Annotated in this window: 42 protein-coding genes and 1 tRNA gene; 15 read left to right on the forward strand and 28 right to left on the reverse strand. The window is 52.3% G+C overall.

Annotated elements, in window-relative coordinates; translation table 11 throughout:
• From OXG87_07060 to OXG87_07075, 4 genes are all read left to right on the forward strand, one after another.
• Positions 1-874: hypothetical protein (locus OXG87_07060; GenBank protein MCY3869302.1), on the forward strand; the 874-nt coding region annotated here is incomplete at its 5' end.
• 143 nt (positions 875-1017) lie between these two features.
• A complete protein-coding gene (locus OXG87_07065) occupies positions 1018-2256 on the forward strand; it encodes a sulfatase-like hydrolase/transferase (protein ID MCY3869303.1) in 1239 nt (412 codons plus the stop codon).
• A 186-nt stretch (positions 2257-2442) separates the two neighbouring features.
• Complete coding sequence (locus OXG87_07070) at positions 2443-3981, forward strand: YifB family Mg chelatase-like AAA ATPase (protein MCY3869304.1); 1539 nt, start codon at positions 2443-2445, stop codon at positions 3979-3981.
• A gap of 49 nt (positions 3982-4030) precedes the next feature.
• The gene (locus OXG87_07075) at positions 4031-6199 is read left to right on the forward strand and encodes a penicillin acylase family protein (protein MCY3869305.1); all 2169 of its coding nucleotides are present in this window, start codon (positions 4031-4033) and stop codon (positions 6197-6199) included.
• A gap of 11 nt (positions 6200-6210) precedes the next feature.
• Here the strand turns inward: OXG87_07075 and OXG87_07080 are convergent, their stop codons facing one another.
• Genes OXG87_07080 through OXG87_07100 form a run of 5 tightly spaced genes read right to left on the reverse strand, consistent with a single transcriptional unit; the run spans position 6211 to position 12135 of the window.
• Entirely contained in the window at positions 6211-7584 is a 1374-nt protein-coding gene (locus OXG87_07080) for a sulfatase-like hydrolase/transferase (protein ID MCY3869306.1), read from the reverse strand.
• Positions 7585-7641: 57 nt separating this feature from the next.
• On the reverse strand, positions 7642-8409 hold the full coding sequence (locus OXG87_07085; protein MCY3869307.1) for a DUF1445 domain-containing protein: 768 nt from the start codon (positions 8407-8409) through the stop codon (positions 7642-7644).
• 22 nt (positions 8410-8431) lie between these two features.
• Positions 8432-9862 carry a sulfatase-like hydrolase/transferase gene (locus OXG87_07090; protein MCY3869308.1) on the reverse strand — a complete coding sequence of 477 codons (1431 nt, stop codon included), beginning with the start codon at positions 9860-9862 and terminating at the stop codon, positions 8432-8434.
• A gap of 11 nt (positions 9863-9873) precedes the next feature.
• Positions 9874-11295 carry a sulfatase gene (locus tag OXG87_07095; protein ID MCY3869309.1) on the reverse strand — a complete coding sequence of 474 codons (1422 nt, stop codon included), beginning with the start codon at positions 11293-11295 and terminating at the stop codon, positions 9874-9876.
• Positions 11296-11298: 3 nt separating this feature from the next.
• The gene (locus OXG87_07100) at positions 11299-12135 is read right to left on the reverse strand and encodes a TIM barrel protein (protein ID MCY3869310.1); all 837 of its coding nucleotides are present in this window, start codon (positions 12133-12135) and stop codon (positions 11299-11301) included.
• Positions 12136-12349: 214 nt separating this feature from the next.
• On the opposite strand from OXG87_07100, the gene OXG87_07105 reads away from it, so the two are divergent.
• Positions 12350-15619 carry an efflux RND transporter permease subunit gene (locus OXG87_07105; protein MCY3869311.1) on the forward strand — a complete coding sequence of 1090 codons (3270 nt, stop codon included), beginning with the start codon at positions 12350-12352 and terminating at the stop codon, positions 15617-15619.
• Positions 15620-15640: 21 nt separating this feature from the next.
• Here OXG87_07105 and OXG87_07110 read toward each other — a convergent pair whose 3' ends face one another.
• Together OXG87_07110 and OXG87_07115 are read right to left on the reverse strand one after the other, a co-directional pair.
• Positions 15641-16750: a PDDEXK nuclease domain-containing protein gene (locus OXG87_07110; protein MCY3869312.1), complete on the reverse strand. Its 1110-nt coding sequence runs from the start codon at positions 16748-16750 to the stop codon at positions 15641-15643.
• 44 nt (positions 16751-16794) lie between these two features.
• The gene (locus OXG87_07115; GenBank protein ID MCY3869313.1) at positions 16795-17268 is read right to left on the reverse strand and encodes a tetratricopeptide repeat protein; all 474 of its coding nucleotides are present in this window, start codon (positions 17266-17268) and stop codon (positions 16795-16797) included.
• On the opposite strand from OXG87_07115, the gene OXG87_07120 reads away from it, so the two are divergent.
• A complete protein-coding gene (locus tag OXG87_07120; GenBank protein MCY3869314.1) occupies positions 17210-19174 on the forward strand; it encodes a hypothetical protein in 1965 nt (654 codons plus the stop codon). The two genes, OXG87_07115 and OXG87_07120, sit on opposite strands and share 59 nt — an antisense overlap.
• Before the next feature lie 52 nt (positions 19175-19226).
• Here OXG87_07120 and OXG87_07125 read toward each other — a convergent pair whose 3' ends face one another.
• The 17 genes from OXG87_07125 to OXG87_07205 all read right to left on the reverse strand — a co-directional run bounded on the left by OXG87_07125 (position 19227) and on the right by OXG87_07205 (position 32057).
• Positions 19227-20189, reverse strand: coding sequence for a hypothetical protein (locus OXG87_07125; GenBank protein ID MCY3869315.1), 963 nt, complete (start codon positions 20187-20189; stop codon positions 19227-19229).
• A gap of 10 nt (positions 20190-20199) precedes the next feature.
• Positions 20200-20922, reverse strand: a complete 723-nt coding sequence (locus OXG87_07130) for a sulfotransferase (GenBank protein ID MCY3869316.1) — start codon at positions 20920-20922, stop codon at positions 20200-20202.
• Between the two features lie 12 nt (positions 20923-20934).
• Entirely contained in the window at positions 20935-21732 is a 798-nt protein-coding gene (locus OXG87_07135) for a sugar phosphate isomerase/epimerase (protein ID MCY3869317.1), read from the reverse strand.
• A gap of 26 nt (positions 21733-21758) precedes the next feature.
• Positions 21759-22274, reverse strand: coding sequence for a L,D-transpeptidase family protein (locus tag OXG87_07140; GenBank protein MCY3869318.1), 516 nt, complete (start codon positions 22272-22274; stop codon positions 21759-21761).
• Positions 22274-23473, reverse strand: a complete 1200-nt coding sequence (locus tag OXG87_07145; GenBank protein MCY3869319.1) for a serine hydrolase — start codon at positions 23471-23473, stop codon at positions 22274-22276. The genes OXG87_07140 and OXG87_07145 overlap by 1 nt, the downstream gene beginning before the upstream one ends.
• 32 nt (positions 23474-23505) lie before the next feature.
• Positions 23506-24666: a hypothetical protein gene (locus OXG87_07150; protein ID MCY3869320.1), complete on the reverse strand. Its 1161-nt coding sequence runs from the start codon at positions 24664-24666 to the stop codon at positions 23506-23508.
• 50 nt (positions 24667-24716) lie between these two features.
• The gene (locus OXG87_07155) at positions 24717-25868 is read right to left on the reverse strand and encodes an enolase (GenBank protein ID MCY3869321.1); all 1152 of its coding nucleotides are present in this window, start codon (positions 25866-25868) and stop codon (positions 24717-24719) included.
• 132 nt (positions 25869-26000) lie between these two features.
• Positions 26001-26077 (reverse strand) — tRNA-Val (locus OXG87_07160).
• 14 nt (positions 26078-26091) lie between these two features.
• Entirely contained in the window at positions 26092-26355 is a 264-nt protein-coding gene (locus OXG87_07165; GenBank protein MCY3869322.1) for a hypothetical protein, read from the reverse strand.
• A 10-nt stretch (positions 26356-26365) separates the two neighbouring features.
• On the reverse strand, positions 26366-26713 hold the full coding sequence (gene rplS, locus OXG87_07170; GenBank protein ID MCY3869323.1) for a 50S ribosomal protein L19: 348 nt from the start codon (positions 26711-26713) through the stop codon (positions 26366-26368).
• Between the two features lie 44 nt (positions 26714-26757).
• Complete coding sequence (trmD, locus tag OXG87_07175) at positions 26758-27423, reverse strand: tRNA (guanosine(37)-N1)-methyltransferase TrmD (protein MCY3869324.1); 666 nt, start codon at positions 27421-27423, stop codon at positions 26758-26760.
• 14 nt (positions 27424-27437) lie between these two features.
• Entirely contained in the window at positions 27438-27944 is a 507-nt protein-coding gene (gene rimM, locus OXG87_07180) for a ribosome maturation factor RimM (protein MCY3869325.1), read from the reverse strand.
• Between the two features lie 3 nt (positions 27945-27947).
• On the reverse strand, positions 27948-28250 hold the full coding sequence (gene rpsP, locus OXG87_07185) for a 30S ribosomal protein S16 (GenBank protein ID MCY3869326.1): 303 nt from the start codon (positions 28248-28250) through the stop codon (positions 27948-27950).
• A 16-nt stretch (positions 28251-28266) separates the two neighbouring features.
• On the reverse strand, positions 28267-29592 hold the full coding sequence (gene ffh, locus OXG87_07190) for a signal recognition particle protein (GenBank protein MCY3869327.1): 1326 nt from the start codon (positions 29590-29592) through the stop codon (positions 28267-28269).
• A gap of 85 nt (positions 29593-29677) precedes the next feature.
• Complete coding sequence (gene rpe, locus OXG87_07195) at positions 29678-30334, reverse strand: ribulose-phosphate 3-epimerase (GenBank protein MCY3869328.1); 657 nt, start codon at positions 30332-30334, stop codon at positions 29678-29680.
• Between the two features lie 85 nt (positions 30335-30419).
• Positions 30420-31154, reverse strand: coding sequence for a PASTA domain-containing protein (locus tag OXG87_07200; protein ID MCY3869329.1), 735 nt, complete (start codon positions 31152-31154; stop codon positions 30420-30422).
• Between the two features lie 63 nt (positions 31155-31217).
• Complete coding sequence (locus OXG87_07205) at positions 31218-32057, reverse strand: hypothetical protein (protein ID MCY3869330.1); 840 nt, start codon at positions 32055-32057, stop codon at positions 31218-31220.
• A gap of 300 nt (positions 32058-32357) precedes the next feature.
• Here OXG87_07205 and OXG87_07210 point away from each other — a divergent pair, with 300 nt between their 5' ends.
• The 7 genes from OXG87_07210 to OXG87_07240 are packed head-to-tail and all read left to right on the forward strand — an operon-like array spanning position 32358 to position 43695.
• The gene (locus OXG87_07210) at positions 32358-33095 is read left to right on the forward strand and encodes a phytanoyl-CoA dioxygenase family protein (protein ID MCY3869331.1); all 738 of its coding nucleotides are present in this window, start codon (positions 32358-32360) and stop codon (positions 33093-33095) included.
• A gap of 32 nt (positions 33096-33127) precedes the next feature.
• Positions 33128-37033, forward strand: coding sequence for an ATP-dependent RNA helicase HrpA (gene hrpA / locus OXG87_07215; GenBank protein ID MCY3869332.1), 3906 nt, complete (start codon positions 33128-33130; stop codon positions 37031-37033).
• Between the two features lie 8 nt (positions 37034-37041).
• Positions 37042-38820, forward strand: coding sequence for an ABC transporter ATP-binding protein (locus OXG87_07220; protein ID MCY3869333.1), 1779 nt, complete (start codon positions 37042-37044; stop codon positions 38818-38820).
• Positions 38820-40574 carry an ABC transporter ATP-binding protein gene (locus OXG87_07225; GenBank protein MCY3869334.1) on the forward strand — a complete coding sequence of 585 codons (1755 nt, stop codon included), beginning with the start codon at positions 38820-38822 and terminating at the stop codon, positions 40572-40574. The genes OXG87_07220 and OXG87_07225 overlap by 1 nt, the downstream gene beginning before the upstream one ends.
• A 37-nt stretch (positions 40575-40611) precedes the next feature.
• Positions 40612-41493 (forward strand): peptidyl-alpha-hydroxyglycine alpha-amidating lyase family protein, encoded by an 882-nt coding sequence (locus tag OXG87_07230; GenBank protein MCY3869335.1) that lies wholly within the window; start codon positions 40612-40614, stop codon positions 41491-41493.
• Positions 41494-41527: 34 nt separating this feature from the next.
• Positions 41528-42271, forward strand: coding sequence for an aldolase/citrate lyase family protein (locus OXG87_07235; protein ID MCY3869336.1), 744 nt, complete (start codon positions 41528-41530; stop codon positions 42269-42271).
• A gap of 14 nt (positions 42272-42285) precedes the next feature.
• Complete coding sequence (locus OXG87_07240) at positions 42286-43695, forward strand: MFS transporter (protein ID MCY3869337.1); 1410 nt, start codon at positions 42286-42288, stop codon at positions 43693-43695.
• A 6-nt stretch (positions 43696-43701) separates the two neighbouring features.
• Here the strand turns inward: OXG87_07240 and OXG87_07245 are convergent, their stop codons facing one another.
• The 4 genes from OXG87_07245 to OXG87_07260 all read right to left on the reverse strand — a co-directional run bounded on the left by OXG87_07245 (position 43702) and on the right by OXG87_07260 (position 47068).
• Positions 43702-44562: an amidohydrolase family protein gene (locus OXG87_07245; GenBank protein MCY3869338.1), complete on the reverse strand. Its 861-nt coding sequence runs from the start codon at positions 44560-44562 to the stop codon at positions 43702-43704.
• A gap of 12 nt (positions 44563-44574) precedes the next feature.
• Positions 44575-45648 carry an aminopeptidase gene (locus tag OXG87_07250; GenBank protein MCY3869339.1) on the reverse strand — a complete coding sequence of 358 codons (1074 nt, stop codon included), beginning with the start codon at positions 45646-45648 and terminating at the stop codon, positions 44575-44577.
• A 1-nt stretch (position 45649) separates the two neighbouring features.
• Entirely contained in the window at positions 45650-46462 is an 813-nt protein-coding gene (locus tag OXG87_07255) for a sugar phosphate isomerase/epimerase (GenBank protein MCY3869340.1), read from the reverse strand.
• Between the two features lie 450 nt (positions 46463-46912).
• The gene (locus OXG87_07260; GenBank protein MCY3869341.1) at positions 46913-47068 is read right to left on the reverse strand and encodes a hypothetical protein; all 156 of its coding nucleotides are present in this window, start codon (positions 47066-47068) and stop codon (positions 46913-46915) included.
• A 43-nt stretch (positions 47069-47111) separates the two neighbouring features.
• On the opposite strand from OXG87_07260, the gene OXG87_07265 reads away from it, so the two are divergent.
• Positions 47112-48392, forward strand: a complete 1281-nt coding sequence (locus OXG87_07265; GenBank protein MCY3869342.1) for a sulfatase — start codon at positions 47112-47114, stop codon at positions 48390-48392.
• Positions 48392-49612, forward strand: coding sequence for a Gfo/Idh/MocA family oxidoreductase (locus OXG87_07270; protein ID MCY3869343.1), 1221 nt, complete (start codon positions 48392-48394; stop codon positions 49610-49612). The genes OXG87_07265 and OXG87_07270 overlap by 1 nt, the downstream gene beginning before the upstream one ends.
• Positions 49613-49704 lie beyond the last annotated feature (92 nt).

The raw sequence follows: 49704 nt of genomic DNA on the forward strand, positions 1-49704 counted from the left end.
TCGGGAGCGACTCGCTCAAAAATTACACAAAGCAACGCGCGGCATGTTCACGCGCCCCGGATGGTTTGGTGCTTTTGACAATTGTCTGTGGGATATTGCCGGCAAGGTTGCGGGGCTGCCCGTTCACAGTCTGATTGGTCGGGCGCGGTCTCGTTGTGCGGCTTATTACAATTTTAGAAGTGGCTCAAAAGAAGAGGCTGCAGCGGATGCAAAAAAGGCAGTGGAAATGGGATTTCTGGCTGTAAAAGATCATTTTGGGGGTACGGCAGATAAAAATATCGCGTGTTTTCACGCTGTGCGCGATGCGGTTGGAGAGGATGTCGATATTTTGCACGATGCCGCAGGATGTGATTATACGTTGCAAGATGCGATTCGGGTGGGTAAGACTCTGGAGGCGTTGCGGTTTGGGTGGTTTGAAGAGCCTTTGGCAGATCGAGATCAAAAGAACTTGCAGCGTTTATGTGCTGCGCTGGATATTCCCATTTTGGCGCCTGAGACTTTGATGCACGATGTGGATTTGAGCGCGCAATGGATTATTTCCGGGGCAACGGATGCCCTGCGCGCCAATGCGCGGCTGGGTACGACTCCGACGTTGAAGTTGGCACATTTGGCGGAGATGCACGGCGCAAATATTGAATTCAATGGACCGGGTGGGTTGTTTGGGCTGGTGCATGCACATCTGGTTTGTGCCATATCGAATACGAGTTATTACGAGTTTTTTCCCGGAGGCTCCCGGGATGTGCGCGGTCGTGAGATTGGATTGCTCAATCCACCCTTGCCCGAGAATGGCCATATTACACCGCCCAGTGATCCCGGATGGGGTGCCGAATGGGATTGGGAATTTTTTGAGAAGAAGCGAATTGGAGAGTTGTGAAAAGCATCCGCAGAAAAAAACGCGACTGGTTCAGGCCAGTTCATTTGAGCGTTTTTCGCAGATGGACACAGATAAAAAAGAGGATATGGAGGCTGGGGCTGGTTGGGCTGACTGCTGACAACTGATAACTAAAAGGGGATTTTATGGCTTCTGATAAACCAAATATTATTCTGATTCTGTCCGATGATTTGGGATATGAATGCCTGGGTTGTTATGGGGGCGAATCGTATCGAACTCCCGTGCTGGATGGTTTGAGCAAGGAGGGGATGCGTTTTGACCATGCGTATGTCCTGCCGCTGTGTACGCCGACGCGGTTGCAGTTGATGACGGGTAAATACAATTTTCGAAATTGGAGAGCTTTTGGGGTGATGGACCCCCATGAGCGCACTTTTGGGCATTTGATGACTGGGTACAAAACGTGTATTTCGGGTAAATGGCAAATGTATAGTTATAATCCGCCGGATTTTGAACCCGAGTGGCGCGGCAAGGGGCAATTGGCGGAAGATTCGGGTTTTGATGAGTATTGCTTGTGGCATACGGAACATACCGAGGATAAGGGGTCGCGGTATGCCGATCCGGTGATTCAGCAAAATGGAGCGTATTTGGAGGATACAGAAGGGAAGTACGGTCCGGATATTTATACGGCTTATATTTGCGATTATATCGAGCGGCATAAGGATGAGCCGTTTTTTGTTTATTATCCCATGGCGCTGACACACGGTCCGTTTGAACCCACGCCTCATAGTGAAATATGGTCTGAAAACCGACACGATAGCGGTGTGGAATATTTTAAAGATATGGTTGAGTATATGGATGTGGTGATTGGGCGGATTGTAGATAAATTGGATGCGCTCGGTCTGAGAGAGAATACGTTGCTGCTGTTTATTGGCGATAATGGGTCGCCCCGTCAGGTGACTTCTGTTATCAATGGTCGCGAGTTTCAGGGGGGAAAAGGTCTTTCGACTGATGCGGGTACGCGGGTGCCATTTGTTGCGAGTTGGCCGGGTACGATTCCCCCGGGATCTGTGTGTGATGATTTAATCGATTGTAGCGATTTTTTGCCCACTATGATGGATATGGCTGGTATTTCTTTGCCCGAGAACGATGTGTTTGATGGGGTGTCATTTTTGCCGCAGTTAAAGGGCGAGACGGGTACGCCGCGCGAGTGGATTTTTGCCCATCACGATCCCCTGCCCGGATGGGGTAAGGAGGGTTACTATTTAAAGCGATGGGCGCAGGATAAACGCTGGAAGCTCTACGATACGGGCGATTTGTACGATGTGGTAGCAGATGAGTTGGAAGAACACCCGGTCGTCGATGGGGGCGCAGAAGCCGAGGTAGCGCGACAAAAATTGCAGCCTGTGCTGGATCGGATGAAGTAGCAGGCGTGTTGCACATTTTGTTCTGTGGAAGATGGTTTTTGTGAACAGATTGTTCAATACAGATCTGCTTTGATATGGTGTAAATTTTTTTATAACAACAAGTTATTGTTTTAAGTGGTTCTGGCACACTCCTTGCCTGATTATAGTGCTTCTTTCAGTTGGTTCCTTTCAGACAAGGAGGTTTTGATGACTGCGCGTGTGTTGAGTTGTGCAACGCTGGGTATTGATGCGTATATCGTGCATATTGAGGCGGATATTTCGCGTCGGCTTCCCTCATTTTCAGTGGTGGGTTTGCCCGATAGTGCTGTGAAGGAGAGCCGGGATCGGGTGATGGCTGCGATTAAAAATGCCGGGCGAACATTTCCAACGAATCGGATTACGGTGAATTTGGCACCGGCAGATATCCGAAAGGAAGGCTCGGCATTTGATTTGCCGATTGCGATAGGCATTATTGCCGCGATGAGCGGTTCAATTTCACCCGAGAAGCTGTCGCAATATCTCATTTTGGGCGAGTTGGCTTTAGATGGTACGGTGCGGCCCGTGCGCGGTGCCCTGTCAATGGCTGTGGAAGCCAAAAAGGCGGGTTTAAAAGGGTTGCTCGTCCCTGTGGAGAATGCGCAAGAGGCGGCGATTACAGGAGGGTTAGATGTTTTGCCGGTGTGCGATTTGAGTGAGGCACTGGATTTTTTCGAGGGGTATTGCGATATCCTGCCCTTTGAAATCAATAGCGAGGCGATTTTTCGACAGGCGCGGATGCATCGGGTGGATTTTAAGGATGTGCGCGGGCAAGAGCATGCCAAGCGCGCGCTGGAGGTGGCGGCGGCAGGCGCGCATAACGCGATTCTTATGGGACCACCCGGATCGGGTAAGACGATGCTCGCCAGGAGATTGCCGACGATTTTACCCGATCTGACTCTGGATGAGGCTCTGCAGACGACAAAAATTCACTCGGTAGCGGGGTTGCTGCCACCCGATACAGCACTGGTGGCGACGAGGCCGTTTCGCTCGCCACATCACACGATTTCAGATGCGGGGTTGATCGGTGGCGGTCCCTATCCCCGGCCAGGAGAGGTATCGCTGGCACATCACGGGGTGCTATTTTTGGATGAGCTTCCCGAGTTTAAGAAACAGGTTTTGGAGTCTCTTCGCCAACCTATTGAGGACAGTTTTGTGACGATTGCCCGCGCGGCGATGTCGCTTTCGTATCCCGCGCAGTTTATGCTCGTTTGCGCTATGAATCCGTGTCCTTGCGGGTATTTGGGCGATCCACACCACGAGTGTATTTGCTCGCCCCCTGTGGTTCAGCGCTATGTCAATCGGATCTCGGGACCGCTGATGGATCGCATTGATATTCACGTAGAAGCTCCGGCTGTGCAGTATGAAGAACTGGCCAATGAACCCGCTGGCGAGTCTTCGGCAGAGGTTCGCAAGCGCGTGCAAGGCGCGCGGCAAATACAATTGGAGCGGTTTGCGGATTATCGAGATTTGTTTAGCAATGCGCACATGGGTTCGCGAGAGATTCGGATGTTTTGTAAAATTGATGATAGGAGCGAGGAGTTGTTGCGGATGGCGATTACGCGATTGGGGCTTTCGGCGCGGGCTTATGATCGCATCCTGAAGGCGAGCCGCACAATAGCAGACCTGGAAGGCGAAGAGGATATCCAATCGCGCCACGTTGCCGAGGCGATTCAATACCGTAGTCTGGATAGAAGATTGTGGGAGTAATAAAAAAAGCGGAGCATTGACAAGTGCTTCGCTTTTTTTGGGTTACAATATGAAACGCGATGCAAAAAAAGTTGTGATACCAGGTATTAAAGGCGAGGTGTGCATTCAGCGGATGGCGCATGGGTTTCCGCATATCTCGGCGCGGGATGAGGGGGATCGGTATTACGGTCTGGGGTATGCACATGGCCGGGATCGGCAGATGCACATGTGGTTGCTCAAGCTCATCGGGCGTGGGAATGCGTCTGCATATCTGAAAGCGGATGACGAGTTAATTGAGGTAGATCGATTTATGCGCTGGCTCGATATAGCGGGTGATGCGGATCGGGAAGCGCGACGTTTGTCACCTGGTGTGCAAGCGGTTCTGGATGCGTATTGCAAGGGGGTGAATCAGGCGGTGCGCGCAACGGGAACGCCTTTTGAATTTAAGCTGATGGGGTATCGACCAGATGATTGGACGCCGGGAGATGCACTGCTGATGGTTAAGCTGATCGGTTTTGTTGGGCTTTCGCAAATGCAGGGCGATATGGAGAAGTTGATTGTTCAGTTGATTCAGAAGGGCGTGGATACGGAGCGGTTAAAGGAACTTTTTCCAGCGATTCGGGATGATGTATCAGAAGAGTACATCGATTTGATAAAGAAGGTGCGTCTGGTGCGTCCGATGATTCCATCATCTGTGGTGTGGCGCGATTTGTTGCCCGATTTTTCCGCGAGCAATAATTGGGCTGTGCGTCCGTCAAAGACGGCATCTGGATGGGCGATGATGTGCGGAGATCCGCATCTGCAATTGCAATTGCCTTCGGTGTGGTATCTGGCGGTTCTGTCTGGGGGCGATGATTATTTGATGGGTGCGACGCTGCCGGGGTTGCCGGTTGTGGCTATGGGACGGTCACCCCACCTGTCGTGGGCAGCGACCTATGGTACCGCCGATGTGTGTGATTATTTTGTGGAGGAGGTGAAGGATGGGAAGTATAGATGTGGGGATAGATGGGTGCCTTTGCGCGTGCGAGAAGAGGTTATTCGGCCTAAAAAGAAGGATCCGATAGGGTTGCGCGTTTGCGAGACGGAACGCGGTTTGTTGGAGGGTGAGGTCAATGAGGATGGGTTTTACCTGTGTTATGCGTGGACGGGTAAGCAGCAAAAGGGGACGGGTGCGGATTCGCTGGATTGTGTTTTGCGGATTACAAAGTCAAAAGGCGTTGAAGAGGCACGGGATTATTTTGCGGGGTTGACGTTTGCGCCGTTTAATTGGGTGTTTGCAGATCGGGCGGGGAATATTGGCTATCAACTCGGCGGGCTGGTGCCCAAACAACCCGAAGGCTCATCGGGTTTGATTCCGTATTTGGGTTGGGATGAGAAACAGAATTGGGATGGGATGGTTGATCCGATATTGTATCCCCGCACGGTCAATCCCGAATGCGATTTTATTGTGACGGCAAACCAGGATCTCAATTTTATGGGGCAGTTCGCGCCGATGAAATTGTCGATTTCGTCTTATCGCGCGGATCGAATTTGCGAGATGTTGCGGGAGAAGGATGATTTAACCGTAGAGGATATGAAGCGGATTCACTATGATCTTCACGCGCTTCAGGCCAGGGAGTTTATGGCGGTTATACGTCCGTTATTACCCGAATCGGAAAACGGGGATATATTGCGGGAGTGGGATTTGTGTTATGATGCGGATTCTCTGGGTGCGACACTTTTTGAGCGCGTTTATCGCGAGCTCGTTTTGCTCGTTTTTGGGGATAATGGTTTGGGGCGCGAGATGGTGACGTTTTTGCTGGATGGTACGACGCTGTTCAGTGTTCTGCACGGATATTTTGATCGCATTCTTTTGAGCGGGGCATCGGTCTGGTTTGGAGATCAGCCGCGTGAGGTTTTCTATCAAATGGCGATTGAACGCGGGTTAAGGGAGAAAGCCGTGCCGCACGGCGAAGTGAGCAGGGTTTATATTGAGCATATTTTTTTCAGGGGGAAGTTGCCGAGGTTTTTGGGTTTTGATTATTCGCTTGCGAATATTGGGAGTCGGTCAACGGTTTCGCAGGCTGGCGTGTTCAAAGGCGGCGCGCTTGCACCCACTTTTCGAATGATTTGCGATTTTGGGGAGGATGTGCTATACGCAAATGTCGCGGGCGGTGCTTCAGATCGCCGTTTTTCCAAATTCTATACGTCGGGGTTAGATGCATGGGCGCAAGGCGAGTACGAGGTGTTAGGACCATAAAGAGTTGACAGCTAACGGGTTGCTCTGTTAATGCCTTTGATTTTTTGATTTGCTTTGGCGCGCTGGTCGATTTCTTCGGGTATGACGATGTTGTGGAGGTCGGCGCGGAGGTCGGAGAGGATGTCGGCACAGGTGGGGTCGTCAGCGCGATTTTCGGTTTCGTCGGGGTCGTTGGCGACGTTGAATAACTGGTCTGGCAGGCCTACGTAGTGGATGTATTTCCAATCGCCTTTTTTGATCATGAAGCCGCCAGTTAGCGCACCGAGGGCGTGGTATTCGCTAAAGATGGGGCGGTCGGGAAAGGGATGTCCGAGGATGGCGGGGAGGAGGCTGCTGCCGGGCAATGGCGCGGGGTCCTGTTCGGCGAGATCGAGTAGGGTGGGTAGGATGTCGATGAGGTTAGCTCCTGCGGAGATGCGCTGGTTGCCTGCAGCGTTTGGGTGGCGAATGATCATGGGGACGCGCACGGCGTGTTCGTAGAAACATTGTTTTTGCCATATACCGTGGTGTCCGCCCATTTCGCCGTGGTCGCTGACGTAGATGACGACGGTGTTGTCGCGCAGGGATGAGTTATCGACTATGTCGAGCAGGCGGCCGATGAGGTGGTCGGTGAAAGAGATGAGGCCGTAGTAAGCAGCGGTTGCAGTGGTGGAGATGGTGTCGGGCAGGGGTTCTTCGTTGCGCAGCCAGTAGCGGAGTTGCTGGATGGAAGGGTGCTGGGTTTCGCAAGGTTCGGTTCTCGTGTGTGGCAAGATGACGCGGTCGGGGTAGTAGCGGTCGAAGTATTCCCGTGGGCACAGGAGTGGGAAGTGGGGGTTTATGAAGCCGGTGTATAGGAGAAAGGGACGGTCGGCGTATTGCGCGCGGGATTTGAGGAAGCGTTCGGAGAGGTCGGTAGCGGTGCTGTCGTAGTCGGTTTGCCAGTTTTCGTCGGGGCCGCATTCGGTGACGTGGCTGTTGCTGCCGCGCCGGGCGTCGGGTGTGCGCGCGGGGGCACCCATACTCCAGTGTTTCCATTTTTCGGCGTCGTCCATGAGGCGCACGCCAAAGCCGTGCAGGCGTTCGGGACCTATGAAATGGGTGCGGCCGCAGGCTGCGGTTTCGTAGCCCGCGGCTTCGAGGTAGCTGCCCATTGTGGGGATTGTTCCCGCGAGGGGTGAGCCGTTGTCCCAGGTGCCGATCTGGTGGACGTATTGTCCGGTCATAAAGGACATGCGCGCCGGTACGCATATCGGGCAGGCAGTATAGGCATTGTCAAAGGTGGTGCCTTCGGATGCGAGGCGATCCATGTGTGGTGTTTCGATATGGGGGTGACCGTAACAGCCGGTGACTGCGGGGTCGTGTTCGTCGCTCATGATGAGCAAGATGTTGGGTCGCTGGTTCATGCGAATATCTTCCTATGCGTTTGGGACCGGGATCGGCGGATACAACGGTATCTCAGGTCAGGCCTGGTACAGGCTCTCTGTCGGGATGTCGGTGATCATTGCGTGGCCAGGGGTGTAGGATATCATGAATGGGAGCCTGGCCTGTTCGGCGACAATGCGGGGTGTGATGCCGCAAGCCCAATACAAGCGGTCCGTTCCTTCGGGTACTTCAAACGGGTGACCGTTCATATCGACGTTTATCTTTTCGATGCCGAGTTTGTCCGCATTATTTTTTCCGATTGGGGCGCCGTGACACGCGGGAAAGTGGCTGGTGAATTCCCATACATGGTCGATCACGGTCGGGTCGAATGAACGGATGGTGACGGCCATGTTGCCCGAGAAGGGCCCGACTGTTTTGCACGGGAGCGACGTGAGTTGGATGGTCGGTCCAAATGCGGCGGGGTAGCCTTTTTCGGTCAGGAGGCCATCGAAGGAGACGCTCGATCCGATCAGGAAGGTAACGGTTCGGTCGTCGAACAGGTCCACGATGTCCTGTCGGCGTTCGGTGACTACGCCATCGCGTACGATGTCGTATGAACCCAGGTCGGTTCGGATGTCGAGGGCGCGTGCATACTCGGGGCAGTCTGTTTGGCCGGGTTCCATTTTTGCAATCAGCGGGCAGGGTTTCGGGTTGGCGCGACAGAATGCCTCGAAATCGTCGGCGTAGTCTATGTCCAGAAAGGCGACGTTGACGCACAGGTAACCGGGAAGGGCTCGGGATGCAAAACCTTTGAGTTCGTTGGCCCTGCAAGCGAGTCTGACGTCTAACGGTGTTTTGAATTTCATGTTGTGCTCTCCATTGAAACGCTTAATATCTTCCTATGCGTTTGGGGCCGGGATCGGCGCATATAACGGTGTGGTCGAAGTTTTGTTTTATGAGCTGGTATTTCAGATCTGTGTGGGATGGGTCTTCCCAGAGGTTGTGAAATTCATCGGGGTCTTCTCGTAGATCGTAGAGTTCGCCATAGTCTTCGTTGTGATAGACGACGAGTTTGTAGCGGTTGTTGCGCAACATGGTCGCCCAACAGGGGTTGTGTTTTTCAGAGGCGTGTGGGGCGAATTTATCGACGACATCGTAGTATTCACAGCGCACAAATTCGTGGTGCGCGTGCCCGGAATCTTCGCCCGTGAGAATGGGGATGAGGGATTTGCCGTGTGTCCATTCGAGGGGGATGTCGGCGAGGTCGGCAAGGGTGGGCGCAATGTCTAAGAGCGCGGTGAGGCCATCTGCGCGGTGGCCCTGGAGAAAGGTGCCGGGCCACGAGATGATGAGGGGGACCCGTACGAGGGCTTCGTAGAAGCGGCAACCTTTGCCGGTGAGGCCGTGATCGCCGAGCATTTCGCCATGGTCACTCGTGAAGATGACGACGGTGTTTTCGCGCTGTCTCGTGCGCTCAAGTGCATTGAGCATGCGACCGACGTTTTCGTCGATGAGGGCGATCATGCCGTAGTAGGACGCTTTGTTGTGCTGTTCGCGGTCGCCGGGTGGGTTGCCTTTTTGTCCTGCGAAAAAGCGTTTGAGTTGCGTTTGTGTTTGCAGGTCGCTTTCGCGAAATAGCGGCGGTGGCAGGTCGGCGGGATTGTATTTGTGTGTGTCGGGTGCGTCAAAAGGTCCGTGCGGGTCAAAGGGGTTGACGCTCATGAGCCAGGGTCCGTCATGGGGGGATTCGATAAATTCAATGGCGCGGTCCGCACACCAGGTGGTCTGGTGGTGTTGGGGGTTCATGTCGGGACGATAGGTGCCGTATGTGCCGTCTTTTTTTGTTTGAAAGACGTCGCCGAGGTCTATGCCCTGTTCGGTGAGCCAGTCGGTGTACTGGTTGCCAATTCCGATGCCTTGATTGTGTGAGTGGCTGTACCAGAATTTGCGATATCCGTCGTCAACGCGTTGTTCTTCGCCGTTCCAGGCAGAGGCGAGGTGGAGTTTTCCCGATAAGCCGCAATCGTATCCGGCATCTGCGAGGCGTTTGGTGATGAGTTGTACGCGTTCATTTGCCGGGAAATAGGCATTGCCATTGCGATTGCCGTGTACGGTGCTGGGATATAGCCCGGTGAGAAAGCTGGAACGACTGGGCGTGCATATCGCGCTCTGGCAGTGGGCATGTGTGAATGCTACGCCTTCGGCGCAGAGGCGGTCGAGGTTGGGTGTCTGGATGTGTTCATTGCCGAGGGCGTGGATGGTATCATAGCGTTGTTGGTCGGTGCAGATCCAGAGGATGTTGGGGCGTTTTGGTGTCAATGGAGGTCTCCTCAATCGCGCGCGCCTCTGATAACGCGGCCGTTTTCGATCCAGTGATCGCGGTAAAAGGTAGTGGGTTCAAAGGTGTCGTTTAGTGCGTCCATGCGCGTCCGAATCTGGTCGCGGTAGTGCTGGATTGTTCTAGCATGGTCAGGGCTGTTGGCGAGGTTGTGCAATTGCAGAGGGTCTTCGCGGTGATTGTAGAGGGATTCTCGATGTTTTTCAATGGCATAGGTATATTGTTTGTCGCGCAAGGCACGCCATTCAAAGCCATCGTCCCAATCGACACTGGGACCCATGCCCTGTAAGAATGCGGATTCGGGTTCATCTCCATGCTGACCAAATGCGCAATGCGAAAGGTCAAATCCATCGATACCATCGGGGATATCGACGTTCAGGAGTGAGAGCAACGTGGGCATGATATCGGGTGTGTTGAGGCAGGCATCGCTTTCGGTTTTGGGGGCGATGCGGTTGGGCCAGCGCATGAGAAAGGGGACGCGCGCGGCTTCTTCATAGTAGATGTTTTTCTGAACGCGACCGTGTGCGCCAAACATTTCGCCGTGGTCTGATGTGAAGACGACGAGGGTGTCGTGCGCGAGGTTGAATCTGTCTAACGCGTCTAAAATTCGGCCCACGTTCCAGTCGAGGTTGGCAGTCATAGCGGCATAGATTCGCTGCCATTCAACGAGGTTGGGTTTGACGGATTTCATCCACCAATCGCGGTCGAACCATGCGTGCCAGTATTCTCCTGATCCGTCCCGGTAATTTGGCGGCAGGTCAAAGGCCATGTCTTTGAAGTGCATACCCCATTCTTCGGGGACGTTGTCCCAGTTCCAGGGCTGATGAGGTGTGCCATAAGAGACGAAGAGGGCGAAGGGTTCTGGATTTTCGCGCGCGTTTTCGAGATAGGAGATGGCGAGGTCGGTCATGGCATCGGGTTCATAGGCAGGGATGTCGATGCGTTCAAATTTGTCTTCGTAATAAAATCCCTTGTAATAGCTGTGGTTGAAGTTGTAGGCCGCCCAATAGTGGTCAAATCCCAGTCGGTGCGGGCCTGGGGGCACGAATTGATTGGCGGGATTCTTGTGAAAATCTCCGGCCTGTTTATAAACTTTGCCTTCGGTTGCGTAAATGTGCCATTTGCCGATGTAGGCACAATTCACGCCGTTCTGCGTCAATGTGCCGGCAAGCGTTGGCAAATCGGTGCGGGCACTCAATTCGTTCATGACGTAGCCATTGGTGGTGGGATAACAGCCCGTAAAGAGGGATGCGCGATGCGGGCTGCACACGGGATAGACCGAGGTGGCGTTGACAAAGCTGATGCCTTCAGATGATAGGTGGTCGATATTGGGGGTGTGGGCGCGGTTGTCGCCCATATAGCCACAGGATTGCGGGCGGAGTTGATCGGCGAAGATGTAGAGAAGGTTAGACACGGATTACGCGCTTTCGTGTTCTGCTCGCATTGCGTTAAAGAAGCGCACATCAATGCGCGCCAGGTCAATTACGGTTTCTATGGGTTCACCGCTGTATTCACTGTGGAAACTCACGGGGCCTTCAAAGTTTAATCGATCCAGTGTTTTTACGACTGCGGGCCAATCGCCAAATCCCTGTCCCAGCCGCATTGTTCCACCCGTGGGCGCCCCCTGTACAGTGCGTCCCAGAGGTCGCTGGCGAATCAGGTCTTTAAATGCCAGGACTGATAGGTACTCGCGCACGATATCCAGTGCCATTTCTATGGGTTCGCCACATATCGACAGGTGTCCCGGGTCGGAGAATACGCCGATGTGTTCGGGGTTGAATCCCCTGACCACGTTCATGACGGCACACGAATTTAACCCCATCGATTTGCCCGAATGGTTGTGTACCACGGTTTTGACGCCGTGTTTTTCCGACAATTTCTCAAAGCTTTCCATCCAGCCCCGGATTTCATCCAGTTGGTCCCAGTAGTGCTTAGCATCTGACCAGTGCCAGTAGCCCAGTTTTACATGCGCTACGCCGGCTTCGCCCAGCGCGCCGTAATAACGCTCGGCGTAATCTATGTCCGGACGGCTAAAATCGCCGGGGGCTGTTACGAGTGGAATGCACAGGCCCGCGGCTTCAAACTGTTTGGCGGCTTCGGGTAGAGCCTTATCGATATTGTCTGGATTTACAGGATATCCCTCTCGCACACACAAATCCGCGCCTTGCACGCCTACCGATTGGAGGGATTCTATGATTTCGGGTATGTCCAGGCCTTCGAGGTGTTTTGTGAACATGATGTACGTGAGCTTCATTTTTTTTCCTTTCTCTGGTGTCGTTTGCATTTATGAGCACTTCAGGATACGCAATTGTGTGTTGAAAATCAATGGTGAGTTGTAAGCTCAAATCTTGACATGTTGTGAAAAATGTATATGTTGTCGTCAAATTGTTGTGAAAAATGACGACAAGGTAGTCAAAAAACACGGTTTCGCATATTTCAGCATCCCGATGCAGAGGTCGTAAAAGGACATGAAGCTCAGTCGTTTTGCCATTTTTAAGCCCATTAGCACGATTATGATCGCACTTAGTCTTGTGGTGATGGGTTTTATTTCCCTGGTCAAGTTGCCGCTTGAATATTTGCCCAGCGTGACGTTTCCGGTCCTTTTTGTGTCTATTCGGTATCCTTCTTCGTCCCCAGAGGAAATTGAACGGTTTATCACGCGACCGATTGAAGAGATATTGGGTACTATGCCTGGCATTGAAAATATGGGATCCACATCCAATGAGTCTTCTTCGACCATTCGCCTGGAATTTGCAATGGATGCGGATATGGATCTCGTTGGCATTCATTTGCGCGACAGGCTCGATCAGGTTCGCGCAGATTTGCCCGAAGACGTGGATTATATTGGGATTAAAAGTTTTGATACCGAAGATATTCCGGCTCTCGAATATACTGTTTCGTGGATCGGTGAAGATCCCGAAGACTTCATCGCGGTTTATAACCAGCGCCTGTCGCCTCGATTGCAGCGGCTCGATGGCGTGGCAAGTGTTGAATTAAGGGGGTTACAGCAAAAGGATCTCCTCGTCGAGGTCGATCAACGGGCTATGACTGCGCACAAATTGGATTTTCGCACGATCAATCGCGCGCTTCGCAGAAATAATATTAATATCTCGGCGGGTTATGTCACCGATGGCGACAGGCGATTCGCTGTGCGAAGTGTGGGCGAGTTTGAGACTGTTGACCAGATTCGCAATCTGCCCATTCGCCCAAACCTGATGCTGTCCGATGTTGCAGCGGTTACGTACGATTATCCTCCCGCTCGTCGATTTGATCGACTCGATGGCATACCTTCTCTTTATCTTTCTGTGTATAAATCTTCAACGGCAAATATGGTCGATGTTTGCAAGCGCGCCCGCAAAGAACTCGACCGCATCAACGAGGAGGTTGGCAAAGATAATCTTCGAATACTTCTGGTTCGAGACCAGTCAACTGATGTTATTGCCAGCATAATCAGTCTCAGCCAATCGGCGATTATGGGCGGTCTCTTAGCCGTTATTGCCATCTTTATTTTTCTCCGCAACTTCCGCAGTACGCTCATCATTGGCTCCGCCATTCCAATTAGCGCGCTCACGGTGTTTCTCATGATGTATTTTTTGCGGCAATCGGGCACTGATATCACCTTGAATTTGATTTCGATGATGGGGCTGATGGTCGCTATTGGGATGCTCGTGGATCCCGCTGTTGTAGCTCTGGAGAATATTTTTCGCAAATGTTTTGATGAAGGTCAGGGTGCAAAACAGGCAGCGCTTGAGGGCAGTGAGGAAATTGGCCTCCCGGTTCTGGCTGCTACGCTTACGACTGTGTGTGTATTTGTGCCGGTCATTTTTGTGACTGATTCGGGCACTTCGCTCTTTATGCGGCAGTTCTCCGTGACAGTTGTCGTGTCTGTGATTGCATCGTTTTGTGTCGCGCTTTCTCTGATTCCATTGGCCGCATCTCGCGCTTTCGATAAAGGTGGCCAAACTCTTGACCGCGTTCTCAAGAGCATTTTTGTGCTCGCAGCAAGTGTTGGGGTGGGCGCGTATATATATTATACGGATTTCAGTGAGGTTGATTACGGGGGTATGTGGGACGCATTTGCGCGTACCATCGCTGGTTTGCCTTTATTTGCCAAAATTGGTTTTCCCGCGGCAATTGCACTGGTGATTTTTCTGTATTTTCGTTACCGCGCCATTGGTGCCAGAGCACTGTACGCGAGGGTGGTCGCCAATACTTTGCACTATCGCTGGGCAACGCTATCCGTTGCCTGTGTTCTTCTCTTTTTAGGCAATCACATCTACGGCAAAATAGAACAAGCCCCTTTCCGCTATCAACCCACCCGCGCGATCAGGCTGACGGTGGAGATGCCTCGTACGTACGATTTGGAGCAGGCGAGTAATACTTTCAAAATAGCCGAAAATATCCTTATTCCACTGAAAGAAGAACTGGATATAGAGGCTATTGCGACGAAGTTCAATACGGGTAATCGGCAGGGAAAGAGAAATGCACTTTTGACTATTTATCTCACGCCTGCAGAAGAAAGCAAGTTGATGACGGACGAAGTCCAGCACAGGATCATCGCGCTTCTTCCAAAGGATATTCCCGGTGTGCGTTTCAGACCTCGCGGGGGTAAGTCGGGCGGGACTGCGGGGGTGGGTGTTGAACTCAAAGGACGCAAGCAGGAAATTCTGGAGGTTCTGGCAGAGGATATTGAAATGAGTATGCAGGGGATGCCCGGCGTTCACGAGATTGAGACCAGCCTGGAGACGGGTATGGAAGAGATTCGCGTGGTTGTAAATCGCGAACGGGCACAGCGGTATGGCATTTCTCCGCGCGATATTGCTACGAATATCGCTTCGGCACTCGGGTCGCGCGGGGCTTCACACTTCAAAACACCCAATGGCGAGATCGATATTACCGTTCAACTCCGCGAAGAAGATCGCGCTAATCTCGAGCAGCTCAAAACAACGGAGTTTGAAAGTGATAAGGGCGGGATGGTTGCGTTCTCCAGTTTGGCCGATTTCAATCTCATACAAGGGCCTAATGCCATTTCCCGCGAAGACCGCATGCCCACGCTAACTGTGTTTGCCAGTACTGAACAAAAAGCAGTTTTCAGCGTGGGGCAGATTATGAAAGCGCGCATGGAAAACGTGCCTCTGCCCGATGGATATAAGTATCAGATGGATCGCCGCTTCAAGTCTATGGATGCAGAACGGGAACGGGATTTTGAGACGATGATTTTCGCGCTGGTTCTCATTTATATTATTATGGCTTCGCTCTTTGAATCCTATGTGCATCCGCTCACTATTATGTTCTGCATTTTCTTCGCATTCATTGGCGTCGCGCTCGGTCTCTACACTTTCAAGATCGCTATGGATAGCAATGCGAAGTACGGCCTTCTGGTGCTTTTTGGTATTGTGGTGAATAATGGCATTGTTCTGGTCGATCACATCAACAGATACCGAAAACAGGGGTTTGTTCGCCGCGATGCCATTATTCGCGGTGGGCAAGACCGCTTGCGTCCGATTATGATGACTGCCACGACCACTATTATTGGCCTGATGCCGCTGGTTATTCCAATGCTTTTTGGCCATGCCGAAGGCACAGCCCGCCGCTGGGGTCCCATCGGTCTGGTTGTGGTATCGGGGTTGTCCATTTCAACCATTCTGACGCTTGTTCTCCTGCCCACGATGTATTCGCTTATGGATGACCTCTCCCAATTTGCCAGGCGCGTTGTCGCGGTGGCTCGTGTGCGGTAACACTGTGAATCCTGGAAAGGCTCATATTCGATTGTTTTCCAAAAGTTCACGTTCACGCGCCAATTCCTTGCGGAGCGTTTCTTCGTCGGGCAGTTCTAATTTATAACGAGAGGCAAAGATGTGTTCAGTCTGTTCGCCCAAGACGTATTTGACAACGGCATCATTCTTATCAGAGCAAAGAATCAACCCGATGGTGGCATTCTCATCTCCTTGGCGCACCTCTTGGTCATAATACCCGACATACATCTGCATTTGCCCGATGTCGCCATGCGTGAGTTTTCGCGTTTTGAGGTCAATAATCACGTAGCACCGGAGTCGAATGTGATAAAACACCAGATCCGGAAAAAAATGATCGCCGTCAAGAGTGATCCGCTTCTGGCGACCTATGAAGGCAAAGCCGCTACCCAATTCGAGAAGAAATTCCTGAAGTGCTCCAATCAAGGCCGATTCCAAATCACTTTCTTGTAGGCGCGGCGATTCTGGCAAATCAAGGAATTCCAGCATGTATGGATCTTTGATTACATCTACCACCTGCGTTTGATTGACTTCAGAACTGGCTTCAATCAACATCCCCGTTTTATCCTGGCTCTTGAGCAGGCGCTCGTAAAAGAGAGAACCCACTTGCCGTTCGAGTTGGCGTACACTCCAACCATTTTCACCAGCTTCTTTCTCGTAGAAAGCTCGAGCTTCGGGCTTCTCCACGCGCATAAGAATGCGGTAGTGCGACCAGCTTAATTTCGGATGAAATTCGAGTCCGGATTGTTTCTGCAGTTCATTTTCTTTTTTTTGGTTTATCGCCAATTTCTTACACGCTGTGTAAGAAATCTGATCCGTCTCTGAGTAGGTGAGATAAAATCGACGAAACAATTGCAGATTCAATTCCGAAAATCCTTTTCCAAATCGTTCAGTCAACTGCTCGGACAGTCTTTGAAGCACTCGTTTTCCATACACCGCACGCGCCTCTCCTTCTTGTAAATCCAGGACGATTTCCCTCCCAATCGCCCAGTAGGCTTGGACCAGTTCCTGATTGGCCGTATGAACAACCCTTGAACGAGCAGATTCGATGATCTGAGCAACGCGCCCAAAAAGTTCCTCTGCAACAGAATCAGCAGATGGTGTCGGGTCTTCCATTTTTTCTCCTCGCGTAAACCTTTTATCATTCTCGCTGGTGTCCGTTACTGTTGCGTCAGCATCGCCGCGATGTCTTCCGGCAACTGCACATCATATTTCTGTTCAAATTCCGCAACATTATTGTGAATTTCACAAAATACCGCGCTAATATCTACGCCCATGTCTCTGGCGATGGTCAGGTTCAATCTGGCGTTATTCCAATTTTTCAAGTGTAACCAAGTTACCCCGCGAATGTTATAGGCTTTGGCATTATTCGGGTTTAGTTCTATGGCCTTGTCCAAGTCCTCTGCTAAATCCGCGGTCCAGATAGTTTCCACCACCGCAATCTCTATTTCCGTCAGTCCGTAATATAATATACCCAGATTTTGAAAGAGTAGTCTTGCCTTTTTTAAATCCCGTCTTATTTTGGATAAAACTTTAAGCGCAGGATTTTGGGCAATCTTACAAAAAGGGTTGGGTTTGAAGATTACTGTTCTATCAAAAGTGACGCGGCGGTCGCTTGTAATCGGTCTGGCCATGGCGGCGTGGGTCAATTTTTGGCCTGTGTACGCGAGTCTGGTGCTGCATTCCACACGCGCCGACCACGCGCATTTGTCCGTGGCTCTGCTCATTCCGTATTTGTTTTTGCTGGTGGGCAATCTGTTTCTGGGACAGCGCGGTTTGTCGCCATCTGAACTGCTGGTGGTGTGTTGCATAGGCATAGTGGCTGCGTGTATGCAGGGTGAGTGGTTGTCGAATTATTTTCTCGAAGCGCTTACTATGCCGCACTATTTTGCGTCGGCAGAGAACCGGTGGGGCGAGTTGCTGTTGCCGCATTTGCCGGGATGGGCTGTGGTCAATGATCGTGCGGCTGTGACGCATTTTTATGAGGGACTCCCGCCCGGGGAGGGATTTCCGTGGCGTTTGTGGATTGCCCCGCTGTTCTGGTGGGGCACTTTTTTGGGTGCTATACTGGGTGTCAATCTCTGCTTGAGTGTGATTTTGCGAAAGCAGTGGATGGCGCACGAGCGGCTGGCTTTTCCCGTGGCGCGCGCGCTTTTGGAACTGACGGGTGTGTCTGGGACACACGGTACGCTTTCATCTCTGGTGCGATCGCGTTTTTTTTTGGTGGGATTTTCGGTTACCTTTCTGCTTATTTGCTGGTTTATACTCACCTGGTTTTATGTGGCTGTGCCGCCGCCGCCCATTTTGAGTGGAAATTTTGCGTCTAAAGTGTTGCCACTTGCGCGGGGTTTTCCGCCTTTTCAGTTGCGCTTCAGTATTTTGACACTGGTGTTTGGCTATTTCACGAATCTGGAAGTGCTGTTTTCTATCTGGTTTTTTCACGTGCTGGCTATTGTGCAGGCCGGGGTGTTTAATCGGATTGGTCTGGAAGTGGGTAGCGTGGATCCGTGGGGGTCTTTTCACGCGGCGGTGGGATGGCAGAGTTTTGGGGGGATGATCGTCTTTGTCGGCTGGGGCATGTGGATTGCGCGGTCGCATTTGCGGGATGTTTTTCGCAAAGCGTTCTGGGGCGATGATCGCGTGGATGATACCGGGGAGTTGATGTCGTATCGGACGGCTGTGTGGGTGATGCTGGGTTGTTCTGCATATCTTTTGTTGTGGTTGAAAAGTGCGGGTATGGCCTGGGGACCCATTTTGGCATTTTATTTTGCCACACTGGTCTTGTATTTGGGATTGGCGCGAATTATGGTGGAGAGCGGGCTTATTTTTTTGCGGGGACCGATCACGGCGCAGGCTTTTACCTGGCATTTGTTCGGCGTTTTGGGCATGGGACCGGGCAGTGCGGTGATTTTGACGCTGACCAATGCGTTTGCCTGCGATGCCAAGACGTTTGCGATGACGCCTATGGCGCATGTGCCGAGGTTGGGGATGGCGATAAATCGCAGGTTGCGCAAAGTGCTCGCGCCGGGTTTGATGTTGGGGGCGTTGATTGGGGCTGTGACGGCTGTGGGATTTATTTTGTATTACGGTTATTATGTGATGGGGAGTTACAATTTTGGAACTGTGAGTTTCAGGGGTATTGGCGCGCTGAATCTGGCGGGGTTTAACCAGCTCGCTGCAGGGCGCATTCAAGCCGGGACTATGGGTACGAGTTGGAATCGTATCGGTTTTTTGGGGATTGGCGCCGCATTTACGGGTTTGTTGTTTTTCTTGCGGTATCGGTTTCCGGGGTTTCCGCTTCATCCAATTGGGTTTACGATTTCAGCTTCTGCACCGCTTCGCAATACAACGCTGACGATTTTTATGGTTTGGGCTTTGAAGACGATTGTGTTGCGGCTTGGCGGGCTGGAGCGCTATCGCAAGTTGACACCGCTTTTTCTGGGGATGATGGTCGCTTATATGGCGGGTACGGCAATCGGTGTTGTTGTGGATTGGATATGGTTCCACGGGCAGGGGCACATGATCCATGTCGCGTGGTGAGAGGGTGGAGAGACAGAGCGGTGTACAACTGGCCGTATCTCAGGTTAGTCCATCAACTTTCGGTTGTGATTAGCCGATATAAATTTGGAATCGTCTCCCGATGGTCGCCCTGGATATAATAGCTTTCGCCGCCGTCGCGCACGGTGCGAACGAGGATGGTTTTGAAGGGGCGATAGTAGTAGCGGGGGTCGGTTTTGGGAGCTTCGGTGTCGAGGTCGTCGCCGAGGGGGATGAGGTCGAAGACTGCCGTGGTGAATCTGGCGATGCTGCGATTTTCCTGGCGGGCGACATTGCGGGCCATGGCGAGGGCTTTGAGATAGACTTCAGGTCCCATGATGGCCGTGCCGATGTTGAGGAGGACGCCGCCTTCGAGGTGGGAGATGGATTCTGTGAAAATTAAGAAGTCGGTATAGGTGCTTGCGCCAATTGCGGCACCGTCGCAGTTGGGGTGTTCGTGGACGATGTCATAACCGATGCTGACGTGTGTGGTGATGGGGATATTGAGTCGGACTGCAGCGGCAAAAATGCTGATGTCTTTGTGTGGGTAATTGCTTTCGAGGATGTCGCGCCCAACGGCTTCGCCCAGTCCAATGCCTTTTTGCGCCGCTGTTTGGGCAATGAGGTTGAGGTCGCCGGTTTCGGTCCACAGTCCAAATTCTCCGGTGCGGATATATCTACCCACGCTTTCGGTGGTTGCGCCGATGCGGGCAAATTCGTAGTCGTGAATGGCACAGGCGCCATTGCCCGCAATATGGGTGATGAGGCCGCGTTCCATCAGGTCGATGAGGTAGCGCGCAGCACCGGCGCGAATGACGTGGGCGCCGATCATGAAGATGACCGCACAATTGTTTTGTCTGGCGCGTACAATGCGATCTGCGACAATGGGAAGGTTGGGGTTGTCAAAGGGAGGTATTGGCGCATTGAGGTCGGGTATTTGATCGACGGAGAGGTCGTGTTCCCGCTGGTTGAGGGGGCGGAGTTTGAGTTTGAAGCGGTCAAAGGTTTTGTAGGGCATGTTCGCGGTTCTAAATGTATTGATATGCTTTCATGGCGGGATGCAAAAATTCAAAATTATGGACGCCATCATCGGTTTTCCATCTGCCTACGGAATCGGGGCGTACGATTACTTTGCCCAATGGAAATCCGAGGAATGCCTCTACCCGCGCAAATGTCTCATCCTGATTTAATATCGCGTCCTCAAATCGCACGGTGATACAGTGTTTGGGTACGGGTGTGGATTTCATGATTTCGTACTGATATAACCAGGAAATCGCCCGCCGTTCGCGTATGTCGTCTGTGTGCGGATATTGAATATCGAAGTCGCGCAGATCATCTGTTTTGTGCCCACTTAAGATGCAGTCGCGGGGATCGCGTACCCAGTGAATGTATTTGGCATCGGGAAACATGCGCACAATCCACGGATAGACGAGTGTGGTTTCGGGTAATTTCCATCCGTAGTTCTCGTACCGATTTCTGGGGGGAAGCACGTCTTGCAAATAGGTTTCGACGAGGTGGATAAATTCGGGGTCGATGTCCATGGTGTGCAGGTCATCAAAATCCCACGATAACCCGCCATTCCATTTCACGTATTTTGCCATTACGCGGCATGCATCGTACAGCGCCTGGGGAGGCATTTTATCGCCCGATGCATTGATCAAGCGTCCCATGTACATACCGCTGGCATAGAGCGTGTGGGAGATCAACCGCGTGCCCGAATGCCCACGTCCGATAACTGTGACTAACGACAATGTTCTACCTCCTTATAGCTTTTTTTCAAACTCGTTTTTTATGCGAATTTTGTCGGCTGCATTTCCAAAGCCCAGACTGAACCATCCTTCGTATCCCATGGCGTTTAAGCGTTTGAAAAGTGCGTCAAAATCGATTGTGCCTTCTCCCGGTACCAGGTGTATTTCGTAATCGCCATTGTTGTCATTGATGCGTACCTGGCCAATGTTATCTACGCCAAAGGCATCGAGAAATCCAGCCCAGCCTTCGGGTACGAGATGTCCGTGTGCTATGTTGAAAGCCCACTTGAAGTGATCGGATTGTATGGCATCAAAAAACCATTGCGTCTCTTCGACGTTGTGCGGCAAATAGTGAATTTCGGCGTGTTCGGGTTCCAGGTTGTGATTTTCAAAATAGATCGCGATGTCGGTTTTTTCCGCTCGATGTGCCAGTCGTTTCATGCGTTCTATGGCAGCATCTCGGCGCAAGGCTATATCGCCAAAGTGATAGCCCCCATGGCCGACGATCCAGCCACATCCCAACTGAACTGCCAGATCAAAATTGGCGTTTACATAGACATCGACTGCTTCGGATAAAATTGGGACATATTCGGCATTGTTAATGGCGGATGAGGGATGGATGCCGATTTGTACTGCGTGTTTTTCACACAGATCGCGAATGCGTTTTACGCGCATATTGTCAAAAGAAGCGAGATTATTAGGGGGCATATCGGCCTGAAAGTCGATATAGCGAAATCCATTTTCTGCACCCCATACAATGCCCTCTTCAAGGGGTGTGGATTTATCCATGTTGTATCCAAATCGTCCGCTCACTATTGCCTCCATAAAGTTGATTGTGACTATGGATGGATATCAATTGGCGTTCCATCTTTTACGGAAGCCCAAATTTCATCCATCGCTTCGTTTGATACGGCTATACATCCGTCCGTCCAGTCGCGTCCCAAGAACCAGTATCTATTCCATAGGGAAGCCGTTCTACCAGTTGGGTATCCGTGAACCATGATAGCTCCGCCTGGGTTTACACCAAGGGAGTCTGCGCGTTGTTTGTCAGCTTTGTTTGGATAGGAGATGTGTATAGATAGATAGTATTTGCTGTTGGGGTTGCGCCAGTCCAATATGTAGCGGCCTTCTGGCGTCCGCGAGTCGCCTTCGCGCATTTTATGGCCCTCGGGTGTTTTGCCCAGTGCAATTGGATACTGTTTGAGCACGCTATCGCCCCGACACAATTGCAATACGCGCTTTTTTTTGTACACAACCACGCGATCCACATTGGGTATTTGTTCACCCAAAACAGGTGTTAAAAGAAGGAAAATGATAAATATCTCGATCAATATGGTGAATGGTTTCCGATACATTACTCAATCAATGCCTGGTACACGAGTGTTTTAAATTCAGCGCGAATGCGATAATAGTTTGCGGGCATGAATTGCGTGAGCAATAACCCGACGAGTTCTTCTTCATAATCGATCCAGAACGCTGTTGTTGCCGCACCGCCCCAGCGAAATGTCCCCACACTGCCGGGACCGCCAGCAGCAGCATCGAGTAAAATTGCGCCTCCCAATCCAAAACCTTCACCCGATAGATTTGTCAGCCCCAGAGAGATGGGCATCAGTTCGTCGGGCAAGTGGTTCATTGTCATCAGTTCGACGGTTTTGCGCCCCAGTAGCCGCACGCCTTGAAACACGCCTCCATTGAGCATCATGTGGCAGAAGCGAATATAATCAGAGGCTGTGGAGACCAATCCACCGCCACCGGAATAGAATTTTTGCGGACTGGAAAATTTGCTGGTTGCCGGGTCGTCAATCACGCGAATCCCACCTTCTTGTGCCGGGCCGTAATTTGTCGCAAACCGATGGCCCTGTCCTTCGCGCACCCAAAATTCCGTGTCTTCCATGCCGAGGGGATCTAAAATTCGCTCTCTGAAAAACGCATTGAGGGGCATGCCGGAGATAACTTCGACAAAATGCCCGAGTACATCGGTCGATACGCTGTAACGCCAGGCTGTACCCGGTTGATTCGCCAGGGGTAGCGTTGCCAGTGTTTGTACCATTTCTTTTGTCGAATGGTCTGGCCGATTAATTTTTGCCTGATTATACATTTGTTCGACGGGCGAATTGCCCATAAAGCCATAGGTCATCCCCGATGTGTGGGTCATCAAATGGCGAATCGTGATTTCTCGCTCCAGGTCCTCTGGGGGTATGCCTGTACCGGCGAAGACTTTCACTTTTTTTAATTCTGGAATAAAATCCGATACGGGATCATCCAGTTGAAAAAGCCCCTCTTCATAGAGCATCATGGCCGCGACAGTTGTGATCGGTTTGGTCATTGAATAAATCCGATAAATTGTATCGCGCGTTGTGGGTACTTTTGTGTCTTGTGTTCCGAAACATGAAAAATGCGCGATTTTGCCATGCCTACAGACCATCGTTATAATGCTGACGAGTTTGCCTTCGTCAATATAGCGTTGCATCACGCGATTGATGCGATGCAGACGCGTAGCCGATAGTCCCACATCTTCTGGTGCAACGGTGGGAAGCCCTGGATCACTGTTCAAGATTTACTCCTTTCGCCTAAAGTATGTTTTTCTCAATCCGTTGTCCCGTTCAGTCCATTTACCAGATCCGGTGGTATGGAGGCCACGTGAATCTGGGGCTGTCCGCTCAGGTCGGATGTGAACACCATCCACTGCATATCCGGAGTGGCGTAGGCGTGCGGATGCGCTTTTTTGACGAGAATTGAGGTGCGGGCGTCGCATACGACCGCATTTTTTCCCGTCTGGATGGATCCCAGCAGGAGCTTGCCGGATCCCTGCCAGTCATCGGCAAAAAAGTACTGGCCGCACGGAGATGTCCCCAGGTGATTAAACCGATACCCGCGCGAGACGCTCCGTGGCGGTTCCCCGGCTTTTACGCCCAGCAGATTGCCCTTTTCGGGGGTGTAGTCGCCTTGTGCAAAATACCATTCCTCGGGGCTGTGTAGCCCCCGGGCGTTCGGGGCACGGACTGTGAGCAAGATCTCGTTCGTTCCCGCAATCCAGGCTTCGTGTCCCACGATGCTGGGCGTATAAGGTTCCCCTACCTGCAACCGCGTCACCTTTCCGCTCGGGATGTCCAGGAGAAATTCCGTGGCACCCTGTTCTCCGAAAATTACCGCCCTGGTACCGTCGGGCAGCACTTTGCATCCCCGGTTGTGCTGTACCATAATTTGCTTGCCCCAGGTAGGCTCGAACTGGGTGTGGGGGTTGCAAATATCCGGATCGGTGTGGATGAGATCCCGCGTGCCGGTCTTCAAATCCAGCAGTTCGATCCCGAACATCTGGGGTTCCAGGCTGAGGGTGACGCCATAGGCATAGTAGCGCTCGTCGGGAGACACTGTGTCCATCCCCCGGTGCTGAAAATCTTCGGGAAATTCGAAAATTACCTCCCATTCTCCCGTGGCGAGATCCACCCGCCGCAGTTCCAGGCATTTTCCCTCCTGTACGTGGCGGTAGTAAAAGATCCCGGTGTGGCTCATCCCCGGTGCCCGCAGTCCCTGCCCCAAAACCTCACTCTTCCAGGTCCCGAATTCGCAGATCACATATTCGTTGTAGTTAGAGCTGGATTTCGGATTTTGTCGTTCGTACACAAAAACCCGGGAGTCCGCCGAACAGTAGGGCTGTTCGCAGTAAATATTGGATTTTTCGAGTGGGTCGTCGGTGATCTGATAGACGACAGCGCCGCTTGCATCTTCCTCAAGTATCCTGGCCATAGCTGGTCTCCTTTTCTATCGTCCTCCTGGTTCCGGTGGCCAACGTCCTGTTATGGGTCAATCAGATTGTCGTTAATATAGTCCCAGTTGAAATCAAATCCCAGACCTGGTAGCTGAGGGAGGATGACATTGCCGTCATCATCCAGGGGATCGACAATGGAATTCAAATAGGGGGGTGGGGTTTCGTAGTCGAAGTCGGGACGCAAGAGGCCGCGTTCATAGTATTCACAGGTTGCTTCTGTTGTTGCGCCCAGGATTTGCATGTTTGCCCATCCGCCATAGTGCATTTCACACTGAATGCCGAAGGCCTGGGCTATGTTGACCATTTTGTAGCATCCCGTGATGCCGCCATAGTTTTGATCGATGCGCAGCATGTCGGATGCGCCCTGAAGCACCCATTCGGCGCGTGTGAAGACGCCACCGGGAATGTGTTCTGGCGAGAGTATGGCGATGTCCAGTTCGCGGGTCAATCGTCGGTATGCTTCTGTTCGCGTTTCGACCATGGGGTGTTCGAGCCAGTAGTAATTCAGTTTTTCCAGTTCGCGACCGACCCACAGCGATTGCTCTAAAGTGTAAACGCCAAAGGGGTCTAACATCAAGACCATGTCGTCGCCGACGGCTTCGCGCACGGCTTTGCATACTTCTATGTCTTCTTTGGGAAATCCGGGTACCTGTGGGGCAGGTTCCCAGGTGTGTGGGTTCCAGCAGATGTACGCGTGAACTTTGTATGCTTTGTATCCCTGTTTTTTGCATTCGAGCGCATGTTCGGCATAATCTTCTGGTTTGCCTATGTTGGGATAGGTGCTGGCGTATGCTTTGACTTTGTCGCGCGCACCGCCGAGGATCTTGTGTACGGGCAGGTCAACCATTCTGCCCAGCAGGTCCCAGAGGGCGCAATCGACTGCACCCATAACATGCTCGGGCAAGCTGTGACCGAAGGTGACGAGTTGGTCCATCCAGTTCCAGATTTTTTCACGCGCAAGAGGATCTTCGCCGATCAACATGCGCTTGATCGGACCTTCGAGATATCGCCGATCGCCACCAACCATATATCCTTCGATCCCTTCATCAGCTACAATTTTGAAGATTGAGCTTGCCGACTCTTTTTGCTCTTCTCCCCAGATGCCGTAGCCCCACTTACTCGGTCGAGACCTGCCGCCTGGCGTGCGGAATGTAATCACTTCGATGTCTGTAATTTTCATGGGGTCCTCAATTCAAAAGACGGAAAGGAATACAGATTACTCGCGATGTTTCAAATTAGCTTCTTATACGGAAAAATCAAGCCTTAACAAAAAAAGACTTACAAGAATTCTTGCAAGCCTTTTTTAAGTTTATGGTGGGCGATACTGGATTCGAACCAGTGACCTCCTGCTTGTAAGGCAGGCGCTCTAACCAACTGAGCTAACCGCCCGGATAGTGTTAAATCTATCTCACATCGGTTGATGGCTCCTCTTCTTTATTGCCACTGAGCAGGACTATTGGGATCAATACGCAGTAACCGAGTACGAGCAGCAGCGGGGCAAGCGTGAGCGACATAAAGCCATCGACTGGCGGTAGCGAGAGAAAAACATAGCCCAGTGCAATGGTGGCAAGTGCAAGCCCAAAAAGCCACATATTCCGTTCTGAATAGGGCAATTTTGGCCGGGGTTTGTTGGGGGTGCGGCGTTGTCGCGCTCGGCGAGGAGGCATAATAGAATTCCTATCGACGTTCTGCAATGCGGGCAGCACGACCGCGCAGGTTGCGCAGGTAATAAATTTTTGATCGCCGCACTTTACCGCGACGCAGTACTTCAATTTTGGCTATGCGAGGTGTGTGCAGTGGAAAGATGCGCTCTACCCCAACGCCACCCGTGCTAATTTTGCGAACCGTAAATGTCGCGTGAATACCCGGTCCTCGACGCTGGATGACCACACCCTCAAAAAGCTGGATGCGTTCTTTTTCTCCTTCTACCACGCGGACGTGTACGCGCACGGTATCGCCGGCTTCAAACGCGGGTATATCATCGCGCAGGTGTGCTTCGGAAACAGATTTCAAAATGGCATCCATGATTTACATACTCCTGAAAAAAATTAAAGTTCAAACAAAGTTGGCTATTCCAACAGATCGGGGCGTCGCTCAAGCGTGCGTTGTCGCGCGTTTTCCCGTCGCCATTGGGCGACTTTTTTGTGATCTCCACTGAGCAATGCGTCTGGCACGGTCAAGCCTTCAAATTCACGAGGGCGGGTGTACCACGCACAATCCAACAGGCCATTTTGAAACGAGTCTTCAAGTGCTGACTCGGCATTGCCAATGGTACCGGGAATTAACCGGATTAATGCATCGATCAGAATGAGGGCGGGCAGTTCGCCGCCGCTGAGCACATAATCGCCGATTGAGATTTCATCATCGACATAGTTTTCGCGGACGCGCTCATCAATGCCGCGATAATGACCGCACAATAATACCAGATGGTCCGACAAAGACAATTCATTGGCCACAGATTGCGTAAATTGCCGTCCTTCAGGCGTGAGAAAAATCACGCGGCCACCTGTGGGGAGTGCCTCTATCGCGCGTGCAATGGGTTCGGGTTTGAAGATCATCCCCGCGCCACCGCCATAAGGCGTATCGTCGATTGTTTTGTGCTTGTCGTGTGCGTGGTCTCGAAGGTCGTGCGCCAAAATGTCGATCAATCCCGCATCAATGGCGCGTCGCGGGATACTGTACTTGAGCGCATCCCGAATCAGATCGGGAAAAATTGTGATCACGTCTATTCGCATCACAGAAGGTCGTCCTACAAAAGCCCTTCGATTTCCTGCACGATAATTTTGCCGGCTTTTTGGTCCACGTGGACAATCTCGCGCACGGCCGGGATCAATACGTCTTCGCCGTTGCGATCCACCACATACACATCGTTGGCCGGATACGACAGGACTTCTACGACATGTCCCACCATGGTGCCCGATGCTGTTTCAACTGGTAGTCCCTCGAGTTCAAAAACGTAAAACGAATCGTCGGGCAAGGGATGCACGGCATCGCGGGGCACCAGAATAAAGTGTTCGCGCAATCGTCCCACATTCTCAGGGGTGTCAATGTCTTGAAATTTGATTGCCAGGCGCGAACCATAAGCGCGTACATAAGCCACGTTTAATGCAGAATATGTGCCATCGGGGGCTTCAACGCGCACAGAATCCAGATCGTGAAATCGTTGCGGAAAATCGGTCAGCGGTAGCAGAAAAGCTTCACCCCGAATGCCCCGGGGTTTCATAATTTTGCCAATCGTGACGAAATCCGGCTCCAAGACTCATTCCTCAGATGCGGCATCTGACTCAGCATCGGCAGGTTGTGCGTCCTCATCCTGAGTTTTTGAGAGTAGGCCCTTTTGGCGAAATAAACTGAGTACTGTATCGGAGGGCTGTGCGCCCACGCCCAACCAGTACCTTATGCGGTCTTCTTTTAACTCGATAATCTGGGGATCTTTTGTCGGATTATAATGCCCCAAAACTTCGATGAACCGTCCGTCGCGAGGTGAGGAGGCATCAGCCGCTACCACGCGGAAGAACGGCGCTTTTTTTGCGCCCATACGACGTAAGCGAAGTCGAACCAAATCAAACTCCTTTGTATTATCCGAACATCGGAATTGCCATTTTGCCCTGTTTTTCCATACGGGACATGCGTTTCATCATTTTTTGCATCATGTTGAATTGCTTGAGCAATTTGTTGACATCTTGAATACTGCGCCCGCTGCCATTTGCAATGCGTTTGCGCCTGCTGCCATTAATAATATGCGGTTTGTCGCGTTCTGCTGGGGTCATTGAATAGATGATTGCCTCAATATGCGTGAAGGCCTTTTCATCCACCTGCAAGTCCGGCATGGACTTGCTTACTCCGGGAATCATTTTCATCAGTTGATCTAAGGGTCCCATCTGCCTGATTTGCGCCATTTGCTCGAGAAAATCGTCAAATGTGAACGATGCCGAGCGAAGTTTTTGCTCGACTTTTTTCGCCTGTTCAGCGTCAATGGACGCCTGTGCTTTTTCCACCAGTGTAACCACATCGCCCATGCCCAAAATGCGAGAGGCCATGCGGTCGGGATGAAATACTTCCAGGCCATCGACTTTTTCGCTGACGCCGATGTATTTAATCGGGACGCCGGCAACCTCGCGGATGGATAAAGCTGCGCCGCCGCGGGTGTCGCTGTCCATGCGCGTGAGTACTACGCCTGAAAAATTGAGTTTTTCGTAAAAGGCCGAGGCTGACGATACGGCATCTTGTCCGGTCATGGCGTCGCACACAAACAGAATTTCTGAGGGCGATACGGCTTCGCGGATGCGAAATACCTCATCCATTCGCTCGTCATCAACGTGTAGCCGACCCGCTGTATCGAGAATGACGACATCGCGATTTTCATTTTTCGCCCGATCCATCGCTTGCGTGCAAATATCGACCGGATCGGTGCCTTCTGGCGCCCGGTGTACGGGCACGCCCACTTGCTCGGCGAGCACGCAAAGTTGATCAATTGCTGCGGGACGATAAATATCAGCCGCCACGAGCAAGGGTTTTTTGTTTTCCGATGCCAATAGTCGGGCCAATTTTGCTGAGGCTGTCGTTTTACCCGATCCCTGGAGCCCAACCATCATTATTGCTGAGGGCGGCGATTCCGCAAATTGCAATGCGGCATTTTGATTGCCCATCAACGCGATCAATTCGTCGTGGACAACTTTTACAACTTGTTGCCCGGGCGTGATGCTTTTGAGCACTTCCTGACCTATTGCGCGTTCTTTGATCCGCGCAATAAAAGAGCGGGCAACTTTGTAGTTGACATCTGCTTCGAGCAATGCCCGGCGCACCTCTCGCATGGCGTCGTCGATGTTCGCCTCGCTCAATCGACCGCGGCTGCGAAGTTGCTTAAATACGCCATTGAGGCGCTCTGTCAACATTTCAAACATGAAAAACCCTTAAAAATGGCGGGGCAAGACGGAGAAATATAGAAGATTCGCCGATTTTATGCAAGAAATAAGCGGACGAAAATCCCTATCCCATTGCCGCCTGGCGAATGGCCTGTACGTTTTTTGCAATGGTCCCGTCGCGAAATACTGCCGAACCCGCTACGAGTACCTGTACGCCTGCTTCGACCACCTGATGTGCGTTTTCCACGCCTATGCCGCCGTCAATTTCTATTTCGACGTCCAATCCCTGCCGTGCGATTTCGGCTTTTAATGCCCGCACCCGATCGAGAGACGCCGGCATAAATGACTGGCCACCAAAGCCCGGTTCGACCGACATAATGAGTGCGAGGTCCAGGCTGGGTAACAGAGGAAATAACGCCTCGATATCCGTGCCCGGGCGCAGGGTAGCACCGGCTTTCATATTGGCTTTTCGGATGCGATCCAACAGTGGGGGTACATCTTCTTCAATCTCGACATGGACGGTCAAAATATCTGTGCCTGCATCGGCAAAATCTTGCAGATATTTACCGGGTTCAGAGATCATGAGATGCACGTCCAGTATCAGGTCTGTTGTTTTGCGGATGGCTTCGACGACCAGCGCTCCAAAGGTGATATTGGGCACAAAATGCCCGTCCATAATATCCAGATGGATATATTCGGCACCGGCCTCTTCGACCAGGCGCACCTGATTTTCGAGCGTGCGGAAATCGGCAGAGAGAAATGATGGGGCAATTTTTACCATATTAACCTCAAATTATTAGCTATCAGCTATCAGTTCCCCGCCCAGCCACCTCAAAATAGTTGTGCTTATTTTGCTGACTGCTGTATTACAGCTTACTCACAATCAACAGCACAGGAGACCCGCGTTTTATTGGCGTGCCCGATTCTGGCTCCTGGCGGATTACGATGTCGGGTTCATAAGCGGTGCTAAATTCGTATCGGATATTATTGGGTTGCAGACCGAGCGATAATAACAGACGCCGGGCTTCGTCTAATTTTAGCTCGGTAACCCGGGGCATATTGACAAATGCGCGAGGCGGACCCGTGCTTACAATCAGTTCGACCTGCGTCCCCTGGGCGACTTTTTCGCCAGCTTTGGGTTTGTGGTCGATAATATTGCCTTCTTTTATTTCTGAAGATGATATTTCGGTGATTTTACCGACGGTCAAATCCGCCTGTGCAATCCACAATTGAGCCTGTCGCAGAGGGCGGTTGCGAAGATCGGGTACGACGTGGAGACGCTGTCCCAAACTCGGCGCGACATAGACCGTGCGATTGGGTTTTACGTGCGAGAGGGCAGACGGATTTTGCCATACAATTTGTCCTGCAGGTACAGAAGCATCCCAGCGCGGTTCTCGCTCTTTCATGCGCAGGTCCTTGTCTTGCAATTGCGCCTGCGCCTGTGAAGGGGTAAGCCCGATGAGGTCGGGAACGGCGACTTCTACGCCTTGCCGCACATAGATCGGCATTGCAATTTGATCGATTACAATCAATCCGATTATTGCCGTAAATATGGCACACGCCCCAAAAAGGGCGATTTCGCGCAAAATTTTCAAGGCCAAATTCATGGTCCCAAAATAGCCGAAGGCCCAAATCCTGTCAAGCGCGGATACCTTAAGACAGGGTTAATGCTCATAGATTACTGAAGCGCGGTGCGTGATTCCCAGTACTGTATGCCATACTGCGGCATAGTCAATCACAAAGCCATTTTTTCGCAGGCCAAACCCCGCGCTCAATCGTTCTGGGCGGCTACCTGCACCTGTGCGTAGCACGAGTTGGGGGTGGATATGATACATCACCCCAATGCCCGCCCCTGTGGGGAAATTCGCTTCTTTCTGTATATCTGCTACCAGCGCGACCTGCGGCATGGCGACAATGCCCATTCCCACGGTGCCACCCTGTCCCAAAAGCGATGTGTGCCTGCTACCTGCATTCCAGATTGCTGCGCCCAGAAAGACGTTTTCGCGCATTTGCAATCTTATCCCGGCGTCAAATACCATCCAGTGTTGTGTGGGTATTCCCGCTGTGCTCAGTTGTAAGGCGCGTATGCCGAGGCCCAGGCTCAGTTGTTGAAATACGCGCAGTCCATAAGCGAGACCAAATACCTGTTCTTTGTATAGCGCAAATCCAAATCCCGTATATCTCGCGCCCAGGCCGTGAGGTCCAATCTTCAGACCAGCACTGAACGCATGGGTTGCCAGTTCGGCTATTCCAAAGGGCCGATCATACGTGCCAAACAAGCTTATTCGCTTGCCCCAGGCCAATGCCGCGGGATTCCAAAATGCGCCTGCAGCACCGGTTGCGAGTGCCACGCCTGCATCGCCAGCACCTGAGGTATGGGCACCAATGGGTTGAAATTCGAAGGCTGCGTGAGCCGACGAAGGGAGGAGTGCGAAAAGTACAATCTGGCAATACTTTGTTCGCAAAATGCGGAATAGTGGGTTGAGAAATATTTGATCTGACATGTGAGACCATGTGTGGAATGGGTTAGGGATGCGCGTTTTTCGCAGTTTATCTGCAAATGACATGCCAGAAATCTATATTTTTTTAACATGTTGATATTACACGTCAGAATCTGTTTATTCTCGGTTAGAACAGGCGGGTACCTGTTGGTAGCTATGCGACAGAATATTTCAATCTGTCGCTTGTTATTAGACAAAAAACTTTTTCAATTGAGGGCGTTGATCGCGGTTGATTTATGGGAAAAAAGAAACGATATTTTGTTTGTCCGATTTCTACAAATCTTTGCTGGGGGAGAGAAGATTATGGCTTATTTTACCGATAAAGAAAAATTGCATTTCAAAGAACAGGGGTATGTTGTCAAACGCGATGTGGTACCGATGCACTTGATCGATAAGGCGGTGGATGTGTTGTGGGAAGAGATTGAGGCTGATCGCGATGATCCCGAGACGTGGATCAATGCGGGTCCGAAGGGAAATTTGAAATGCAGCAGTCATCCCGATGTGCGAGCGACGTTGACGGAGACCCCGATTCAGGATATGTGCGAGGAGATGGTGGGTAAAGGGACCCTGGCAGTGTCGAATTACACATTTGCCAAGATGATTTATCCCGAGGGGCACGACAATTGGACGCCAGCCAGGCAGATGCATCTGGATGGCTATACGTGTGAAGGCGTGGTGGATACCTTTGCGATTGCGGTGACGGTGAATATCAATCACGTCAAGCCGCGCTCGGGTGGGTTTTCGATCTGGCCGGGTGCGCACAAGCGGGCTTATGAGTATTTTAAGACGCACAGTCTGGTGAATGGATTAGATGCATTTCGCAATGCGCAGGGGGAGTATTACGATCTTCCCACGCCGGTTGATGTTACGGGACCGCCGGGTACGGTGACGTTCTGGCATCATTTGATGTTGCACAGCCCGGGAGTAAATTGTGGGCGGGATATTCGCATGGCATTTGTGAGTCGATTTCGGCGGAGGGATAATAACGATATGCGCTTTGAGACGCCGGATGATATGTGGGCGTATTGGGATGGACTGTAGGCGGATTCAGCGTTGATATACCGAAGGATAGGATGGCGAGTAAAAACCAACAAATAAAAAAACGCAGATCGCGCAGAAAGCGGCCGAGTCCAATGTCGGCTGTGTGGTCGCTGCTGCCCGCGTGTATGCTCAAAGATGGCATGGAGATTGCGCGGCAGTTGCGGCAAATACAGCGGCAAAAGCGACGCGATACGGGACGGTTGAAGAATCTGAAGGTGCAGGCGGAGCGGTCGGCGGCGTTGCGGAAAGACCGGGAGGAGAATCCGCTACACCTGACGTATCCAGAGGCGTTGCCGATTACAGCGCGAAAGGATGAGATTGTCAGGGCGATTCGAGAGCATCCGGTGGTGATCGTGGCGGGTGAGACGGGGTCGGGGAAGACGACGCAGTTGCCCAAGATGTGTTTGGAGGCTGGCCGCGGTGTGGCGGCAAAAATTGCGTGTACTCAACCCCGGCGCGTGGCGGCGCTGTCGGTCTCGCGGCGCATTGCAGAGGAGTTAAATGTCGCGTGGGGTGCCGAGGTGGGGTGCAAAATTCGGTTTAAGGATGAGACGGCGCCCGAGACGCGGATCAAGATGGTGACGGATGGGATGTTGCTCGCGGAGATTCAGGGCGATCCGTATTTGTATGAGTACGATACGGTTATTATTGATGAGGCGCACGAGCGCAGTTTGAATATCGATTTTTTACTGGGGTATTTGCGTCTGTTGCAAAAGCGCCGCCCCGAGTTGCGGATTGTGATTACATCGGCGACGATTGATACGGAGACGTTTTCAAAGGCGTTTGACAATGCGCCCATTATTGAGGTGTCCGGGCGGATGTATCCGGTGGATGTGCAATATTTGCCTATAGAAGATCTCGCCGGGGAAAGTGATGTCCTGACGTATATCGATGCGGCGGTGACCGCAGTGGATATGGTGGTTGATGCGGGACGTGGCGATATTCTGGTTTTTATGCCTACGGAGAAGGATATCCACGAGACGCGCAGGCGTTTGGAGGGGCGACAGTTTCGCTTTACAGAGGTTTTGCCGCTGTTTGGGCGGTTGACAGCGGGCGATCAGCAGAAGGTGTTTCACAAGCAGAGGTATCGGCGCATTGTGGTGGCGACGAATATTGCGGAGACGTCGATTACGATTCCAGGTATTCGGTATGTGATCGATACGGGTCTGGCGCGAGTCAGCCGGCACAATCCGCGCAATCAGACGCATCGGCTGCCGGTGGAGGAGATTTCTCAAAGCAGTGCCAGGCAGCGAGCAGGGCGGTGTGGGCGCGTGCAAAATGGGGTGTGTATTCGCCTGTACGATGAGAAGAGTTTTCTCGGGCGGCCAGAGTACACGCAGCCCGAAATTCAGCGGTCGGATTTGGCTGAGGTCATTTTGCGGATGATTGCGCTGCGGCTGGGCGATGTCGAGACGTTTCCATTTATTGATCCCCCCCGTTCTCAGGCGATTCAGGGGGGATTTAATGTGTTGAGGGCACTGGACGCGATTGATGATCGCAAGCGTTTGACGCCGCTGGGACGCGATATGGCGCGTTTGCCGCTTGCGCCGACGGTATCGCGGATGATTTTGCAAGCGCAAAAAGAACGCGCTTTGCGCGAGGTGCTGGTTATTGCGTCGGCAATCAGCATTCAGGACCCGCGCGTGCGGCCGCTCGAGCAAGAGAAGGCCGCAGACCAGGAGCACAAGCGGTTTGTAGATGGAGAGTCGGATTTTATCGCGTTGCTGAATATCTGGAAGGCGTATCACGATACGTTTGAGAAATTGAGAACGCAGAGCCAGATGCGAAAATTTTGTAAGCAGCATTTTTTGTCTTTTAATCGCATGCGCGAATGGCGCGATATTTACATGCAGATTCGACACACGCTGCGCGAGATGGGCGCTTTTCGGATGAACCGGGACGATGCGGGATACGATGCGATTCACCGGTCGGTGGTGAGTGGGTTGTTGGGCAATGTGGCGCAAAAGAAGGAAGGCAATATGTATCGCGCAGCGCGCGGGCGCGATGCGATGTTGTTTCCCGGGTCTGGGCTGTTTCAACGGCGAGAGGAAGGGGAGGATAATAAAAAGAGTACGCCCGGTTGGGTTGTGGCTGCGGAGGTGGTGGAGACGTCGCGTTTGTATGCGCGCACTGTGGCTCGCATACAGCCGTCGTGGCTGGTGGAGTTGGGCGGACATTTGTGCCGGGCATCGTATAAGGAGCCGTTTTACAGTATGCGGTCGGGGCGGGTGCTGGCGACCGAGACTTTGACGCTGCACGGTTTGCAGGTGGGGCAAAAGCGCGTGGGGTATGGACGCATAGATGCCAGTGCTGCGACGGAGATTTTTATCCGCGAGGCTCTGGTGAATGATGAGGTGGCGTTGCCCTATGAGTTTGTAGCTCAGAATCGGGATTTGCGCGCGCGCGTGGAAACATGGCAGATGCAACAGCGGTTGATGCAATTTCTGGATCTGGACGAGGCTGCATATCGGTTTTATGCCGAGCGATTGGAGAATGTGTCTTCTACGCACGATTTGAATCGCCTGGTTAAGAGAAAGGGCGCGGATTTTTTGCTGATGTCCGAAAAGCATCTGGCGGGCGAGCAGGTGGATTTTGATCGGGATGCGTTTCCCAATTTTTTGGAGGTGGATGGCGAAGAGGTGCCGCTTTCTTATGCGTATCGGCCCGGGCAGGATCGAGATGGCGTGACGTTGCAATTGCCGTACAAGCTGGTGCATTTTGTACAGCCTGAGGTGCTGGACTGGCTGGTGCCGGGGTTGTTGGAAGAGAAGATTACGCATTTGTTGCGCGGGCTTCCAAAAAGTATTCGCAAGCGGTTTGTTCCCGTGCCGGACAGGGCGCGAGAGATTGCCGCGGTTTTGCAGCCAACTCACGGCGCGTTTTTGGATTCGCTGTCTGCTCATATTCTGGGTACATACGGTATTGAGATTTCTCAAAGCGATTGGAATGTGCGCGATTTGCCCGAACATTTGCAGATGCGCGTGGAAGTTCGAGACGAGAAAGAGAAGGCGATTGTGGCGGCGCGGGATTTGCGCGTGTTGCGCGAGCAGTTAGATGCGCGCGAAGAAGATGTGCAGTCCGATGCGTGGATGCGGGCGCAGAAGCAGGTGGCGCGCCGAGATGTGACGGGGCAGACGCTGGGTGAATTACCCGAGCGCGTAGAGGTGATGCAAGCCGGTGGGATGCCGGTGTTTGGCTATGTGGGGTTGAAGCGCGAGGGAGGTCGCGTGGATGTGTGTTTGTTTAAGCGCGCGGATGAGGCGGAACGCGAGACCCAGGTGGGTTGGATGCGGTTGTGCGAGCGCGAAATGCGGGATGAGATGCGGGCGTTGAAGCGGTCTTTGGGCGATTTGAAGCAGTTTGAGGGCGGGCGCGAGGCTTTGCGCGAGGGTGCGTACGCAAATTTAATGGCGCATCTGTTCACGCGAGACGCGGCGTTTCCCATAACGCGCCAGCGCTTTGAATCGCGCGTTCAACAGGCGCGGTTGTATTTGCAGCATCTGGCACCGCAATTGATTCAGGCGATGGAATCGCTGTTTGAGACGCACCGGGAAATTCGCCTGTTGCGCAGTGGATATTCCGGGATGGAGGCCGATCTCGCGCGTTTGATGCCGCCGGATTTTTTGCGACAAACGCCTTATGATCAGGTGTTGCATTTGGGTCGGTTTTTGAAGGCGATTGTGATACGGGCCGAACGCGCGATGCTCGATCCGCTGAAGGACCGACAAAAGGCCGATCAGGTTCAGCCGTTTCAAGACGCGGTGGATGAGTTGATGGATTCGGAATTGACGGGTGCGAAGCGCGATGCAGTGCAGGCGCTGCGGTGGATGGTCGAGGAGTTTCGGGTGTCGGTTTTTGCACAGGAACTCGGTACGGCGCAAAAGGTGTCGCCAAAGCGATTGTACGATAAATTGGAGCAGGTGAGAGGGATGGTGTAGAGGTTTTTATGACGCTTAACTTTTTTAAACCCTTTGCGGAGTATGTCTATCCCCACCGGTGGAAGATTTTCTGGGGATTGGTGCTGTTGCTGGGTACGCAAGCGGTTCAGGCGCTCGTTCCGTTGTTGATGAAATGGGCGATTGATACGGCCAAAGCAGGACTGGATGCCGGGGATCTTACGGGCGATGTGGTCGATACAATCACGGGCAGCCCGATGGGCGATTTGCAGATGTACGGGGCGCTCATGGTCGTGCTCGGTATCGCGCAATGGGGCATGTCCTTTGGGATGCGCTGGTTTATTGCCAGTGCGTCTCGTTTTATAGAGCGCGATATTCGCACGATTTATGTGCGACATATTGTGCGGCTACCGCTGAGTTTTTTCCAGGCGCAGCGCGTGGGCGATTTAATGGCGCGGGCGACCAATGATGTGGAAGCGATTCAGCGGTTTTTTTATTTTGCGTATCGGCTGTCGCTACAGGCGGTTTTGAGTTTTGTGATCAGTCTTGTTTTGATGTGCATCATTGACTGGCAGTTGGCTCTTTTGGCGCTGGCTCCTATGCCTGTGATGGCTTTTTGTGCGCGGTGGGTCGGGCAAAAGGTGCGCGTGGGCTACCGACGGGTTCAGGAACAATTTGCCGCCGTCAGTTCAAAAATTCAGGAGAATTTGACGGGTATGCGAATGGTGAAAGCCTTTGCCATGCGCCCGCTTGAGATTGTGGATTTCGGGATTCTCAATGAAGAATACGTCACGCGCAACCGCCATTTGATTAAGATCCGCAGCCTGTATTATCCGTTCACGTTTTTGTTGAGCGGTGTTTCTATGATTGTGATTTTGTGGTTGGGTGGTCTGCGGGTGATTGAGGGGAGTTTGAGCCTGGGGGCATTTGTGGCGTTCAATGCGTATTTGCTGCGGATGAGTCGCCCGATGTCGATGCTGGGGAGAATTGTCGATGAGTATCAACGCGCGGTGGCTTCGCTGAGGCGTATTGAAGAGGTTTTGAAAGTATCGCCGCAACCCGATGTGGTGGGTGGTGCGACAGATGGTATCACGGGGGAGATCGAATTTCGCAATGCGAGTTTTTCGTACAATGGTCAACGGGTGCTCAAAGATATCAATCTTCGGATTCCAGCGGGGAGTACGCTTGCCGTGGTGGGGCGCGTGGGTTCGGGAAAATCCACGCTGGCGCGGTTGATCCCCCGGTTGATCCAGGCGGATGGAGGGCGGGTTTTGGTCGATGGCAAGCCGGTGGAAGATATACCGCTTCAGACCATTCGTGATGCGACCGGGTATGTGCCGCAGGACGCATTTTTGTTTTCGGATACGATTCGGGAAAATGTGGCTTTGGGCACGCGGGCAGAGGGCGATGTTGTGCGCGCGACCGAGATTTCGCAATTGGCTCCGGATTTGCACCTTTTTCCCGATGAGTTAGAGACGATTGTGGGAGAGCGCGGGGTCACGCTTTCGGGGGGACAAAAACAGCGCACAGCTATTGCGCGTGCGGTGATTCGAGAGCCGCAGATTTTGATTATGGACGATGCATTGGCCAGTGTGGATACGCGGACTGAAGAAGAGATTCTCAAACATTTGCGCGATATTATGGCTTCGCGCACGACGATTTTGATTGCCCATCGCATTTCGACTGTGAAAGATGCCGACCATATTATTGTGCTGGATGAGGGGCGCATTGTAGAGCAGGGGTCACACGATGAATTGGTTGCGCACGATGGAATTTATGCGGATATGTTTCGACGCCAGCATCTGGCTCGGGAATTGGAAATATTGTAATGGAAGAAGAGGAAATTGGTCATAAGGGTTTTGATCTGCGTTTGATGGCGCGGTTGATGAACTTTCTCAGGCCCTACAAGTGGTGGGTTGTTCTCACGTTTGTGCTCATTATTGTCGCAGCGGTTGTGCGACAGGCCGGGCCTTATTTGACCAAGATTGCGGTGGATGATTATATCGTGCCGGGAGATGCGGATGGGTTGACCTATCTGGTCATGCTCTATATTGGTCTGCTTGTCGCGCAATTTGGTGTGGGGTATTGCCAGAGCTGGACGACCAATATGATCGGGCAATGGGCTATGCACGATGTGCGGTTGCAGATTTTTATGCATTTGCAGCGGTTGCCCATGCGTTTTTTCGACCGCACGCCTGTGGGCCGTTTGATGGCGCGCAATACAAATGATGTGGATGCCCTCAACGAGTTGTTTACCGATGGCATTGTGTCGATGATTAGCGATATTTTTACGATTATCACGATTCTCGCATACATTTTTTATATGGATGTCACGCTCGGCTTGTTGATCTGTCTCGCATTGCCGGTGGCTTTTGTCGCAACCGTGTGGCTGCAGAATAAGACCTTTTTTGCGTATCGCGTTGCGCGCACCTTATTCGCGCGATTTAGTTCATCGCTGCAGGAGACTGTGTCCGGGATGGAGGTGGTGCAGTTATTTGGTTGTGAAGATCGCTGTGTGAAGCGGTTTGAAGATCCGAATAAGGAGTATCTGGATGCGCGGCTAAAGAGTTCGTTTTACCATGCGATTTATTTTCCGATTATGGAGTTGGGCGGTGTTTTGTTGTCCGCACTGGTGTTGTGGTATGGCGGCGCGCGGGTGCTGGATGGGGAAATTCAGTGGGGCGTGCTCGTGGCGATGTTGCAATATGTTCCGCGGTTTTTTATGCCCCTCCGCGATATTGCCGATCGTTTTACCGTGCTTCAGGTTGCGATGGCGTCTTCAGAGCGCATTTTTGAGTTGTTGGATGCGAAGCCAGAATCACTTGGCGGCACTGTGAAGGCCGATCACTTGAAGGGCGAGATCGCGTTTCAGAATGTCTGGTTTGCGTACAATGAAGGCGAATGGGTGTTGCGCGATGTGTCTTTTCGCGTTGCGCCGGGGCAGAGTTTGGCATTGGTTGGGGCGACGGGCGCGGGTAAGAGTACTGTGATTAGTCTGGTGTGTCGGTTCTACGATATTCAGCGGGGTGCGATTCTGGTGGATGGTGTCGATATTCGCGAGTGGGATGTCGAGGAGCTTCGCAGGCGCATTGGGGTCGTGCAACAGGATGTTTTTCTTTTTGCTGGCGATATTGAGGCCAATATCAGTTTGGGACATCCGCGCATTAGCCGCCAGGAGGTCGAGCAAGCCGCGCGCGATGTCAATGCAGACCGGTTTATCGACAAGTTGCCCGCTACTTATGAGCACGAGGTCCTGGAGCGGGGTAGTTCGCTTTCGGTTGGTCAGCGTCAGTTGATATCTTTTGCGCGCACGCTGGCTTCTGGTCCAGATATTCTCATTCTGGATGAGGCGACGGCGAATGTGGATACGGAGACCGAGATGTGGATTCAGGATGCGGTGGCAAAATTGATGCGGTCGCGGACTTCGATTGCGATTGCACACCGCCTTTCTACCATTCGAAATGCGGATAATATTCTGGTGATGCACCGCGGGCAAATCCGCGAGGAAGGCGACCACGATACGCTGCTCAAGCAGAATGGGATTTATGCCCGGCTTTATCAGTTGCAGTATCAAGAGGAATAGGGGATTCGTCTATTCGTTATTTTCAAGGAGGTGCAATATGTTGTTTGGAGAAGGCGATTATCGGTACGAGGAAGTCGAGGGGTGGGCGAAATTGCCCGAGGGGTGGGTGTTTACGCAGGTGTCGGATGCTGCGGTGGATTCACAGGGCCGCATTTACGCCTTTACGCGCGGTGTTCATCCCGTGGTCGTGTTTGATAAGGATGGCAATTTTATTACGTCGTGGGGGTATGGCGATTTTGGTATTTCGCCGAATTTGATCAGTCAGTCACACGGCATTTTTATCGATCCGGACGATAAGGTGTTTTTGACGGATTCGTATCAGCATATTGTCAGGCGTTATACCCGGTTGGGCGAGTTGGAGCGCGAATGGGGCACCCGCGGGGTTCCCGGTCCGACGTTTCATCGCAGGGAATACAATATGCCAACGGGTGTTGCTTATGCGCCAGATGGCAATTCGTTTTACGTGTCGGATGGGTATGGCAGCCGGTGTGTTCACAAGTATTCGCGCGATGGCGAGCATATCGCGGTGTGGGGCGAAGGGGGGAGTGGACCGGGGCAGTTTGCATTGGTGCACAATATCGGGTGCGATAAGACCGGGCGGGTTCTGGTGTGCGACCGGGAGAATAGCCGCATTCAGATTTTTGATCCAGATGGGAAGTTTATGGAGATGTGGACCGATGTGATGATGCCGGGCGATGTGTGGATTACGGATGACAATACGATTTATGTGGCGGAGCAAGGGGGCGGGGGGCGCATCAGCGTGTGGTCTGCGGATGGGGAGTTGATTTGCCGCTTTGAAGATAAGAGTGCTGTGCAGTCGCCGCACGGGCTTTGCGTGGATGACGAGGGTAGTATTTATGTGGCTGAGATCGGTATGGAGGGACAGGGACAGCGGTTGCAAAAATTTGCGAGGGTTTAGGGTTTTTAAGTAATCACAACATAGGGAGGGGTTTATGGCTACACCAAATCGCATTCTCGAGCGTTATCGCAATGGCGAAAAAGCCGTTGGCGTGCAGATGAGTTTTGTTTCAGAAATTGTGATCGAAGTGGCGGCTAAGATGGGGATGGATTTTATTTCGCTGGATGGGCAGCACGGCGCATTGACGCTGCCGACTATTGAGACGGTCTGTCGCCTTTGCGATGCTTATGGTATGACGCCGACTATGCGGGTTGTGGATCAGTCCGAGGCGGCTATTTTGACGGCGCTGGACCGGGGCATGCAGATGATTACGGTGCCCAATTTGCAGACTGCCGAGGAAGCCGAGCGGATTGTCCAGTTTGGTTTTTACGGGCCTTTGGGTCGGCGGAGCGCGATGAGCCAGCGCGTGGCTTATGGTTTGAACGATACCAGTGATAGTCGAAAGATTTTTGAGTTTACAAATGACAATACCATTATTGTGCCGCAGCTCGAGAGCAAGACGGCTTTTGACAATTTGGATGAGATTCTTCAGGTTGACGGGCTTATGTTTTTTGCGGGTGGTCCTCAAGATATCGCGCAGTCCATGGGGTATCCCGGAGAGCCGAATCATCCGGCGTGTATAGCGGCGTATGAGGCGGCGTGTGATAAGGTACGTGCGGTGGGGAAGCACATGAGTGGCGATGTGATGGTTAGTTTGGATGCTTTTGGGGCGATCTACGATGCGGGGAAGGCGTTGCTCGAAGCACACGGCCGCGAGTGTGGTATGAAGATTGGTTGAATTGCGAGGTGAGTTTGTCTAAGGGACAGGTAGAATCCGAGGAGGCAGAACCGCTGTCTCCTCGGGCGGCCCGGCGCGTGTTGATTAGCCTGATGTTTTCGTCTATGCTGATGCCTATGGTGGCTGGCATGTCGCGGGTTGCATTGCCGGTTATTCGGGATGATTTTGGGATTCCCGCAGATTTGACGGCGTGGGTTCTGGCAGCTTTTATGCTGCCTTTTGTCGTTTTGATGCCGATTTATGGGCGTTTGAGCGATGGCGTTGACCGGCGGCTGTTGATTCTGTTGGGGACTGTGATTTTTGGCGTTGGTTCCACGATGACGTTTCTGGCGCCGAATATGCGCTGGTTGATGGCTGGCAGGGCGATTCAGGGTATTGGCGTGGGGGGGATGACGCCGATGGGTATGGCGTTGCTTGTGTCGATTTTTAGTGAGGGAGAGCGCGGGCGCGTCCTGGGGACGTGGAGTGCGGTGGGTCCGGCGATGAGTTTTTCGTCGTCGTTTGTCGCGGGTATTCTCATTGCTCTTTGGGGATGGCGCGCCGCTTTTGTGCCGGGTCTTTTGCTCAGTGTTGTGACTTTTGTCGCGATTTACAGGGGGGTGCCTTCTCAGGTGATTGGAGAGGCGTCTAAATTTTTGCGGCAGTTCGATTGGGGTGGGGTCGGGTTGTTGTCGGGTGGGATTGTGTTTTTGATGTTTTACCTTTCCAGTCGGTCTGTGACGGGGGTTGCCCCGTTTGAGGATTGGCGGTTGCTTTTGGGCGCGGGGTTGTTTTTTGCCGGTTTCTGGTGGTGGGAAAGAGGGCGGAGAGATCCTTTTCTTCCGCTCAATTTTTTTGGCAATCGCATGTTTTGTCGGGTGACGTTTTGCGCTTCGATGCGGATGTTTGTGCAGGGCGGTATTGGGGTGTTGATGCCGCTGTATCTGGTCGATGTTCACCGCATGGGTCCGGCACTGTTGGGCGTGTTTTTGATTATTAGTTCTGCGGCGATGACGCTGATTGTTCGGTTTGGCGGGCAGATGTCCGATCGTTTTCAGAGTCGGTGGCTGGTGATGATTGGGATGTTTGTGCAGTTGACGGTGATGCTGTCTTTTGCCCATTTGTCCGATGCGATTTCGACCTGGGTTATTGCTGGTTTGCTGACGTACTACGGGCTTGGCGCTGGGTTGATGCTGGCTGCTTTGCACAGTACGGTTATGGGTACTGTCGATTCAGATCAGATGGGTGCTGCTGCAGGTCTTTATAGTATGTTGCGGTTTATGGGGATGGCGATCAGTACGGCACTGATCGGGGTGGTGTTGCAGTTTTTCTTCGATGCAAACCTGTCCACGCTCGATGCGTACCAGAATGTGTTTATGGTGCTTGCGATATTTCCCGTTCTGGGGATGATTGTGGGGTTTGGATTGCGGGAGAAGAGGTTGTGAAGCACATTAATCATCACCCAATAGCTTCTGTGCGTTTTGATATGTTATTTTGTCAAATGCCTCTTTTGGTAAGTTCAGGCGCTGTAGATAGTCCATCAGGCGCGTGTCGAAATAATCCCTTCCAAATAACAGGCTATCTTGAAAATCGATCAAGAACTGTCTGCCAAATGCTTCGTCTCTGCTGATTGCGGTGAGTCCCGATCCCGCGGAGAGGTCGGCGTATAGATTGTCGTATTTTTTGAGCATCTGGGGTACTTTGCCGCCCGGTTCAACCGGACCTTTGGGATAGGCTTCTTTGTCGAATTTGCCGTCGCCGGAAATGTGTGCCCAGAATCCCGGGGCGTGGCCGATGAAGTTGGTTTCGGGACATGCAATAATCGCCCGTTCAAATGCTTCGATGCTGCCGCCATACCACCAGTTTGGTCGCGGATAATCCCCGCGTCCGTGATCTATGGGGTAGTCGAGATGGATCGTGATCGGCAAGCCCATGTCACCGCAGGCGTGATAGAGTCTGAGGGCATCCGGGTCGTCAAATACGACTCGTACCTTTAGTTCGCTGGCAACGCGAATCCCGTGAATTTCTACGGCTGCTTTCAGGCGGTCAATTGCGTCGGGCCGCTTTGGATGTGGCATATATCCCAGTACAAATCGGTCAGGGGCTGTGCGCCCTACCTGTATCACGTCTTCGAGGGGGATGCACACGCCTGTTGGAGGCAATACGTTGTGATAGCTGGGACTGTATTCGTCTTCTGGCGCTTCCCAGGAAAAGAGCCATAACTGGTCGATGTTTTGCTCGTCCATGTTTTTTAAGATTTTTTCGGCGTTGAATCCGTGCCAGTTTGGGTGATTGTGCGCGTCGATTAACATGTGAATCTCCTTTTAGATCAGATACTCGCCATCCCGGATGATTTGGCGTGTTTTCCCGTCTGCTGAAATCAACAGGAGTGACGCCACTTGTATCGGGCTGTCTTTGGCATAGACGATGTCTTCGTGAACAATATGTGCGGGGGATTTGAATTGTTCTGGCCCAATTGTGCCGCCGAGATGTTCGCTGCGTCCATAAGCCCAGTGAAAGCCCGCTTTTTCATCTTCTAAGACATTGCCCCAAACAACGGCTTTGGGGTTACATCCCAGGGCGAGTTCGGCGATGTTGCCGCGCGTCGGGTCTTCTTCGAAATAGGCTTTGAAGCTCGCGGCCTGTGTTGTTTCTCCCGCGACATCTACGATCCGATTGTTCTCGACCCGAAATACGATGACATCGCCGTTGTCACTGACGGGTATTTCACCTTCCGTGCGACTCGGGTCGCCCTTTCTTTCTCCTTCATAGGGTACCTGGAAACTCTCGCCACTCGGCAAATTGATAATGGGAAATGCCGAGTTTGCCTTTTCTCGGGGCAGTTGTCCGTCGTCTTTGTGGGCTTCTCCGTAGCGCAGGTCAACGGTCCATTTGTGGCCGGTTGAAAAAATAACCCGTGCGTATTCTGCTTCGGAGAGGGCGTCCATTAATATCTGGCAGCGGCGCGCCACTTCGGTATAATCCGCAGAGAGCGCGGTTTCTTCCATGCGGCGGGCAACGCCTGGCAATGATGCGGCGCGAAAATCATTGCGTGAACGCGCCCACATAGATAGGGGTGCCGTGGCGGAGAATTGCGTGAGTGCATTTACTATTGTCGCTTGCGTCAGGCCGTCGCGCAAGGGGATGGGTTCGCCTTTGTCGAGGGGCAAATTGCCATTGTGCGCGCCGGTCGCGGGAAAGGTAATGAGAGGCTGGACGTCAAAGCCAATCTGTTCGCCGAGCGATACCCAGGCTGCACGCCATTCGGCGGCCATTTCTCTGCGTTCGCGCCAGGTCTCGCTATCGCGCAGTTCACCGTGCGGGACATCGGCTATGATGGCTACTGTTTCGTCGGGTTCGGGATGAAATACATCTGTGAATAATTTGTGTAAGTCCATTTTACAGGTTGTCCAATACAGCGCGCAGTTGCCGCACGCCTTTTAGCATGAGGTCTGGGGATCCCCAGTGTTCGATGCTCACGTTGCCCGTATAACCGTCTGATAGGACCATTTTGAGCAGGTCTTCGTATTTTATATCGCTGTCGCGAATGGGGTCCAGTTCTTTGTCGGGGTTGGGTTTGACGTGCAGATGGGTGATTCGTCCTTTGATCTGTTCGTATCCATCTGGGATAGCCTGTTCGCCACACCCGATGCCGTTGTTCACATCCCAGCAGAAGCTGAATCCCGATGTGTCGCCGAGGGCGTCGGCTACCATTCTCGCTTCCGCACAGGTGCCGGCAATGGTCGCGCCTTCGTTTTCCAGGGATAGGGTGACGCCTTCGCGTTCGGCTGTTTTGGCTATGGGTTCGAGAAATGGCACGATGACGTCGAGATAATTCTCAACGCCGGGTCGATTTGCCCGGTCTCCTTTTTTTCGATTGGGATTCCACAGGGAAAAGCCGCGGATGACGGTTGTATCAAACGCTTTTGCGAGTTCGATCATGCGGTCAAATATGCGCTGGTGTTCGGCTTTTTCCTGGTCGCTGTCGTGGGCGCATTTGCCCACGGGCGAGCCGACAGACATAACGGTTACATTGTACTTTGCCAGTACGTCCTGGACGCGCTGCAATTCGTCGTTGTCGATTTCCTGGACGCGTTTGCCCCAGATGCCGCCGCGCAGTTCAATTCCCGTTGCACCCGCTTCTACGCCCAGGCGCACAGATTTATCAAAGTCGGCTTTGTCAATTTCATCTGCAAAATAACACAGTTCCATCCGTTCCTCCTGTAAATGGTTATACGAATCAACGAATCAACGAATCAACGAATCAATGAAACAGGTAATGTACCTGAAAGCCGTCATTGCGGCATGGTTTTAGCCGCAATCCAGAGATTTTGGGTAGTTGGGCGGGGTTCGTCTATTCGTCTATTCGTCTATTCGCGCTTTATAAAAGGTAGTATATTTCTTTTATCTCGTGCTTTCCCACAATAAATATAATATCTCCCCTCACAGTCAAAGAAAAACGCGACCCACGCGAGTTTATTTTTCGTTTTTAATTTTCGATTTTTAATTATCATGCGTTTTATGAATGAACAGACGCGAAAGAAAATTCTGCAATCCACACCACACCCAAAGGGGATTCGCAAGGTGGATAGAAAACGTCTGCTGGCACAATTGTCCCAGGCTGATCCGCCGCCCGATTACGACAGGTATATACGATCCAAATCATGGCAGATTAAACGGCAGAAGTTTCTTGCCCATTACAATTGCCAGTGCGTTTTGTGCGGGAGCAAAGAGCATTTGCACGTTCACCATCTGCACTACAAGACGCTGGGGAATGAGGGTGTAGAGGATGTGATTATTTGCTGCAGGCGTTGTCATTTTATAGAGCACTTTAAGAAGTGAGACGTTTCCGGAGATTTTTATGCCGAATATTATCATTATCACAACGCACGATACAGGTCGGCATTTTGGGTGTTATGGTGTCGATGCGGTACATACACCCGCGATTGATGCGATTGCCGATGATGGGTTCAAGTTTACCAATTATTTCACGACCAGCCCGGTGTGTAGCCCCAGCCGGGGGGCTATGCTTACGGGGCGCTATCCGCAGAGCAATGGGTTGATTGGGTTGACGCATTCGCCGTGGGATTGGTGTTTTAATGAGGGGGAGCGACATCTTTCGCATATTTTGCGGGATGCGGGCTATTACACGACTCTTTTTGGGTTGCAACACGAGGCGTCTAATACCGAGGATTTGGGTTTTGAAGCGACTTTTGCACAGCGCGATGAAACAGGCCGTCGCGCAAACGCGCTTGTGGTTGCCCAGGCTCTGGCTGATTTTCTCAGGGCTGACGCGGGTTCCAAGACGCCGTTCTACGCGCAAGTCGGTTTTTTTGAGACGCATCGTCCGCACGATTTTGGCGATGTGGGACCCGATGATAGCAAGGGTATTGATGTGCCGCCTTATCTGGTTGATGACGAGACGTCGCGGCGGGAACTCGCTCTGCAACAAGGTGCTATTCGTCGCGTTGATGAGGCGGTTCAGATTATTGCCGATGCTCTGAAAGAGAGTGGGTTAGAAGACGACACTTTGCTGGTTTTTACGGTTGATCACGGTATTGAGTTTCCGAGGGCTAAGTGGTTTTGTTATGATGCAGGTATTGGCGTTGCATTGCTTATGCGCTGGCCCGGTGGGGGTGTTCGGGGGGGACAGAGTTGTGGACATTTGCTCAGTAATGTCGATTTTTTGCCCACGCTTATGGATCTCATACAGCATCCCATTCCGGATAATGTGGAGGGCTTGAGTTTTGCCAGTGTGTTCAAAGATCCCGATGTGGAACCCACGCGGGATGCGGCTTTTTCGATTTTTCAGGGTAGCGATAGTCGGAGTGTTCGCACCGATCGCTATAAGTTTATTCGCAATTTTAGTCCGCGGCGTCTGATAGATGTGCCAGTTGATATGACCGATCCCCCAAGACCGCGCATCAAACAACCGGTGGCGCAACTCTACGATCTGGAAAAGGATCCCAATGAATTTGAGGATGTCGCCCGCAAACCCGAATATCGGGATGTTTATAACGCGTTGAGCCAGCGTCTGTGGCAATGGATGGAAGATGTAAATGATCCGTCGCTCAAGAGTCCGATTCCCACGCCGTATTATTGGGAGGCGATGGCGGAATATAACACGAGAAAGGAAGGGTAATGTCGAAAGGGAAAATCGTAAATCTCGCGCTTGTCGGCTGTGGCGGTATTGCCGGCGGGCATCTTCGGCGGTATGGAGAACTTATCGATAAGGGCGAAGACCGCTTTCGCATTGTTGCCACGGTTGATAGCGATATCAGTCGCGCACAGGCTTATGCCGATCAGATCAATGGGAAGACTGGATGGGCGGTCAATTGTTATCCCTCGGTCGAGGATCTGCTCAATTCAGAATCCAATCTCGATGGGGCCGATATATGCAGTCCCCACGGTTTGCATCATGTGCTCGCCTGTGAGTTGCTCGAAGGCGGTGTGAATATCTTGTGTGAGAAGCCCATTGGTATAACGGTTAAAGCCACGCAAAAAATTATCGATACAGCCAAACGCTGCAATAAGATCGCCGCGAATGCCGAACAGTGTCGCCGCAGTGTTGGGCAGCGCACGATTCATTGGGCGTTTAACGGTGGTCCGCTCGGCGAACCCAGGTTGTGGTACGCCATCAGGTCGGGATGGCAGGATCCCGCGAATTATCCCGACTGGCACTGGCGCGTGGATCGCAAACTCGGCGGTTGCGGGATGGTTATGGATAGCGGCGCGCACTGGGTGGATACTATGCGTTACTGGTTTGGGGAAGTGGAGAGTGTTTATGCGCGTGTGGAACAACTTGAACAGCGTCCCCATAAGAAAGGCGAGGATCTGGTCGATGACAGCCGCGAAGATTTTTGGACCAGTATTTTCAATTTTGAAAGTGGTGTGATTGGCACGTGGTCGTGGACAGTTAGCGCGCCCGGTAAGGGATTTACGCAACTCAATCTCACCGGAAGCAAGGGTACGATTGTCGAGCGCGATATTTTCCATCCGGCGGCGTCTCAGGCGCGCGGTGAATGCCAATTTATAGATGGCACGGCGTATGGTGTGTCCCAGCTTCAAGATATGTTTCTCGATTCACTGGGTCAGGGCGAAAAGGATCGCCTCTTTCCCTATGGTCTGACCGATGGCATGGCGATTGAGTTGTGGGATTTTATCGATGCTCTGAGTGTTGAGCGCGATGTGGAAATCGATGCCGAAGAGGGGCTTAAGAGCAAGGCCGTGAGCGAGGCGATTTACGAGTCTGGAAAAAGCGGACAGGTCGTCAAGGTGGGCGATGTGATATCCGGCAAGGTCTGCGCGTATCAGGAGGATATTGATCAGATGTGGGGGTTGGCGTCAACCACCCACGGCTAAAGCCAGTGGGCTTGTCCCTGCCACATGATTCCCCCGGTGGTTGACACCACCATTGGGGGTATGGCGAGACTTTAGGCTTGTTGACACAAAGC

Source organism: Gemmatimonadota bacterium, from assembly GCA_026706845.1.
Classification (GTDB): domain Bacteria; phylum Latescibacterota; class UBA2968; order UBA2968; family UBA2968; genus VXRD01.

Bases quoted from the DNA above. Each gene is read 5' to 3' on its own strand.
- OXG87_07150 (MCY3869320.1), bottom strand. From the start codon at position 24,666: ATGGCCAGGATACTTGAGGAAGATGCAAGCGGCGCTGTCGTCTATCAG.
- OXG87_07115 (MCY3869313.1), bottom strand. From the start codon at position 17,268: ATGGCCAGACCGATTACAAGCGACCGCCGCGTCACTTTTGATAGAACA.
- OXG87_07265 (MCY3869342.1), top strand. From the start codon at position 47,112: ATGCCGAATATTATCATTATCACAACGCACGATACAGGTCGGCATTTT.
- OXG87_07220 (MCY3869333.1), top strand. From the start codon at position 37,042: ATGACGCTTAACTTTTTTAAACCCTTTGCGGAGTATGTCTATCCCCAC.
- OXG87_07140 (MCY3869318.1), bottom strand. From the start codon at position 22,274: ATGTATCGGAAACCATTCACCATATTGATCGAGATATTTATCATTTTC.
- rpe (MCY3869328.1), bottom strand. From the start codon at position 30,334: ATGGTAAAAATTGCCCCATCATTTCTCTCTGCCGATTTCCGCACGCTC.
- OXG87_07245 (MCY3869338.1), bottom strand. From the start codon at position 44,562: ATGTTAATCGACGCGCACAATCACCCAAACTGGCACGGATTCAACGCC.
- OXG87_07080 (MCY3869306.1), bottom strand. From the start codon at position 7,584: ATGAACCAGCGACCCAACATCTTGCTCATCATGAGCGACGAACACGAC.
- OXG87_07125 (MCY3869315.1), bottom strand. From the start codon at position 20,189: ATGCCCTACAAAACCTTTGACCGCTTCAAACTCAAACTCCGCCCCCTC.
- rplS (MCY3869323.1), bottom strand. From the start codon at position 26,713: ATGGATGCCATTTTGAAATCTGTTTCCGAAGCACACCTGCGCGATGAT.
- trmD (MCY3869324.1), bottom strand. From the start codon at position 27,423: ATGCGAATAGACGTGATCACAATTTTTCCCGATCTGATTCGGGATGCG.
- OXG87_07250 (MCY3869339.1), bottom strand. From the start codon at position 45,648: ATGGACTTACACAAATTATTCACAGATGTATTTCATCCCGAACCCGAC.
- OXG87_07105 (MCY3869311.1), top strand. From the start codon at position 12,350: ATGAAGCTCAGTCGTTTTGCCATTTTTAAGCCCATTAGCACGATTATG.
- OXG87_07085 (MCY3869307.1), bottom strand. From the start codon at position 8,409: ATGAAATTCAAAACACCGTTAGACGTCAGACTCGCTTGCAGGGCCAAC.
- OXG87_07230 (MCY3869335.1), top strand. From the start codon at position 40,612: ATGTTGTTTGGAGAAGGCGATTATCGGTACGAGGAAGTCGAGGGGTGG.
- OXG87_07255 (MCY3869340.1), bottom strand. From the start codon at position 46,462: ATGGAACTGTGTTATTTTGCAGATGAAATTGACAAAGCCGACTTTGAT.
- OXG87_07270 (MCY3869343.1), top strand. From the start codon at position 48,392: ATGTCGAAAGGGAAAATCGTAAATCTCGCGCTTGTCGGCTGTGGCGGT.
- OXG87_07100 (MCY3869310.1), bottom strand. From the start codon at position 12,135: ATGAAGCTCACGTACATCATGTTCACAAAACACCTCGAAGGCCTGGAC.
- OXG87_07110 (MCY3869312.1), bottom strand. From the start codon at position 16,750: ATGGAAGACCCGACACCATCTGCTGATTCTGTTGCAGAGGAACTTTTT.
- OXG87_07210 (MCY3869331.1), top strand. From the start codon at position 32,358: ATGGCTTATTTTACCGATAAAGAAAAATTGCATTTCAAAGAACAGGGG.
- OXG87_07205 (MCY3869330.1), bottom strand. From the start codon at position 32,057: ATGTCAGATCAAATATTTCTCAACCCACTATTCCGCATTTTGCGAACA.
- OXG87_07075 (MCY3869305.1), top strand. From the start codon at position 4,031: ATGAAACGCGATGCAAAAAAAGTTGTGATACCAGGTATTAAAGGCGAG.
- OXG87_07260 (MCY3869341.1), bottom strand. From the start codon at position 47,068: ATGACAACGCCTGCAGCAAATAATCACATCCTCTACACCCTCATTCCC.
- OXG87_07070 (MCY3869304.1), top strand. From the start codon at position 2,443: ATGACTGCGCGTGTGTTGAGTTGTGCAACGCTGGGTATTGATGCGTAT.
- OXG87_07165 (MCY3869322.1), bottom strand. From the start codon at position 26,355: ATGCCTCCTCGCCGAGCGCGACAACGCCGCACCCCCAACAAACCCCGG.
- OXG87_07225 (MCY3869334.1), top strand. From the start codon at position 38,820: ATGGAAGAAGAGGAAATTGGTCATAAGGGTTTTGATCTGCGTTTGATG.
- OXG87_07155 (MCY3869321.1), bottom strand. From the start codon at position 25,868: ATGAAAATTACAGACATCGAAGTGATTACATTCCGCACGCCAGGCGGC.
- hrpA (MCY3869332.1), top strand. From the start codon at position 33,128: ATGGCGAGTAAAAACCAACAAATAAAAAAACGCAGATCGCGCAGAAAG.
- OXG87_07065 (MCY3869303.1), top strand. From the start codon at position 1,018: ATGGCTTCTGATAAACCAAATATTATTCTGATTCTGTCCGATGATTTG.
- OXG87_07235 (MCY3869336.1), top strand. From the start codon at position 41,528: ATGGCTACACCAAATCGCATTCTCGAGCGTTATCGCAATGGCGAAAAA.
- ffh (MCY3869327.1), bottom strand. From the start codon at position 29,592: ATGTTTGAAATGTTGACAGAGCGCCTCAATGGCGTATTTAAGCAACTT.